This is a genomic window from Rurimicrobium arvi, assembly GCF_039540495.1.
GTDB lineage: Bacteria > Bacteroidota > Bacteroidia > Chitinophagales > Chitinophagaceae > Rurimicrobium > Rurimicrobium arvi.
Genome location: NZ_BAABEZ010000022.1, coordinates 586,427 through 644,097, shown reverse-complemented (window position 1 = coordinate 644,097; position 57,671 = coordinate 586,427). Strand labels below are relative to the sequence as shown.

Below are 57,671 nucleotides of genomic sequence, written 5' to 3'. Positions count from 1 at the left end.
CGGAACAATATCAGACTTTACGGAATTCCTTCCGGATTCAATTACGTGCCAACTGGAACACGCGTGTTTCCTTTGAGAGCGTCGCATTCTGGCAACCCTCTGTTATAGACGGAGGAGATTACATTGTGAATGCACAGGCCGGCATTTCGGTCAAAGCAGGTAAGTGGCTGTCTTTTACTTCCCGGCTCAGCTATATGGACGTAAGCCGTACCCAGCGGCAGAACCTTTTGTTTACATATGGTGTTACCGTAGGACGATACTTTTAAAATTGTTGGTGGCGGGAACTCTGCCTGATGCGCGCAAATGTGTATCTTGCAGGCTCAAATAAAAGGATGAATTACAACAGAATTTTAGTGACGGCGGCTTTGCCTTATGCCAACGGTCCGGTGCACATTGGTCACCTTGCCGGGTGCTATCTGCCTGCCGATATATATGTGCGTTACCAGCGATCTCAGAAACGCGATGTGCGTTTTATCTGCGGAAGCGACGAACACGGAGTGCCTATTACTATCCGTGCAATGAAAGAAGGCTGCACACCGCAGCAAGTGGTGGACAAATACAATAAGATTATCCGCGACAGCTTTGAGGGAATGGGTATCTCATTCGATATCTACTCCCGCACCTCCAACGCCGTCCATCATGCCACGGCTCAGGATTTCTTTAAAACTTTGTACGATAAAGGGATTTTTCAGGCCAGGGAGACAGAACAATATTTTGATGAGGAAAAGAAAGTATTCCTGGCAGACCGGTACATTATCGGTACCTGTCCTGTATGTCAGAATCCTAATGCCTATGGCGATCAGTGTGAGAAATGCGGATCGACACTTTCTCCGGAACAACTGATCAATCCCCGCAGTGCGCTGAGCAACGGTGCGCTCGTAAAGAAGCCGACAACACACTGGTATTTTCCGCTGAATGAGTTTGAGCCGTTCCTGAAAGAATGGATCGTAGAGGGGAAAAAGAACGAATGGAAAGCGAATGTTTATGGTCAGTGCAAAAGCTGGATAGATGCCGGGCTGCAGCCGCGTGCGATGACACGGGACAGCAACTGGGGCGTACCTGTACCCGTTCCGGGAGCAGACGGTAAAGTGCTGTATGTGTGGTTTGACGCACCTATCGGCTATATCAGCGCGACCAAGGAACTGACACCTGAATGGGAAACGTATTGGAAGTCGGAGGATACCAAGCTGGTGCATTTCATCGGTAAGGACAATATTGTTTTCCATTGCATCATTTTCCCTTCAATGCTGAAAGCGCATGGAGGATTTGTACTGCCGGAAAATGTACCGGCCAATGAATTCCTGAATATTGAAGGAGAGAAAGTGTCCACTTCGCGTAACTGGGCCGTGTGGGTAGACGAATACCTGAAAGATTTTCCCGAACAACAGGATATTCTGCGGTATGTGCTCTGTGCCAACGCCCCGGAAACAAAAGACAACGATTTTACATGGAAAGACTTCCAGACGCGTAATAACAGCGAACTCGTAGATAAGTTCGGTAATTATGTGAACCGCGTGCTGGTGCTCACACATAAGCTGTGTGGCGGAAAAGTTCCTAAATGGCATGCCGCGATAGCGGACGATGCGGATAAACAACTGGTGGCTGAAATTGCCGCTTCCAAAGCGCGTATTGAACAATCCATCGAATCGTACAAATTCCGGGATGCATTGTCTGAGGTGATCGATCTTGCACGCAAAGGGAATGTATACCTGCAGGATAAAGCTCCCTGGAAAGAGGCTTCTGCTATTGAAAAGGGTGCTTTGTCGGACGATGAGAAGATAGCCGCCCAGCAAAGAATTGATAACTGTCTGCACCTGGCTTTGCAGCTTACCGCCAATCTGGCCATTGTAAGCAATCCTTTTCTTCCTTTCACTGCAAAAAAGATATGTTATCTGCTGAAGGTGGTGGAGCGTATGCTGGACTGGGAGAATGCCGGTAAAATAAACCTGCTGAATGTAGGATATCCGATGCGTGCACCTGAACTGTTGTTCCGTAAGATAGAGGATGCAGAGATTGATGCACAGATCGCGAAGCTGAAAGCAGGTCTTGTGGCCAGTGCACAGGTACAGGCGCAAACCGCAGCTCCTGAGGAGGAAGCTCCCCTGGAGGAACTGAAAGCGGAGATCAGCATTGACGATTTCAGCAAGATAGACCTGCGCACGGGAACGATTGTGCAAGCCGCTGCTGTACCGAAAGCGGACAAATTGCTGCAATTGGAAATTGACCTTGGTTTCGAGAAGCGGACGGTACTTTCCGGAATCGCGATGCATTTTAAACCGGAAGATATCATCGGTCAGCAGGTGGTTGTGGTAGCGAATCTTGCACCCCGCAAAATGCGCGGCATTGAGAGCAAAGGGATGATCCTGATGGCGGAGAACGCAGAAGGTAAACTGGAATTTGTATCGCCCTTAAATGCGGTAAACAACGGCGCGACCGTTAAATAGCAAACTACACAAATCATTGCTGATGAAAAAGAAAAGCAAAAAGTGGCTTTGGATCAGCCTCGCGGTTTTAGCGCTGATCATTCTCATTGTGGTCGGCAAGTCCGGGGGCGACGACGGCACTAAAGTTGCCATCGAAAAAACCGGGCTGAACACGCTTACTGAGACAGTGACCGCCAGCGGAAAAATCTATCCCGAAACGGAGGTCAAAATAAGCCCCGAAGTAAGCGGTGAGATCATCGAACTGAATGTTGAGGAAGGAGACTCCGTTCAGGCCGGTCAGTTGCTGGTAAAAATCAACCCGGCAATATATACCTCGATGGTGCAACAGGCTGAGGCATCTATGGAGCAGACGAAATCCGGTGTGGTAAACTCTCGTGAGATGTCGGGCCAGTCGAAGGCAAACTTCGAGCAGGCACAGGCAAATTATAACAGGAATAAGAAGCTGTATGCAGACAAGGTGATCAGCGCAATGGAATATGAGCAGGCGGAAGCATCTTATAAGTCAGCTAGAGCCAGCTACGATGCTGCAATGGCAACGATTGCATCCGGAAGCTATGGCGTGCAGGCCTCTGCCGCTAATCTCAAACAGGCGCGCGAAAACCTTCTGAAAACAACGATTGTAGCGCCGCGCGCGGGCATCATTTCCTCGCTCACCGTAAAGAAAGGGGAGCGCGTGCTGGGTACCTCGCAGATGCAGGGTACGCAATTACTCACTATAGCCGATATGAGCCGGATCGAGGTGCGTGTGGACGTCAGTGAAACAGATATCGCAAAAGTGAAAATCGGAGACACCACGATCATCAACGCGGACGCTTACCGCAGCCGCAAGTTCACCGGTGTGGTATCTAAAGTAAGTGTTTCAAGCGCCACTTCCGCGACCGGAACCACCTCCGATCAGGTAACAAATTATACGGTTCATATCCTGATCCTGCCGTCGTCTTATGCGGATGTGGTGGTGAATGGCAAATACCGTTATCCGTTCAAACCGGGCATGTCTGCCTCTGTGGAAATACAAACCCGCAAAGAACACAACGTACTGTCCGTTCCGGTGAATGCCGTAACAACCCGTGATTGGGCGGACTCCCTGAAGAATACTTATAAAGACTCCATACGTCAGGTTGTGTTTGTTTACAACCGTACCGATAATAAAGTATCGTTGCGCGATGTGCAGACCGGCATCCAGGATAACCGGTTTATCCAGATCCTTACCGGACTGAAACAAAATGAAGAAGTGGTGGTAGCACCGTACGGAGCGATCGCACGCATCCTGAAAGACAAATCCAAAGTTCAGGTAGTCGAAAAAGACAAATTGTTTGAAACTAAAGAAGATCAGTAAGCTTTGAGTCAATCAATAGTTACAGATACGAAAAGGAATATCGGCATTATCGGCAATGGCAGCTGGGGCACCGCACTCGCTAAAATTCTCACCGATAACGGAAACGCCGTGCACTGGTGGCTGCGCAATGAGGAATCAGTACGCTATTTAAACGAACACCAGCAAAATCAGCATTACCTGAAATCGGTCAAGTTCCGAAAAGGTTCTGTATTGCCCACGTCTTCTCTGGAAGCGTTTTTCGCATCCTGCGATTATATCATTTTTTGCGTACCTGCCGCCTATGCGCAGAGTGTGCTGGACCGTATCACGGCAGACATGCTGAAAGGGAAGCAACTCATTTCGGCCATTAAAGGAATTTTACCATCCAGTAATCTGCTGCTTAACGATTACCTGCACCGTGAACTGGGATTTCCCCTGCAGGATTACATCTCTATTACAGGGCCGTGTCATGCCGAAGAGGTAGCAGCGGAGCGCCTTTCGTATCTGACGTTTTCGTGTATCGACGAAAGCAGAGCTGCGCTGGTAGCATCTTTCTTTACAAATACATATCTGCGTACCACCTTTAACCATGATATATGGGGCGCGCAGCTGGCGGCAGTTTTGAAAAATATCTATGCACTGGGTGCCGGTATCGCACATGGACTTGATTACGGTGATAATTTCCTGAGTGTATATATCACCAACTGCTACCGCGAGATGCATCGTTTCCTGCTCGTCCATTTCGATCTTGTTCATCCTTCGGAAGACCGGCCGGATATGCACACCAGCGCTTATCTCGGTGATCTGCTGGTAACGGCCTATTCGCTGCACAGCCGTAACCGCGCATTCGGAATGATGATCGGTAAAGGGTATTCCGTTGCTGCCGCATCGCTGGAAATGAGCATGGTTGCCGAAGGCTATTATGCTTCCAAATGCATGCAGTCCGTTGCTGATACTTTGGGACTTGACATACCCATAGCCACCTACATTTACCGCATATTGTGGAAAGGGGAAGAACCGGCGGCTGTATTCCGTAATATCGAGGAACTGCTTTCGTAAAATCCGAATAAATAAAAATAATAAAAAGACTCCGGTGTAAGCCGGAGTCTTTTGCGCATTAAAGCGCGGGCTTGAAACAAAAACAAAATCGTCAGGCCCTGCTGCCACCTATCACGCGTAGTAACACGGAAATAATGGCGAGCACAAGTAAAATATGAATGATATTTCCCGCACTGTAGGCGAAGAAGCCAATGGCCCAGCAGATCACCAGGATTACAGCTATCAGATAAAGCAGACTGTTCATAAAATTTAGGTTTAGATGTGAATAAATGAATGTTTGTTTTTGTTTAAACCGTTTAATCCCGATTAATTCAGGGCTAAAGCGAGATAAATATTGAATACACTATTGCGTGCATTAGGGACCGTATAGGTTACACCATTGAATTGCTGAGATCTTCCGATGTCGGTCATCCCGTAGTAGTAACGTGCTCCGACGCTCAGTTTGGCAATATCGATTGCCGCACCTAAAGCCAGTCCGCCTTCCATGCGGTTGTAATTATTTACGTCGATATTTTTCTGGAAGTCGAAAAGCGAAACATTGGATGTGCCTTTCGCGCTTCCGTCCAGCAGGTAGGAAACATAAGGCCCGGCATGTACGTTGATATTTCTGAAGACATTAATGCCCAGCAGGATCGGTACTTCCAGATAATTGAGACGGAAACGTCCTGTACCGGAGATCACACTGTTGTTGTAAGTGAGTTCGGCACCTTTTGTGGTATAATAGAGTTCAGGCATCAGTGACAGATGTTTGGTCAGCGGAGCCTTCATGAAAATACCTACGTTGAATCCGCTCATCATATTTTTGTCTGTAACATCGTCGGTGTAAAAGTTAGACGCGTTCAATCCAGCTTTAATACCCACACGTGGCAGGATACGATTGGATGTGGTCTGAGCCTTAACGGCGGCCGGTGTCAGTAACAGTATCGCGGCGATTGTTTTGAGTGTAGCTTTCATTGTTCATCTTTTAATGGTTAACAATCATTTTTACGATACAAAAATCGTCCGGCATCTCAACGAAACTATTACACGATTAAACGCCCGTTATTACACGATTTTAAGGAGTGTTTAAACGGAATATAGTATAGTTAAGTATCGCTGCAAAGCTTACCCAGCTTATGTATGGGACCATCAGCCACGCGGCTTTCCTGCAGAGCGGAGCACTTGCAAAAATAGTTGCTACGATTGCGATCCACAGAAAGCATATCTCAACAAATGCCCATCCGGCCTGATGGAATCTGAAAAAGATCACTGACCACCAGAAGTTCAGAAACAGTTGCAGGGCAAACAAACCGGCAGCTTTCTGGCGTTGTGGTGTTTTAGGTTGTATCCATATACGCCACAGGGAAATGGCCATCAGCAGATACAGGACGATCCAGACCGGACCAAAAACGTAAGAAGGCGGATTCCACGATGGTTTCGCCAGCTGACGGAACCAGTCATTCGGTTCCGGGCCTCCGATCAAAGCGCTGACCGCGCCCGTTGCTTCGCAAAGCACAATGCTTATCAGCAACTTGATGAAATTGGAGGATTGACTATTGTTGTTACCGGATTCCATATACAACTGATTTAATTTAGAATTGAAGGGACAGCAAATCCTGATGATCTTTTTTCAAAAACATGTACTGCTTGTAGATCATTTTGTGCTGTTCGATGGTGAGGTGATCCACTGAATCGGACAGCACCTGATTGTATCGTTCCAATACCACATTTTCGCTGGTGAGACAAATAGCCAGCAACGGCCTTTTTCCGATGTCATTTGTTTGCTGCTGGAGATTGATCCTGCTGAGCGGAAGCGATTCCGACGAATCTTCTACTTTGCCTGCCGTGAGTGGCAAACCCATCTGCGCCAGCAATGCTCCGAGGGTTTTTATCGCGTCCTGGCTGTGCTCGGCATATCGCTGAAACATTTTTTTCATCAACTGGTCGGAAGTTTTACCGGCTAATTTCAGGTAGCCTTTCAGCCTGTCTTTATTGACGTCAATCAGTGTGCCGATTGCAGCCGCAGATTTCTTAATATTCATAGCAGATAGTTTTTAGGTTAGTATAGCACAGGGTCGAATGCCGGATCAGGAAGCCGGCGTTTCGTGTGTTTTTAAAACAGATAATGCCTTATTGGCCCATTCGCGGATATCTGCATCGTTAGAGGAGGCAGCAGTGGATTGCAGCATATCCAGCAACTGAGTGTGGTCTGAAGTTGTAATACTGGAATATTCCGTATCGAATTGCGTTCCTTTAAGCTGTTGCATTTTTGTAACGAAAGCAGTGCCATCATTGCCCGGTAATTCCGGCAGGACAATTGCTTTCGCCTGCGCGAGGGCGCTGAGCTCGTTATACATTGCCTGACTTTTTTGTTTCAGGTCAGCGGCAGATTTGCGAACCGCGCTGCTGGAACTATTCGTCTGGGCGATATCCCCTAAGCGTACTTCCTGTATCAGCAGGTCGGCAATACGGGTGAGTTGTTCATAATTTTCAGCAGCGGCCTGTTCCTGCACTTTGTTGTCGCTAACGGCCTCGGCAGATGCCTTGTCGTCTACGGTACGCGGATTATTCGTGCATGATGCAAATACAATTACGCTTGCGCTGATGATCGATAACAGTGAATTTCTGGTTTTCATACATTGTGTTTTTTGTGAGTCAATAAACACAAAGGTCCAGTTGCAGGCCAGCAGCGGATTTACAAGGTATCAGGTATTGTTTACACGATTTCCATTACGCGGACGCCTCGGGAAGAATAATGTGAAATTTAGAGCCCTGATTGGTAAAGCCTTCCGCATAAATGAAACCGGAATGGATCTCTGCGATTTTTTTGCAGATCGATAGTCCGATGCCTGTGCCCGGGTATTCATTTTTTTGATGCAGGCGTTTGAACAGAACGAATATGTTTTCGGCAAACTGTTGTTCAAAGCCCAGTCCGTTATCGATTACGCTGATGCAGGTGTATTTAAGGCGCGGGTTGCGACGGAACTGAGGGCATTCCTCATCGGTAAGTGCGCGTTTCCTGATTTCTATCTTCGGCGAAACGCCTTCGCGTGCATATTTCAGCGAGTTGCCGATCAGGTTCAGGAATAATTGTTTTATCTGGTAGGGTATGACGCTAAGTTCCGGTAATTGGTCACAGTCAATAACTGCTTTCTTTTCCTCTATGAGCGCAGACAGATCCTGGCGGGCCTGAGCCAGCAGCTCGTTGAGGTCTGCCGGTTCAAATACCTTCTCCGCTTTGTTGGTGCGGGAAAACATCAGCAGGTCACTGATCAGCACCTGCATTCTGTTTGCAGAAGACCGGATGCGTTCAAAATATTCGGAGGCAGATTCGCTCAGATTGTGTTTTTCTTTTTCCTGTATACGTGATATATAAGTCTGGATAATGCGCAGTGGCTCCTGAAGGTCGTGGCTGGCAACGTAGTTAAACGACGCCAGTTCTTTATTCGTCTGCTCCAGTTCCAGGTTGCGTTCCTGAAGCGACAGGTTCTTTTTATATTCTTCTGTGATGTCGGATGTAATGCCCAGGTAAATGGCGCTTCCGTTAAGTGTGTGGACGGTTTTACCTACCGAACTGAAATAGCGCAGATCCCCGTCGCTGCGATAGATGCGGTAGAGCAGGGGAGCAGAATTCCTGGAGCCCGGAGTCTGATTGTATGCGATAACGGCAGCGCGATCGTCCGGATGTACTTTTTCAATGATATCCCTGAACGGAATTTGTTTCCTGTCTACTCCTGTTTCGAGCAAGGCAGCATAATTATCCGAGTATTCAATTTCATGGTTTTTACTGTTCCAGCGCCAGGTGCTGAAGGCGCCGATGTGCTCCGCATGGTTGATCTGTTCTGCGCTGAGCTGCAACGCCTCATTGGAGTTTCGCAAAACAGTCACCTGGCTGTTGAGCCTGAGGTAGGCAAATATGAATACCATTACCGAAAAGATCAGCAGTAGAAACGTAAACAGCGGCGTAAACGACATCTCATTTTTAAACTGTTCCTTACGGTCGGAGAGGAATTGCTGCTCCAGGCTCATCATGTTGTCCACACGCATGCGTATCTTGTTCATCACCTCCTGTTCTTTCATCAGGTTGCGGTGCAGCAGCTCATCATTCATGGAGATTTTGCCGCTGGCATTCAGCAGCAGGTTCATGTAGGCAAACCGTTCGGTGATCAGGTTATAGAGCGTATCCAGATTTGCTTCCTGCAGCGGTTTTCCTTTTGCAAGAATAGAAAGGCTGTACATCGATTTATTCACCTTGTCGCGCGCATTCAGATAAGGCGCCAGCATGCTTGAGTCATGCGACAGCAGGTAGCCGCGCTGTCCGGTTTCCGCATCTTTGATGAACGAAATTACCTGTTCCAGCTCATTCCTGACATTGTACGAATGCTGCAACGCATCCGAAGACGCCGTCAGCGAAGTGGCGTGCTTATACGAGACGATCGATATGAAAATCAGGATGAAGACAGAAGATGCAAAGATTCCTTTAAGTAAAAACGACATGTTCAGTATTCCCGTCCCTTTCATGTGAATAAATTTATCAGAGGCTCAGTAAAAAATTGCTCCGGTCCAGACCGGATGTATGGTACTGCCAGTTGACCGTAATGATCTCTGTCAGTATCTTCTTGAGCGTGCCGAAATCGTTGGGCTTTTTGATATACACATTTGCTCCGTTAACGAAAGTCTGCTCAATATCCTGTTCGGACGCAGACGTGGAATAAATTGCGATCGCTATATCGTTGAACTTATCATTTTCTTTGATCTCCTTCAGACATTCCATTCCCGTTTTGCGCGGCATATTCAGGTCAAGAAAGAGGATATGCGGCAATTTCGCATCCGGACGGTTCAATTCCTTCATCAGTTCCATACCGTCTTTCACGATCTGAACATTGGTCTTGATTTTTATTTCTTCAAATGCTTCTTTGAAAAACAGGCGATCATCTACATCATCATCTGCGAGCAATACGTGAATGGCTTCTTTTTGCATACGGTATTTTTAATGGGGCCTCTATTTGCCGGCTGCTTCGCGCCGTTTGTTGATTATGCGCTGGAACGCACTGGGTGTCAGACCTGTTGCGTTTTTAAATTGTGTGCTGAAATGCGCGACACTGCTATAGTTCAGCTTCCAGGCAATTTCGGTAAAAGTATATTCGTTGGTAATGATCAGCTGCTTTGCGCGTTCGATTTTCTGCAGAATAATAAAGTTCTCAATTGATGTAAAAGTGGCGTCGGAAAACAGATTGGAAATATAACCGTAACTGTAACCGAGCTTTTCGGACAAATAGTAAGAGATTTTTGAGCTCGGCAATGCGTCTTCGTTGAACACCATTTCAATAATCGCGTCCTTGATCTTCTGGATAATAATGCTCTTCTGCGATTCAACAATTTCAATGCCGTAATGTCCCAGCGCTTCGCCAATGGATTTCATGCGTTCACCCGTCAGCGGTTCTTCAATATCCACTTCTCCGAAAGCGGTGATGCTGTGCGCAACACCCAGTTTTTCCAGCTGTTCCTGGAGTAGCATTTTGCAGGCTTTATTGATGTCGTATTTGACGAATAATTTCATTAGCGTTTTGTTTCAGGCAGTCTGATCGAAGATAACTTAAAACAGTGAGCCATTCCAAGCAGAACAGCCACACCAAATTGTGTTTCGGCAAAAATGAACGATAACGATCGAATAGTCTTACACGAAAACCACAATTTGTTACATTTTAAACACACAGGCCCGGTTATTGTTAAGGTTCTGTAAAAGTGAAACATTTACTATGATGGAAACGTTTTTTGTAATTTTTGTTTCCATAGTTTTGCGCCGTGATGTTAGAGGACTATTTACAGGCAACAGATGTGCGCAGTAAAATTTTACTGAGCACCGTGGAATTGTTCAAGCGGTTTGGTTTTAAGTCGGTAACCATGGACGATATCGCGCGTCATGCGGGTATTTCAAAAAAGACTTTGTATCAATATTTCGATAATAAGAATAAGGTGATTACTGCCGCGTTGGACTGGTATAAGGATACACTCTGTTCTCATTGCGACAGACTGATGGCAGACGCTTCCGACGCTGTGGAAGGGTTTGTACGGGTGAAGGCAAATTTCGATAATGTATTTAAGGAGGTGAATCCATTAAGTATTTACGAATTGCAGCGCTTTTATCCGGAAGGCTACCGTCAGTTCCGGTCCAATATGGAACGTGATGTGGAGTCGATACGCAGAAATCTTGAACAGGGAGTCGCAGAAGGAAATTACCGGGATGATTTTGATCCGGAAATCCTTTCCCGGTTTCATATTGAATCGTCCCTGATGATCGTGATGCCGAATATGCTGATGAAAGATAAATTCGATATGTACAGGGTTAACCACGAAATCACCGAACATTTTATGCGCGGCATTCTGACAGCCAAAGGTGAAAAGTTATACCGCAAGTACAAGGAACAGTATTACAAACATTAATCTCCACCCATACTAACACTACTTACAATATACAATATATGAGACGAATTTTTCCCGGTCTTTTTCTTATTTCGCTTTTTTGTGCTGCGGATTCGGTTGCTCAGGAAACTGTAGCGCTTACGCTGGATCAGGCTGTAGATTATGCCATTAAAAATTCTGCAGCGGCACGTAATGCCCGTATCGATGTGGAGATCCAGCAGGCAAAGAACCGTGAAGTGACCGGAAGGACGCTTCCGCAGATCAACGCACAGGGTAAATATCAGAACTACCTCGACCCGATGAAAACCGTATTGCCGGGTGATTTCGTGGGTGCTCCAGGTACATCCGTGATCATTCCGTTTTCGGTAAAGCACAATGCCAATCTGGGTGTTACCGGTTCGCAGCTGTTGTTCAACGGTTCCCTGTTTGTGGCTCTGCAGGCACGTGATGCATTGATGGAAATGGCGCGTAACAATGCCGTGATGAAAGAAGAAGACGTGCGCGTGCAGGTGATCAAAGCCTATCGTGCACTGGTAATCGCCCAACGGCAGTTTGAAGTGCTGAAAAGCAGTATTGCTGTTGTGCGTAAGGGGAACGCCGATCTGCAGGCGACATATCAGGCCGGTCTTGTGGAAAAACTGGAAGTAGACCGTAATTCCGTTCAGCTGAATAATCTTGAGAGCGACAGCATCAACACCGCAAATGGTATTGAAGTAGCGAGTCAGCTGCTGAAATATAATATGGGCATGGAGGTAAATACACCGATCGTATTGGTGGATTCGAACCTCGACGGACCTGTTGCGGATGCAGACAAGCTGTTGCTCCGGGATCTTCCTTATGAAAACCGTACGCAGTTCAATGTGCTTAAATCTGCTTTACGCCTGCAGGAATATGATCTCAAACGTTATCGGTTTGAAGGCCTTCCCACATTGACGCTTACGGGTAACGCAGGTTATAACTACTCTGCTGCACAGTTTGACGCGTTGGTGAGGGCCAGATACCTTACTTCCTCTTTTTACCTGTTCCAGCTGGATATCCCGATCTTCGACGGTTGGCAACGCAGGAGCCGCGTGAAGCAGGCGAAACTCAACGTGGAGAAAGCGGCCAATGATCTGGAAAATGCACGTATCGGTATCGATTTTCAGACGAAATCTGCCAAGATCGCGCTTACCGCAGCTTTGCAGACGCTGGAGAGCCGCAGGAGAAATGAGCAGCTAGCACGTTCGGTATACGACCTTACCAATAAAAAATATGCTGCCGGTGTAGGATCCAACCAGGATGTGATTCTCGCTCAGGGCGACTGGCTGAATGCCCAGAATAATTACTTCATCGCTTTGAAGAGCCTGCTGGATGCAGAAACCGATCTTCAGAAATCATTAGGACTTCTCAGTAAATAATCAACCCGCAATAAAACGAAAATATACTTCAGATGAAATCACTTTCCTCAATTGTAGCAGCAACCTTACTTCTGGCTTCCTGCGGCGGCGGATCCGGCGACGAAAAGGCAGCGGATCAGTTAGCCAAACTGAAAAAGCAGCGCCTGGAACTGGATGCAAAAATCAAAAAGCTGGAAACGGAAACTGCTTCCAAAAATCCGCAAAAGGCAAGTCCGGTAAGTGTTACGGAATTACAGTCGACACATTTCCGTTCTTATATAGAAGTACAATCGCAGATCGTTGGCGATGAAAACGTACTCGCTACGCCCCAGGCCGCCGGTGTGATCACGCACATCAATGTAAAAAGCGGTCAGAAGGTAAGCAAAGGTCAGGTGCTTGCAACCATGGATGCTGCGGCCATTGAGCAGCAGATTAAAGGCGTGGATGTAAAACTTACCCTGAGTAAATCGCTGTACGAAAAGCAAAAAGGTCTGTGGGATCAGCAGATCGGATCCGAGGTTCAGTTGCTTCAGGCAAAAGCAACCTATGACGGTGCGATAAAGGAGAAAGAAGCTTTGCTCGCGCAGCGCAATATGTACCGCATCGTAGCTCCGATCTCCGGAACTGTAGACGACTTCACACTCAAAGTGGGGGATATGGCCAGCCCCGGACAGGTGGGTATACGCGTGGTAAGCTTTGATAAACTGCGCGCTGAGGCCAATCTGGGTGAAAACTATATTGGCAAAGTAAAAGCCGGAGACAAAGTGATCCTGGTATTCCCGGATATCCAGGATTCCATTACCACGAAACTGGGTTACGTGGCGCGTCAGGTTGATCCTATTTCCCGCGCATTCACCGTGCAGGTACACCTCAGCGGTCAGTCAAAAGTATATCCGAACATGTCCTGCCGTATGAAGATATCCAATTACGAAAACGATAACGCGCTTGTGGTTCCGGTGCAGGTCATCCAGCATACGGCCGAGGGAGATATGGTGTATGTGGCAGATGGCAACAAGGCAAAAGCTGTTATCGTGACCGTCGGTCGTAACAGTAACGGCATGGTGGAGATCCTTAAGGGATTGAAAGCCGGAGACCGTGTGATCACCGAAGGATTTGAAGATGTGGACAACGGAGAATCCATTGTTGTAGAATAAGATATAACGCTCATTAGCAATTCCCCTTACAAGCATTTTCGATGAAAGACACTTTTAAAGAGTTTAAGTTGTCCAGTTGGGCGGTAGACAACCGGACGGCCGTATATATACTCACAATCATTATTACGCTGATCGGTCTCATGACCTATATCAGCCTTCCGAAGGAACAGTTCCCGGAGATCAAGCTGCCGCAGATCATCGTACAGACGGTCTATCCGGGTACTTCTCCCGACAACATGGAGAACCTTGTTACCAAGCCTATCGAGAAAGAAGTAAAAAATCTGACAGGTGTAAAAAAGGTCACTTCCAATTCATTCCAGGATTACTCTGTTGTAATCGTCGAGTTCAATACGGATGTGCTGGTAGACAAGGCAAAGCAGGATGTGAAAGATGCCGTGGACAAAGCGCGTACCGACCTGCCCAGCAATCTTCCGAACGAGCCTGAAGTGAAAGACATTGATCTTACCGAGGTTCCGATCCTTTATGTGAACATCTCCGGCAACTTCGATCTGAACCGTCTGAAAAAATACGCAGACCGTGTAAAGGATGAGATCGAAGAGTTTAAGGAGATCAAGCGCGTGGACATGGTTGGTGCACTCGAGCGTGAGATACAGATCAACGTTGACCTGTTCCGCATGCAGGCGGCAGGGATGACATTCAACGATATCGAACAGACGGTTTCTTATGAGAACTTTTCAGCCACGGCGGGTGAGGTATCTATGAACAACCAGAAGCGTATCCTGAGTATCCGTAACGAGTTTACCAGCGCCGAACAGATCGGAAATTTGATCGTTCGCAACCAGCAGGGTAAGGCTATTTATCTGAAAGACATCGCAGACGTCCGCGATAATTTTGAGGAGCAGAAAAGCTATGCACGACTCGACGGTAAGAACGTTATCACGCTGAATATCATCAAGGCCAAAGGGCAGAACCTGATTGATGCTTCTGAAAAAATTGAAGCACTGCTGGAGCGTATGCACAAAGAGGAACTACCGAAAGAGCTGAACCTTGTAGTAACCGGCGATCAGTCCGAGACCACGAAGACAACGCTTACTGATCTGATCAATACGATCATCATAGGCTTTATCCTGGTAACCGTGATCCTGATGTTCTTTATGGGCGTAACAAATGCCTTGTTCGTGGCGATGTCCGTACCGCTTTCCTGTGCGCTTGCTTTCCTGGTAATGCCGGGAATCGGCTTTACGCTGAACATGATCGTGCTGTTTTCTTTCCTGCTTGCGCTGGGTATTGTGGTGGACGATGCGATTGTGGTGATTGAGAACACGCACCGGATCTTCGAGAATGGTAAAGTGCCGATTAAAAAGGCTGCGAAAGTAGCTACAGGCGAGGTGTTTCTGCCGGTGTTATCCGGTACGGTAACCACATTGATTCCGTTCATTCCGCTCGCATTCTGGAAAGGTGTAATCGGGAGCTTTATGTTCTACCTGCCGATAACGCTGATCATCACCCTGATTGCCTCGCTGCTGGTTGCGTATATCATCAACCCTGTATTTGCGGTAGACTTTATGAAACCGCACGATCCGCACGATACAGGCAAACGCAGATGGGGAAAACGCGATAAGGTGGTGATGATTATCTTCCTTTCCGTGATCGCGCTGTGCTACATCACCGCCTCTTTTGGTATGGGCAATTTCGTGCTGTTCATTTATGGATTTGTACTGCTCGAAAAATTCGTGTTCGAAAAATGGATTCACTCCTTCCAGAATAAGGTATGGCCTGCATTCCAGGATTGGTATGCCAAATGGCTGAAACGCGCGCTGGTTCGCCCTTTTGCAACATTGGGCATTATGATCGGTATTTTCGTTCTGGCTATCGTACTGATGATGGTGCGTAAACCGGAAGTGGTGTTCTTCCCGAGCGGTGAACCCAACTTCGCTTACGTATACCTCAATATGCCGGTGGGAACAGACCAGGCTTATACCAACAAGGTACTGGAACGACTGGAAGAACGCGTGGATAAAGCATTGGACATTGACCTTAAAACAGGTAAGAAAAATCCCGTTGTAAAGTCGGTGATCTCGAATGTTACGGTAGGCGCCATCGACCCCAACAGCGGTGAGGTGGGCGACTTCCCTAATAAAGGAAAAATCACGGTTGCTTTCGTGGAGTTTGCCAAACGTAACGGCAAGTCTACTGCAGAATACCTCGAACGTATCCGCCAGGCGGTGAAAGGCGTACCCGGTGCGGAAGTAACGGTAGATAAGGAAAGTTCCGGCCCGCCGTTGCCGAAGCCGGTTGTTATTGATATCTCCGGAGACAATCTTGATTCACTCATCAATACCTCTGAAAGATTAAAACGCTTCCTTGAGAAGAAACAGATTGCAGGAGTGGAAGAGCTGCGCAGCGACTTCCAGGCTTCCAAGCCGGAGATCGTGTTCGACCTCGATCGTGAGCGTATGAATGCTGCTGGTATCACTACCGGCCAGGTTGCTGCCGGACTGCGTACTGCGGTGTTCGGTAAAGAGATCAGCCGCTTCCGCGATGCAAATGACGATTACCCCATCACCCTGCGTCTGAACCAGAACCAGCGTGAAAACATCGATGCCGTGCGTAATATGCCGATCGTGTACCGCGATATGGGAATGGGCGGCGTGATCCGTCAGGTGCCGGTGAGCTCCTTTGCCGACATCCGTTACGGTACCACTTACGGAGGTATCAAGCGTAAGGATCAGAAAAGAATTATTTCATTATCATCCAATGTAATCGGCGGATTCAATGAGAATGAGGTCGTGTCTGCAATCCAGGCCGAGCTCGGTAACTTCAAGGCGCCCGCCGGAGTAACGATTAAAATGGGCGGACAACAGGAAGATCAGGCGGAAACCGGAGCATTCCTGGGCCGTGCAATGGGTATTGCCGTGTGCCTGATATTCCTGATCCTGATCATCCAGTTCAACTCCATCAGCCGTACGCTGATCATCATGTCGGAGATCATTTTCTCTGTATTCGGTGTATTCCTGGGTGTGGCGATCTTCAAAGTGAAATTCTCTATTGTCATGAGCGGTATCGGTATCGTCGCACTTGCGGGTATTGTGGTGCGGAACGGTATCCTGCTGATCGAATTTATGGACCTGATGCTCAAGGAAGGAATGGAACCTTTCGATGCCGTGGTGGAAGCAGGACGCACCCGTATGACGCCGGTAATTCTTACGGCTACCGCAGCTATTCTTGGCTTGATTCCGCTGGCGATAGGATTGAACATCGACTTCGTGTCCTTGTTCCGTCACCTGAATCCGCACATCTTCCTGGGCGGAGACAGCGTTGCGTTCTGGGGACCGCTCGCGTGGACGATGATCTACGGATTGAGCTTTGCTACTTTCCTTACACTGATCGTTGTTCCGGTAATGAGTCTGCTGGCCTTCCGTCTTAAAGACTGGCTGCGCCGCAAAAGAGTATCGGTAGCCGAATCGCTTAAAGATTAGGTCCAGTAAACCGATAAAGTGGAACGTCGCCGGAGTGCTTACTCCGGCGATTTTTTTTGTCAGAACCACATTGCAATAATTCCGCAGAAAGCTTTGAACAGCATCAGCCCGTCGATCAGTACCAGGTAGTAAAGGATCTGGTGACGCTTGTGCAGAGAATAAGCCGTAAGCATCGCCGCCCAGAAGGGCAGGGTGTTGACACCGATGCGCACGGGCGTAAAACCCCGGAAGATACCGATCACAACAAGGCTGGCAAGCCCTACGATGCACAAAGGGATCAACAGCATAAAGATCGTTTTTCTCAGCCCGTTCCTCACCACGAATGTTTTAAGTTCCCGGTTGTAGTCTTCGGCATAGTCCTTGATGTCGAACATGATGCATAAAATGGAAATGAAGACAAAGTTTTTAGTGAACAGCAGCAGCGTGATGGAGGTTGCGACCGGTTGCATACCTTGTTGCATATAATAATAGAACAGCGGATAAACCGTCACTGCGCCGGCCCATATAAACCCTATCAGGAACGGTTTAAGCCAGCCGCGGTTACGCAGATTCAGAGAGAAGCGACTGCCCAGTTGTGGTCCGTAATACAGAAAGGCTGCGGCCGGGAAGCAAAGCAACAGGAACCAGTTCTGCCATCCTATGTCGAAGCGGAGTTGCGGTATGCTCCACAACAGCAGGGCACTGCCGCTGGTCAGCAGTAAAGCCTGGCTCACATGCACCAGCCTTGCATGGTGACGGTACCATTGTGTACGCTGATTGAGGTTATCAGGATTCTGATCCTGAACGTAGGCGCGCGTGTAGAACCAGGTGCAGAGTGAAAATACGATCCAGTAATAAGCGGGTTCATTTATGGGAATACCTTGCTGCACGGCGGCCTCCATAGAAAGAGCTACGGCACAGATGCCATAGAAATAGTTTCCGAAGAAAATGCTGCGTATAACAGGTTTATTGGTCACTGTTACAAAGGTACCGGCCCGGTATGATTCCTGGTAATAAAAAATCCGCCCTTACAGAGCGGATTTTTTATAATCATGATTATTTAACGGCTTGCGGTTAGGCAGCACCGAATTGTTTGCGGATGATGTTCAGGGCAGCTCCTTCTTTGAACCATTCGATCTGCTGCTCATTGTATGTATGATTAGCCTGGATGGTGTCGGAAGAACCGTCTGCGTGATGGAACACCAGTGTCAATGGAACTCCCGGCGCAAAGCTGGTCAGTCCGAGGATGTCGATGGTGTCATCTTCCTGGATCTTGTTGTAATCCTCTTTGTCTGCAAAGGTCAAAGCGAGCATTCCCTGCTTTTTCAGGTTGGTCTCGTGGATACGCGCGAAAGATTTTACCAGTACTGCACGTACGCCCAGGAAACGTGGTTCCATTGCTGCGTGTTCACGGCTGCTGCCTTCGCCATAGTTCTCGTCACCTACCACCACTGTGCCGATACCCTGCGCCTTATAAGCACGTTGTGTAGCCGGTACAGGGCCGTATTCGCCGGTGAGCTGACTTTTGATGGAATCAGTTTTGTCGTTGAAATAGTTCACCGCACCGATCAGCATATTGTTGGAAATGTTATCCAGATGACCGCGGAATTTCAACCAGGGACCCGCCATGGAGATATGGTCAGTAGTACATTTTCCTTTTGCTTTGATCAGCAGTTTCAATCCTTTCAGATCAGTACCTTCCCATTTGGGGAACGGAGCCAGCAACTGCAGGCGGCTTGAATTCGGATCTACAGCCACATTCACTTTGCTGCCGTCTTCAGCCGGGGCCTGGTAGCCTGCATCGTCAACTGCAAAGCCGCGTGGAGGCAGTTCAAATCCGGAAGGTTCATCCAGTTTCACCTGCTCGCCTTTTTCATTGGTCAGTGTATCTGTCAATGGATTGAACGTAAGGTCGCCCGCGATAGCAAGCGCTGTAACGAGCTCCGGCGAAGCAACAAACGCATAGGTGTTCGGGTTACCGTCTGCACGTTTTGCGAAGTTGCGGTTGAAAGAGTGAACGATCGTGTTTTTTTCCTGTTTGTCGGCGCCCATACGATCCCACATACCGATACAGGGACCGCAGGCGTTAGAGAATACTTTGGCACCGATCTTGTCGAATGTATCCAGGAAGCCGTCGCGCTCAATAGTAAAGCGTACCTGCTCGGAGCCCGGAGTAATCGTGAATTCTGCCTTTGTTTTCAGGCTTTTTTCTGCCACCTGTTTTGCAATGCTTACAGAACGGCTGATGTCTTCGTAAGAAGAGTTGGTACAGCTTCCGATCAGACCTACTTCCACTTTTGTAGGCCAGCCGTTTTTCTCGGCTTCTTCCTTCATTTTTGAGATCGGCGTAGCCAGATCCGGAGTGAAAGGTCCGTTCAGATGAGGTTCCAGTTCGCTCAGGTTGATTTCAATCACCTGGTCGAAATATTGTTCAGGATTTGCGTATACTTCAGCATCGCCGGTGAGGTGCTCACGTACCGCGTCTGCAGCATCAGCGATATCTGCACGGTTTGTTCCCCTGAGGTAACGGCTCATACTGTCGTCGTAACCGAAGGTGGAAGTTGTTGCTCCGATCTCAGCACCCATGTTACAGATAGTGCCTTTACCGGTACAGCTCATCGCTACAGCACCCTCGCCGAAGTACTCGACGATTGCGCCTGTTCCGCCTTTTACAGTAAGGATACCGGCTACTTTCAGGATCACGTCTTTAGGAGCAGTCCATCCGCTCAGCTTACCTGTCAGTTTAATACCGATCAGTTTCGGGAATTTCAGTTCCCAGGGCAGGCCCGCCATTACGTCACAGGCATCAGCGCCTCCGACTCCGATGGCTACCATACCCAGTCCGCCTGCGTTTACGGTATGACTGTCGGTTCCGATCATCATACCGCCGGGGAATGCGTAGTTTTCCAGTACTACCTGGTGAATGATACCGGCTCCGGGTTTCCAGAAACCGATACCGTATTTATCAGAAACAGAAGCGAGGAAATCATATACTTCCTTGCTCTCTGTAACGGCTCTTTTCAGATCCACTTCGCTGTTATCTCTTGCCTGGATCAGGTGATCACAGTGTACCGTGCTTGGTACCGCTACTTTAGCTCTCCCTGCCTGCATAAACTGCAGCAACGCCATCTGTGCGGTTGCATCCTGCATCGCAACGCGATCCGGTGCAAAGTCCACATAGCTTTTACCTCTTTCGTAAGCGTTTGCAGGAAATTTATCCCAAAGGTGGGCGTACAGGATTTTTTCTGTGAGTGTCAAAGGACGACCCAGCAGTTTTTTTGTTTCCGCGATCTTGGCGGGGAGCTGTTCGTAGTGCTTTTTAATGAGATCGAAATCGAAGGCCATAATGTATTTTATTTGTGAAATGCTTCGTTGGAAGATGCGCAAATTTATTACAATCGTAAGACAATTCCGCCTTTTAAAAGGCTTTTTTGGCTTCGTTTTTTGTGAAATCTATACCTTTTGAGCATTTTTCCGGCGCATAAAAAAAGCGACACGGAATCTGCCGTGTCGCTGTGCTGTTGAAGCGGTTAAGTGTTTTACTGTACCAGTAATTTCACCGTTTGCTGCATGCCTTTTCTGCTTACCTGCACAAAGTAAAACCCTTTTGCCACCTGGCTCAGGTTAAATACTATATGCATATTTTTATCAGAGGCGCTTCCTTCCGAAGCGGTCACGGTACGACCCTGCAGATCCATCAGTGCAATGCGGTATGGCGTACCCGGGTCTGTCGTAAATGCGACTGTCACCGCTTCCTGTGCCGGATTCGGTACGAGTTGTACATCCATTCCCGTTACTGATTTTTCTGATATTGATGAAGGCTTCCAGCTCAGATCCAATCCCGTCAGTACTACCGAACGGAATTTGCGCAGGATGAGATCTCCGAAGTCCTTCATAGCTGTTCCGTCGTTATACAGCATATCGTCGCCGTTATCCGTGATCAGTTGCAGACCACCCACACCATTTTCCACAACACCTTCAAAGTTCAGGCTGTCGCCGGGATGCACGGTTACCAGTACTGCCGTGTCAGTTTGCTTGCCCGACCATTTATAGATCGCGCCCGTCAGCGGAGAGCCGCCGACATTACCGGCAACAATGATGTACACACCCTCTTTGGTACGCATGATGTCTCTGATACCGCGTCCGCCGAGATTCAATTCTATAGGCGCACCGAAATTCACCGGTCCGGAAGGGCTGCCATCATTGAACCAGGTTTCAAAATTTCTGATCGGTGCGATCAGGGCATTTTTACGACTGGTTACCGGAACCAGCGGCGCACGCATGGCGATATACAGGGTAGTGCTGTCCGGTCCGAATACCATACCCTCGGCAGCAAAGCCGTTAGGGAGTTTGGAATCCACGCCTGCAGCGGCGCTTGCCGTGAAATTATAGCCGTTTGCGTCTCCCCATACGATCATGGAATCGCGGAGTGCGGTATATCCCTTTACGGTAAAGGTTGTGGCAGCGCCGGTGCCGGAGATATCAGTGGCGAACAGGCGGTTGCGGTTCGGCTTCGCATCAAAAGGCGATTTGCCGTTACTCATAGATCCCATCCAATAGCATCTGCCGCTTTTGCGGAGACTGCGGGTACCCGCTTCCAGATCCACTTCCGGCTTGGAAGGATTCGGCAATGAAAGCCAGGATGTATATTCAAAACTTTTTACGCGCATTCCGGAATTTTTACGCGAATACACATTCAGCACATTCAGTTCATCATCGCCCACAATAAAATAATCATCATCCAGCGCAATCGCCGCCGATGCATCGGAAATGCCGGTATGCCAGCGGGACTGTGCGGTGCGGATGCTGTCTTCGGATGCTGCATAATGCAGGGTAAACAGGGATGAATCGATACCATCGGAAACGGTAAGACGGATATCCGAGTAGCCGGCTTTTTTAGGCAGGATATGTACGTAACGAATCGAGTCGCTGCCGGTGATCGTGATATTCGCAAGCGGCACCACATTTGTGTCCGAACTCGAAACGGAAAGACCCAGCATAGAAGAAGGCGTCTCCAGGTCGGTAATGTTGCAGGCAACCCCGAGTGTGTTTGCAGGATCGGTTGGGTTGTTCTTTACACCGCTGAGCACAAAGGAAGATTTGATCATGCCTGAAGCCGCGCTGTCTATATAATCAGTAGTGGAGTCTGTATTTATATTGATCACCGGGATGTTATTACCATCGTTATCGGCTATCGTGATCGTTTTCACACTGTCCCAGCCGATGCTGATACCGGAAGAAGCACTTCTCAATGCTATGCGTGCAGTTTCTGTGCCTTCACCAAGGATATCGTCCTTCACGGTAAATGTGGCGCTTGCTGTTGCACTTCCTGCAGGGATAGTCAGCGTGGATGCGCTCAGGGAGTAGTCGCCGGAAGTGATGCCTGTTCCGGAAATATTCAGGGAAATGGTCTGGGACGCCGTAACGCTGGCCGAGGCATTTGCTTTGATCGTGATGACACTCATGCCAGCCTCGGAAGCAGTATCGCTGCTTACGGTAAGCTGCACCACGGGTGTGCCTGAAGCCAACGGGGCAAAGGTGATGCCTTTATAAAATACACCGGAGACCGCACTTACAAGCGTTGTAATGGTTGAGCCGGAAGCCGATCCGTTATCCACCACTTTAATAATGCGGTTTCCTGTTGATTCAAATGTGGTTGCATACAGAATAGGATTACTGCCGGAATAATCCGCCACGATTCCGTACGCTCCGGTATTCGTTGCTCCGGTTCCTATTGTATACGCAAGCGACCAGGTGCCGGAACTGCGCACCCATTTCTGGATACCGCCCGCAGCGGTGTTGAGGCTGATGGCAATATAGCAGGTGTCGCCCGTAGAACTGAATGAGAAATCCTGCGGGACAATGCTGCCTGTATTGATCACCTGGCTTACGGTTACCGTACCGCTGGTCGGTTTGCCCGTTCCTAAGGCAAAAATACCGAGCTGGCTTGAGGTATTGGTCGGACCGGACTTTTGAGTGGAATAATAGATCTGGCCATTGAAGATACGCAGTCCGTATGCTTTCGGTGGGGTGGTGCCGGTGGCAAGTGCTGCCGCCGTGCCGGTTCCGAAATAATTGATACCATCTGCTGAAGCAACAGATGCTCCGGAAGCCCAGTAGTCGCTGCCATCCGCAACGGCGCCGCGGATATCATTTCCGGAGAAGAACGAATTGCTGGTTGCTACCGGAAGGTAGAAACCGCTGGGTGCAACCGTTCCGATCACACGGGTAACGGTTGAAGCATTTGTAGACGTAATATCGGTGAAGCTGGAAGCGGTTCCGTAACCGGCCAGTACCAGGTATTTTTTATCGGTGGAGGAGGTAAGGAATCCTTCGGAGCCTCCGTACACGCCGGACGTCTGTATCGCGCGCAGCCCTGAGTTGGGCAGATCCACGGATACACCTGCAGTTCCGGAGGTGGTGAATTCCTTCAGCGTAATGGCTGAAGAGGCTTTGGATACTGATCCTGATGTTTGCAGCACCACCAGGTTGCCGGCAGTGAAATCCTGCGCACAAACGGTCCCCGCTGTCAGCAGCAATAAGGAAGAAACGGATACAATTTTTCTGGTCATTATGGAATGATTAATGACGGCAAAAGTATCCGCGTGGCATTATCAAATGATTAATTCGGCGTGAGCGAATTGCTACCAAAAAATGAACGGAATATTGTGCGATGCGGCCATGCTCAACTTACCGGTTGTCGTATTTTTTGAGGAAATACCGGATGATACTGAATTGCTGTTTCCCGGTGCAGGGTATATTGTGCTCCTGCAACAGGGTGTCTAAAGGACTGATATCGGACAGGTGAAAGTTGCCGAGCACGTATGCCTTTCCGTCATTTGCCGTGATGAGTACGCCGTTGTAAGATTCTGATCTCGTGGCGATCGAAATGCGTGAAAAAGAGGATAGTCCCGGTACGGAGAGGCTGATCTTTTTGCCCGTAAGGAAATATAAAGTAATGTTTTGCCGTTGTTCGTCAATCACCACCCTGAACGGCAGGAGAAAAAGCTGCAGCGCCATCATGATCAGCAGTAGTATCAGGAGCGTGACTACGGAACCGAGTATGAATTTTCCGAAATGTTCCGCACCGCTGAAATCCACGGATGGCCGGTACCAGGCAAGAAGCGCAAAGACGGGTGTCGCAATGGAAAGAAGGATTACCTTGCCATAGAGCTGATATTTATTCGGGCCGATCTCCATTACAACAGGCGATTACGTTTTCGTTTGCTAAAATAGCAAAGACGCGGTTGGGAAAGAATAGCCTATTGTTAAGTGACGTGTTATCGGCTTTTCTTTTTGGGTTTGGGTTCCGGCAGTGCGGCCACGGTAATACGTACCAGTTCACTCAGCCATGCCGCGTCCTCAATTTTATCGCCGATCAGGAAACTGTTTTTTGCGCCGGGGTAGGGTGGCGCTTCCTGCGGTTCGCCGATGAACGCTCTGCCCGCGTCTGTGGGTTTGAGAAAAAGCTGGTTGTCGGCAATCAATCCGAATATTTTTTCTTCAGCGTAAACGCCGTATTCGCCGAACATTTTCTTTGCGGTAACGTTGCCAGCTCCCTGTAACTGACCTATTACAAATTCCACGAAATGCTGATCTGATGCCATAGAGCGGGAACAATTAAATTATGATGCGGATGCGACCAGCTGCATGCACTCTTCTTCGAGCTTGGTCTTGTCGATCGGTTTTACTCCTACTTCCTCGCAAACGAGTCCGCCCGCAATATTGGCGATCGCCGCCATGGTGCGCAGGTCCTGGGTAAGCGCATATACAAGTGCCGCAGTAGCTACCACCGTGTCGCCGGCTCCTGATACATCTGCAATGTTCCGGATGTGCGCCGGTTCCAGGTAACCCTGATCCTCCGCTGCAACGAATACGCCGAGCTCGGATAACGTAATGAATGTGGCTTTGTGGCCAAGCTGGTCCTGCAAAGCTGCGTGTGCTTCCATGAGCTGCGGCAGATTCACATTTTTTAGCGGAATAGCCAGACCTTCCCGCACTTCTTTGAGGTTGGGCTTGAAGATGGTCACATCTTTATACGCCAGGAAATTGTGTTTTTTGGGATCTACAAGCGTGATCATGCCAAGCTCTTTGCAATGGCGCGTGATCCTGTCGATCACATTTTCTTTCAGTACTCCCTTGTTGTAATCTTCGAAGATCAGCACCTGTGGCTTCTCACGCTGCAGCATGCGCAGTACCTTGTCGATAAACGGATGTTCATCTGCGGTAAGCAGCTCATCTGCCTGCTCCTCATCCAGGCGCATCATCTGCTGATTGCGGCTGAGGACACGGGTTTTATTCGTAGTAATGCGGTTCAGGCTTTGCATCAGCAATTGGGTGTCGATGCCTGCTTCGGCACATAAGTCGATGAGCATCTTACCCGATTCGTCAGCGCCCAGCACTGATGCCAATGTGACTTTCGCGCCCAGCGCTTTACAATTGAGCGCCACATTTGCCGCACCACCGATGCGTGTTTCCTTTTTCTGTATGGCCACCACCGGTACCGGCGCTTCAGGAGAAATCCTGTCGACCTGTCCCCACCAGTAATTGTCCAGCATCACATCACCGACCACTACCACGTGCAGCCGGTCCATATCCGAAAAGAGTTGCTTCAGTTCTGTTGTTGTCATCGCATGTCAACGGCTTTCTTTTTTTTGCCGCGGTTGATGATATAGTAAATAGGTAATCCCAGTAAAACAATGATCAGTCCGGGTCCTGCATATTGGTTTTTGAAACACAGCAGCAGTACGCAGAAGGCTGTTCCTGCCAGTATATACAGCGCCGGAAGAACGGGGTATCCCAATGCCTTATAAGGTCGTGGCAGATCCGGGCGTTTCCTGCGCAATATGAAAATGCCTGCTATGGTCAGTATGTAAAACAAGACAACCACCAGCGAGATCATATCAAGCAGGTCGCCATAACGCCCGCTCAGGCAAAGAATAGCAGCAACCACGCACTGCGCCCACAATGCCCATGAAGGAACACCGTTGTGGTTCAGCTGTGCAGCCTGCCGGAAGAACAGACCGTCCTGAGCCATCGTGTAGTACACACGTGCTCCTGCCAGTATCAGTCCGTTGTTGCAGCCGAAGGTCGAGATCATGATCATAACGGCAATGATCACCGTTCCGGCCGGACCGAAGATCTGCTGCGAAGCGGCTACCGCCACACGGTCTTTGGACGCGTGCGCGATCTCATCCATCGGAAGCGTAGCGAGGTACGCAAAATTCGCGCTTACGTAAATGATCGTAACGACCAGTGTTCCCAACAAGAGGCTCAGCCCGATGTTGCGCTGGGGATTACGGATTTCCCCGGCAATGAACGTTACGTTATTCCATGCATCGCTGCTGAATACAGACCCTACCATTGCCGCGGCTATACAACCCAGCAGTACGGTGCCGGTGACCGGTACAAATCCCTGTCCTTCCACTTCATGGCCCGGTTGCCAGGCGTTGGTCCAGTTGGCATGCCAGATCTCCGGGCGGAACATCACAAAGCCGGCAATAATCAGGCCGAACAGAGAGATGAGTTTAGCGGTGGTAAATGTGTTCTGAACGAGCTTGCCGCTTTTAACGCCTCTTGTATTCGAGTAGGTGAGCAGGCAGATGATCGCAATCGACATCAGCTGCGCCGCGGAAATGTTCAGTGTCCAGCTTCCGAAAGGAACGGAACAGAGAATATTGTCTTCGCTCAGTACCGGGAACAGGTAGGCGGCAAACTTGCTGAAAGCCACGCCCACAGCAGCAATCGTTCCTGTCTGTATCACGGCGAAAAAACTCCAGCCGTACAGGAACGCGATAAGCTTGTTATACGCTTCCTTCAGGTAAACGTATTGTCCGCCTGCTTTAGGGAACATGCCGCTCAGTTCACCGTAACTGATAGCCGCGGTCATCGTCATTAAACCGGTGAGCACCCAGATTGCAATAAGCCACCCGGCGCTGCCGACGTTCCGGACAATATCCGCCGAAACAATAAAAATACCCGAGCCGATCATCGAACCGATCACGAGCAGGGTGCCGTCCATCAAGCCCAGCGAACGCTGGAAAGAGCCGTGTTCCTGTTCCAAATGCGTACAGATTTAAAAATTATTTTTTGCTGCTGGTATCCGCCGCAGTTTCCACCGGTTTGAACTGGTTCAGTCCTTTCGTTACTTCTTCCGTAATGTCCATTGCTTTATTTGCGTAAAGGACAGGACCTGCTTTGCTGTAGGAAAGAATGAAATCGTATTTATTGTCTTTGTTATACTCGGCCAGATAAGCATCAATGGTCTTTTGCAGACGCTCACCGAAAGCGATCTGTTTTTTCTGCAGTTCTTCGGTCATTTGTGTACGACGGGTTTCGAGCGATTGCTGCATCTGAGCCAGGCGCTGCTGCGCCGAACGGCCTTCCGCTTCACTGTATCCACCTGCCTGCGCTTTCTGCTGGAATGCAGCTGCTTCACTCTGGAACTGCTGCGCTGCGCGCTGGAATTCTGCTTCCGCATCCTGCTGTTGCTTTTCAAGAGCAGCCGATTCGCTTTTCATGAAATCATAATGAGCCTGGAGCGTATCGATATTCACATAAGCGATACGCGCACCGCCGCCCGCGCCTGCTGCACCGGCTGCAGGAGCAGCAGGTTGGTGATTGTTACATGAAGTGCCATAAAGCACAACGCCTGCAAGCGCAAGGGTACGCAGCATTCCGCCGAAACGATTTGTCATATGAATTGATTGTGTTTTGAAGTGTTATGCGGGCGAAGATAAACGGAATCTTAGTAAAAGCCGCTCCTGCGAACGTTTTTCCGCGAAATTTCTGTCACAGAAATACGCCCCGACGCCCCTCGCTCAAAAAATAATTGCCGGATATTTTGTGAAACCAAATGGTTGCACGTATATTTGCAACCGATTAGTTGCACAATTAAACCTGTTATGAGAAGAGATATTTTTCAGGCCATCGCAGACCCCACGCGCCGGGCAATCATTGCGCTCATTGCCGTACAGTCGATGACGCCTAATGCTATTGCAGAACATTTCCAGGCGACGCGGCAGGCGGTATCCAAGCACCTGAAAGTGCTTGTGGAATGTGAAGTGATCGCCCCGCGCCAGCAGGGGCGCGAGATTTATTATCAGTTGGAATTAGAAAAAATGAAAGAAATAGACAAATGGTTGAGCCAGTTCAGGAAGATCTGGGAAGACCGCTTTAACCAGTTAGACAATTTATTATCCACCCTCCAAAATTCGTAAGTATGAATCCCAATCTGTATTTCGACTTTTCCGTCGACAAGCAAAACAACACTATTCATGTAAAAAGACAATTTGCCGCGCAGCTGCCGCTGGTGTGGGACGCCTGGACGCGCCCCGAACTACTGGACCAGTGGTGGGCGCCCAAGCCTTATCGTACCGAAACAAAGTCTATGGATTTCCGGGAAGGCGGTACCTGGCTGTATGCGATGATATCGCCGGAGAATGAAGCGCACTGGTGCCGTGCCGATTATTACAGTATCGAGCAGGGGCGTTCCTTTGCCGGACTGGATGCGTTTTGTGACGAAGCGGGTGAAGTCCGCACCGATTTCCCGCGCACCAACTGGAACACCGAATTTTCGGCACAGGACGGCAGCACTATGGTGAACATCACGCTTACCTACGAAAGCCTGTCCGACCTGGAACAGATCATCTCACTCGGCTTTAAAGAAGGATTCACGATGGCGCTGGGTAACCTGGATCAATACCTCGAAGCACAGTTTCGCCTGCGCAGCGAAATGAAGCCGGACAATGCAGCCCGCGTATGTACGTATCTGAATTTCCCCGGTAACACTGAAGAGGCTTTCCTGTTTTACCAGTCTGTATTTCACCATCCGTTTTCCGGTCGCGGGATACAGCGCTTCGGCGACCTGCCGGCATCTGCGGATCATCCTCCCGTTGCCGAGTCGTTGAAGAAAATGATCCTGCACGTGGAGCTGCCGATCACGGCCAATCACATACTGATGGGTACCGACGCTCCGAAAGAAATGGGCTTTGACCTCGTTGCGGGAAATAATATGCACATCAGTATTGAGCCGGAGACAAGAGACGAAGCAATGCGTATCTTTAATGAATTGTCGGCGGACGGTAAGATTACGATGCCTTTGCAGGATATGTTCTGGGGCGCATACTTTGGTTCGTTCACCGACCGTTATGGAATCAACTGGATGATCAACTTTCAAAATAAGTAGTTATGAAAACATATAAAATCCTCTTCTGGATCACTGCTGTATTGTTATTCCTGACACAGGGCCTGATGCCCCTGTTTACGATGAATTCGGAGGGCAGCCGCGAGGCGATGCGGCATCTGGGCTACCCGGTTTATTTCGGTAATATGCTTGCGGTGTTCAAGTTCCTCGGAAGCCTGGCCATCATCATTCCGCAGGTTCCGTCCCGGGTGAAAGAATGGGCTTTTGCAGGTTTTGCGATCGATTTTCTCTGCGCATCCCTCAGTTTCTGGGCCATAGACGGAGCTACCGGATTCGTGTTGTTCCCGGTCATCGCACTGCTGATCCTGATGGTATGTTACTTTTCGTATTACCGCCTCAACAGCGGTAAGCTATAGCCGGACTACCTTTGCTTCAATAACAAAAGGACCGTTTTTCGACGGTCCTTTTGCATTAAAAAACCGGCAGTGGTGCGTGCCGCTTACCCGGACGTGCAGGACTTGCACCTGATCTCCGCCTGCCTGAAACCGATGATGAATAAAACTTACTAACCCGTCCGGAATTGCTACGACAGGACAAATGTACAAGCCGGTGCCGGTTTACAACATATTGGAACACAAAACACTACAAAGGTTGGGTTACGACTGCGGCAATTCCTCTTCGCGGGATTTGCGCCTCAGTTTAAGCGTATTGGTAACGATGTTGGAAAACGAAAGGAAAATGAAAAAGCCCATACCGATCTTTTCTGCCGATTTGGCCCAGGAGTAACTGTAGGCGAGGATCGAACTGAAAAAAATGAGTCCGATAATATTAATAATGATGTTGATCCTCAATCCTTTCCTGCTCTGAAAAAACGAAAGAAAGCCGGAAGCCTGATTATTGTTACCCATATATCCTGGTTTGGGTGGCAAATATAAAACATTGCCCTGAAGGGTTTACACGGATTATTTCCCGGAGGATACCGAAATTAATTGCGCAAACAATAGGTTTTTGCCGGATCATTTAATACTTTTGCACTCCCAAATTTCAAGGTTTCAGCAATGGATTCATCTGTAAAGATTTTCTCGGGTACAAGATCGCAATATCTGGCAGAACAGATTGCCAAGACATATGGCAAGCCCCTGGGACTCATAGACATTCCCAAGTTCAGCGATGGCGAGTTTCAACCCGTGTTTAAAGAAAGTATCCGCGGGGATTATGTTTTCCTGGTACAGTCTACTTTCGCTCCTGCCGACAACCTGATGGAGCTCCTGCTGATGATCGATGCTGCAAAGCGCGCTTCTGCCGGATACATCACTGCCGTAATTCCTTATTTCGGTTTTGCACGTCAGGATCGTAAAGACAAACCCCGTGTTTCCATTGCCTCTAAGCTCGTGGCCAACCTGCTCACTACAGCCGGTGCCGACCGCGTGATGACGATGGACCTGCACGCACCCCAGATCCAGGGATTCTTTGATATCCCGGTAGATCACCTGGATGCCTCCGCGATCTTCATTCCGTATATCGAGCAACTGAATATCGAGAACCTGACATTTGCGTCTCCGGACGTGGGAAGTACCAACCGTACACGCGAGGTGGCCCAGTATTTCGGGGCGGAAATGGTGATCTGCGACAAAGAGCGTAAACGCGCGAACGAAGTGGCTTCCATGACCGTTATCGGGGATGTTACCGGCCGCAACGTGGTATTGATCGACGATATCTGTGATACCGCAGGTACGCTGACCAAATCCGCAGCCATGCTGAAAGAGCGCGGCGCACTGAGCGTAACCGCTTTCTGTACCCACCCGGTACTGAGCGGAAAGGCTTATGAGAATATTGAAAATTCCGTACTGGAAAAACTGGTGGTATGTGATACGATTCCGCTGAAGCAGCCTTGTTCCAAGATCGAGGTGCTGCCTACAGCCAACCTGTTTGCCATTGCGATCCGCAATACTTTTGAAAATAAATCGATCAGTTCCTTATTTTTGCACAGCAAAAGAAAGGGCTAGTCGGAAACGATAGTTCAACAACTGTTCAACAACAAAACCTGTCCGTGCAACAGGAGCCATGCTCCGGGCACGACCCGAAAAAAGGGTACAAATTAACCGGTTTTCAAACTCCGATCTGTTAGACAGGCTTCCGGGGCGGGTTTGAGGATATTAAACACACACAAAGCTTTATGAAAAGCATTAAAATCGAAGGTCAGGTAAGGACCGATTTCGGAAAATCTGCAACGCGTGCACTGCGTTCTGAGGGAATGATCCCATGCGTTATCTACGGTGGAACAGAGACTGTTTCTTTCAGCGCTCCTGCTGCTTCATTCCGTCACCTGGTGTACACACCTGATTTCCAATTGGCAGAAATTTCTGTAAACGGAAAAACGTACCGCTGTATCATGAAAGATCTGCAGTTCGATGTAATCACTGATGCGCTGGCGCATATCGACTTCCTGGAGCTGGTGGAAGACAAAACAGTTGTTGCTAACCTGCCGCTGAAATACACAGGACAACCTGAAGGTGTAAAAGCGGGTGGACGTCTGGAACTGAAAATGAAATCCGTTCGTGTACGTACCCTGCCTAAATACCTGAAAGAGTATCTGGAAGTAAACATCAACGATCTGAAACTGAACGAGAACATGCGTGTTCAGGACATCGTTGCTGAGAACATGGAAATCATGAACTCTCCACGTATTCCGATCGCTTCCGTAGTAATGACACGTGCTCTGAAACAACAAGAGAACGCCGACGCTAAAGAAGGTAAAAAGAAATAAGCTCCGGCTTTTTCAAATAATACAACAAGAACCGTCTTCGAAAGAAGGCGGTTTTTTTGTGGCTTATACTGAGTGAATGGTGATTTTACTATCCTCTTCATTAGCAAAAGGAACAGAAAAATTTTATTAAATTGTTTTGTAAATTAAAAATAATATGCATTTTTGTGACGCTAACGGTTATTGGTAATAGAGAGGCTGAGGTGAATAGACATTTTATATTTTCAGAAATTCCCTCATTCGGCGATACCCGAAAGGTTACCTGATATATTGATAGACATTATAAATTTTAAGGCAATGAAAACTAACATCTATGAAGCTGAAATAAAAGATGAAAAAGACTTTGTCGAACTTGCATTATCTTTTGGAAAGCCTATGAAATCAAGACAACATGGTATCATTATTGACACTTTAATAGCAGTTGAATCTAACATTGTGGAAAAAGATTCACTCTCTAAAAGATATGGGCTTGAGGAATTTCCTATTCATACAGACTGTGCTTATTTGAAACTTCCTCCCAAATACATTTTACTGCGGTACGTGGGAAGTATTGAAAATCCAACTCCAACTGGTATAGTTCATTTTGACAAATCAAAACTTTCAGATGAAGAAATTGACTTTATTCAAAAAACAATATGGTTTGTAAAAAGTAAGGATATCGGCTTTTATTCTCCGATTTTAAAAGATAATATTTTAAGGTACGACAAGGAAGTAATGAAACTTGTAAATCCTAAGGAGGACAAAATGATTGATATTTTAGCCAAAATGGACAGAAGAGAAATTCAATGGTATAAAAACAAAGTCGTTGTTATTAATAATCACACACACTTACATTTTAGACCAAAAATAAAAATTGAAGAAAACAATAAAAGAATTTTACAACGAATAAACATAGTATGATAAATTCAGATTGGTCTTACGATTCATTGTTCGCAAAAGGGCAAGTATATATGGAGAGAGCTTTTCTTGCAGACCGTAATAGTTCTCTATTCCCGTTTTGGGCAAGTTTAGGCCTTGAGTTAATTGGGAGAGCCACATTATCTAAAATCCACCCGGCACTAATTTCCGATCCGAGAGAGGGGCACAATATTTTACACGCTTTCGGTTATGGTTCAAGTAAAGAACCTCCCAAAACAATTGGTGCAAAAACAATTTTTTTAAGATTACAAATCATCGTTCCCGGCTTCACTCAAATTGACGAAAAATTTTGTCAGTCCTTCATTAATATGCGCAATGAAGAACTCCATACAGGAACTCCTATATTTGAAGGCTATCCAACAAATTCTTGGTTAACTAGATTCTACAAGGCAATTAAGATACTTCTTCAATTTCAAGGCAAGACACTTGACGACTTTATCGGTAAAAAAGAGGCAGAAATTGCGGAGGAAATGATATCAGAATTTAAAGAAGAGCTAACTGCAAAAGTCAATGAAAAAATCAAAAAGTACAGAGATGTATTTAACGATTTAGACAAGAAAGACCAGGAATTAAAAATAGCAAGTTCTCCAAAACTTGTAAGTGAATTCGTTCTTAGTGAAAAATTATACGGAAATAGTAAAAAGGTAAAATGTCCTAGTTGCAACAATGATGCTTTACTGATAGGAAAGTTTATATCACAATCCGAGCCTAAAGTAAATTTCGATGTTATTACTGTAAGCAACAACATACTTCCGGTAGAATTAAGGTGTTTTTGTTGTGGAATAAAAATATCGGGAAATGGAGAACTTTCAATAGCTAATTTGGGCGGACAGTTTGCAATAGAAAGTGATGTTGATCCTGTTGACTATTACGGAATTGAATATGACCCAATTGACGAATTAAAAAGCAGAGGTTACAGTTTTGATGATCTTGTAAGTGACTTTCCAGACTTCGACTATGGTAACGATTAAGAATATGTTACATAACACGGTTTGGCATCATGCGGGTGACGCCTTAAATTCAAGCGTGGAAAACTGTTTGTGACAAGCCTCATTCGCGACACGCGAATTGATGTGTGTTGTAGTTTTTAGCGAACAGGTTAGTTTATACTTGAATTTAATGCCTGTTGGATGCGAATGTGAAGCTGATAAGGTTATCAGTGCTAACAATAAACGGTTGACAGCACTTGGGCACAAAACAGCAGTAAGCCCTGCAAGCGTAAGACCTAATATGCCGACTCTACAAGATACTTTAAAAATATGAAGAAAATCCAATTGTATATAGTTTCACTTTGGTTGCTCTTTTTCCTAGTGGCTATAAAAGAATTTGTATTGATATCTTGGCATTTCTCTGTGACATCAGAAAATATTAAATATTTTCTAGCTACTAATACAATCTCTTTAACAGCCTTTTTCTTATCACTTTTAGGACTGTTTTTCTACATGAGGTTTGCTTATGCATTAAAAGGTTCGACAAAATTGCCAAAAGAAATAAAGAAAATAGAGGACCAAAACTATGAACACCTCGCTTTTCTAACTACCTACATAATCCCATTTTTAAGGGTAAAATTAGAAGGAAAAGACTTACTGGTTACAATTCTCCTGCTAATAATTATAGGTGCAATTTTTGTCAAGACGAATTTGTTTTATAAAAATCCAACTTTGGCGTTGCTTGGTTATAAGCTTTATAAGGTTGATACAGAAAAAAGCAACGGACTAATTTTTATTTCGAGACAAAATTTAAAATTAGGCGACAAAGTCCACCATATTCTATTAAGCGATAACGTATATTTTGTAAAATTATGAATAGAGAACAACTGCTTACAAGGTTAACCTATTTTTTAGACCCTCAAAATGGTATTGGGGCGGCTTTATACTTCGTGCTTAACCAAGACGGTGAAACTATAATTCGTTTTGCCGACATTGAAGATGAAGCAAAACAAGAACTTAAAGAAAGATTTCTTGAGTATGTAACAGATAAGTTCATTAATAACGAAGAGCTTCATTATCAAAACATAAGTGATGCTGACGACAGAAAAAACGTTGTTTACAAATACGATATTGAAGAGAGACCTGAAGGCCTTAATATTCTTGATGATATCTTGTTGAATGAAGCTCAACCTTACTTTCGATTTAACCAAGACAGTTTTGCTGATTTACAAGGGTATATTATTACAATTGGTACTGAAGGAAATAAAATGGCTCTTTATAAAAAACACCACCCCGTCAATCTTTTAAAGCGGGACAGATTTTTATTAATTCCGAGTAACCAAAGGTTAGTAAAGCTTCAAGACGATGCAATAGCAATTGACCGAAGTTTTGATTTTATGCTAATTGACGATAACCTAATAGTATTAAAACTCAATATTCTTGAGCGTTTTTTTGGCTTTGAGGACGTTATTAGAAATCAAGCACAAAATACAATTGGGTTAATAGAAGCGAATGAGTTACTTGAAGACATAGAACAAATTAACGATATTGCTCAAAGCATGACAACAGCGAGAAAGCTTATGAAAATTCGCAATTCCCCAGTTTTAAATGTTCCGGTAATGAACGTAATTAATTTCATTCGCAATCACCCTGAACTAACAGGAAAGATTAATTTTAACTCAGCCGGGACTAAAATTAATCTTGATACAGGAGTTTCCAAAAGGCTGTTTTTAAAACTATTAAATGATGACTACCTATTTTCACAGCTAACTGAATTACAGTATGACAGTCATGCGAAGGACAAACTATTAGAAATAGGTAACCAAAACGAAAATTAGTTTATCACCGCGATACTCAGTTTGCCGTAGTTTGTTCTTCACGCCATTCGGCATAATCAGCTCGCCGTAGTTTATGCGAGCGCCGCACGTTGCTCTGATTGTTCTTTTTTGACTCCAAATTAATACATTCGTTGTGTTCCGGTCAGGAGACCGGGTGCCGCTCTGACGAAGTCATGAGACATTGCCTAACTTCCCTGAGCCGGGCGTTTATAAGGGCTAGTGCAGAACACTACGCCGATCGCGAATGAAGTTCTATAAAGTAAACCTGCAAAAAAGCGACCCTATATAATCAATGCGAAAAGTATCCATTTTCATTGCGATGAGCCTGGACGGTTACATTGCAAAACCTGACGACGATCTTAGTTTCTTAAAACTGGTCGAAAAAGAAGGCGAGGACTATGGCTACGCCGCATTTACAGAAACAATCGACACGTTAATTATTGGCAGAAAAACCTATGATTATGTGCTTAGGGAAATCGGTTCTTCTCATTATGACAACGGACAACGGGATATCTACGTCATTACCCGTACCGAAAGACCGAAGGCGGGCAGAACGATTTTTTATACAGGAGACATAGCCGCACTAGTCAAACGACTCAGGCAGGAAAAGGGAAAAAATATTTATTGTGACGGTGGGGCAGAAGTAATCAATGAGCTACTGAAACTTGATTTAATAGATGAGTTCATAATCTCGGTTATACCCGTTTTATTAGGCGGCGGAACAAAGCTTTTTAAAGATGGAAGACCTGAACACATCCTTGAATGTATCGAAGTCAAAACATTTCAAACGGGATTGGCACAGCTGCATTATAGGCGGAAAAAATAAAACCACCCCGCAGTAGTATGTACCTTTATAACCCGGCTCCGTACTAGTTTTGTGAACAATCGTTACAATAAGCTGTAACTTGTTTCGTTAAATCAAACGAATTCAACAGAGTCAATGGCAGGCTTACAACCTCACGAGAGAATTATCAGGAAAATCCAAAAGATCAAAGCCGCGCTGGCAGCTGATAAAAAACGCTGGGGTGGCTTTTACCGGGATGGCGGTGGACTCCGGTATGCACCTCCGGAGCTGTTTATACAAATGGGGGATTTTTCCGGCGGACTCAGATATTTGAATTGGTTTGCCAAAAATTTTCCCGACGACAGCGGCTATCCTGATTTTCTGTTTGAATGGACTTTTATTCTGTTCAAAACCGGTCTGCTCAAAGCGGCAGAAAAGAAAGCGTTCGAAACATTTACACGTAATACCTATTTGTTCGATCGTTTTTTCGACCGGCCGATTGTGCAGATCGATAAATGGGAACGCTCCAATCTGGAAATAGCAGCGTTTGCTACCGATCACTTTCATTACAATTCCGGACAGGAAAATATGTCCGATTTTTCCGGCTGGCTCGATCAGCTGCTCCGGAGTGAGCGATTCTCTGCACTGACAAACAGGTATATTACACTGTCTCAGCAATTGAAAGTCGAAAAAGAAAGGGAAGTCCGGCGAAAGCTGATAGATCAGATGTATCAACTGCTTGATGAAGTCTGATAAACGCCATCCGGTTTGAGCAGTCCGCCCTTTGATCATATAGCTTTCGCCCCCTCATATACGTAAAGTTTTATCCTGTACACCGAAGTGTTTAGGTTCCGGCACCAAATGTTTGGCTTGCGGACGTAAATTTTTAGGTAGGGATGCGTAAAAGTTTAGGTCCGTGACGTAAAAGTTTAGGTTCAGGACCGAAAAGTTTAGCTGTAAACACCAAACGTTCAGGTCGGCACACCCAAACTTTTAGGTTCAGGTGACAAACGTTTGGCATGCTGACGCAAACTTTTAGCCTGCGCCCGTAACAGGCTACGGCAAAGAACCCAAAGCTTCGCCGCCCCAACCCAAACGCTTAGGTACAATCGCTAAATGTTTGCGTTCATCACCTGAATTTTTGGGTTATCACACCCGAACGTTTGCCGGAAAGACGTAAAAGTTTGACCTGAATAAGTCTTGCGGCGAACCGGTTACGTCCGGAAAGTAAACCAGATAAGTATTAGATGGAAGCAGAATTGCTGTTATAACGTAAGCGGGACGTGTATGTTACTGCGCATCCAGGTTCCTTTTCATTCCTTTCCATTTCGGACGGATGATCGGTGAGTTTTTGAAAATGCGTTTGAACTCCTGTTCGCTGAGTGCCTGCCATTCGCGCAGCGATAAATGCAATACTTCCGGTATCGGCTCAAAATAAGGCTCCGTGTTGGGTTTCGAGAACCGGTTCCAGGGACATACATCCTGGCACACGTCGCATCCGAATGTCCAGCCGGCCATCTTATCCTGCAGTGCAGCGGGAATCACCTCGTCTTTCAGCTCGATCGTGAGGTAAGAGATGCATTTGTTGCTGTCCACAGCTCCGGGTGCAATGATCGCCTGGGTAGGGCAGTGATCCATGCAGCGGGTGCAGGTGCCGCAATGGTCGGTGCGGAACGGATGATCATAAGCGAGCTCCAGGTCGCAGACCAGCGTTGCGAGAAAGAAAAAGGAACCGCTTTGCCTGTTCAGCAAATTGGCGTTCTTGCCGATCCAGCCGATCCCGCTTTCCCGTGCCCAGGCACGTTCCAGCACCGGCGCGCTGTCTACAAAGCCGCGGCCTTCCACCGCTCCGATCTCCTGTTGTATATAAGCAAGCAAAGCATTCAGCTTCTCCCGGATCACATAATGATAATCCGTACCCCAGGCATACTTCGCGATACGCGGCGCTTCCGGGGATTGCTGCTCGGACGGATAATAGTTGAGCAATAGCGTGATGACGGATTTCGCGCCGGGAACCAGCCTGCGCGGATCGATGCGCATATCGAAGTAACGCTCCATGTACGCCATCTTTCCCTGGTGGCCTTTGTTGAGCCACTGTTCCAGCCGGCGTGCATCCTCCGTCAGCTCCTTCGCTTCGGCAATGCCGCATTGCAGGAAGCCCAGTCGTGCAGCCTCAGCTTTGATCAGTTGTGTATGGCGTTCGGCAGGTGTCATCAGCTAAGGGCTTTCACTTCCACACCTCTGATTTTTTCCAGCTGTGCGCTGCATGCATCGAAATGCTGTAACGGAATGGCGCAGGTGATCGTGCAAAACAGCTGCATATCCTGTGCCAGTATTTTTGCTTCATATTGCCGCAGCAGATACAATACTTCTCCCACTGACTGATAATCGGTGGAAACGCTTGCTTTGCGGCAGATCCATTCGGATAAGCGGGGAGCCAGCGCGAGCGCTTCTGCGGTGGCTGTTTTATATGCCTGAATTAAACCGGGGACGCCCAGCAGGGTGCCGCCGAAATAACGTACTACCACTACCAGTACATCGGTTAATCCTGCGCTGTCTATCTGACCCAGTATGGGTTTGCCTGCGGAACCGGAGGGCTCGCCATCGTCGCTGCTGCGGAATGATAATCCGTCGGTGCCCAGCCGGTAGGCAAAACAAAAATGGACTGCTTTGGGGTGTTCTTTGCGTAACGCTTCGAGGTGCTGCTTCACCTGCAGCACTTCGGTAACAGGGTAAGCATACGCGAGGAATTTGCTGCCCCTGTCTTTAAATAAAGATTCACTGCCTGCGGCAATGGTTGTAAATTTCCCTGCTTCTGACTTCATGCATTAATTTCTAAGCACACGTATCTCCACGCGTCGGTTGACCTGTGCGTCCTGTTCTGTTTTCTCAAAGGGAATGATCGGGCGGCGGCGCGCGAAGCCAATATACTCGAGCCTGTCTGCGGAGATGCCGTTTGCGATCAGGAATTCGTAGATATGGCGCGCCCGGTTTATGGATAAGCTGAGTTCATAAGTGTCTGTATCCATCGCATCGGAATCGCCGCGCACACAGCATACATGTCCCTCAATACGGATCGCGAGGTTGGGAAAGTTCTTCAGCGTGGCCAGCAGCTGCAGTACAATGGGTACACTTTCTTTGGTGATGATATGCCGCGTTGGCAGGAAGTAAATGTTCTGTACCCGCATCACGTCGTTGGGTTGCAGGTCGCCGAGCTTATTGAAGATACCGTTTTCTTTCACCTGTTCGGGAGTCAGCGGTTTTTGCGGTTTGCGTTTATAGGCGGTATTGCCGCCGGGCACCACATCTACTTCTTCTTCAAAGGGTTTTACCGGCACAAGTCGTGCTTCCTCGGTAAACTCCATTACTTTCATTCCCTTCTTTGGAGCAGACGCTGTAGTGTCTTTAGTTTGCGGCGGCGGCGCGTCGTTGCCCCTGCGGATGAAAACATCCACTCTCCGGTCTTCCGGAAAGCCTTCGGGAGAACGGTTTACATTCCTGCTCACCTGTCCGATGCCTTCACACACAAGGAACCGCGACCGGTCTACTTTATGGTCGATCAGGTATTGCTTTACATTTTCGGCACGGGTGATCGCGAGGTCCATATTGGAAGGCTCATAACCGAGATAATCGGCATATCCGTACACCAGCATAATGCGGTTGGATGCAAAGCGTGCAATGGAGTCGAGTTTCTTTGTCGCTGCGGTATCGAGGCGGGTGATATTGATCGGGAAGTATATTTTCACCGTGTCATACCCCTTTTGGGCCCTGAGCTGCAATGCAGTTACCAGGAGCAGGCAAGTGGATAGTATGGATAGGATACGTTGCAACAGGGATACAGTCAATCTTACAAAGTTAAAAAAGAAGCGGGGATAACAAAAGACCCGGATTGAAAAGGTACAGCTGTTATCCCCGCAAAATGCCGTTATACTGACGGATTATCTGCTGGGTCCGCGCGGCGCTTGTCCACGGTATTTCGGATGGGGCAGCGAATTTTTCGCACAACTGCTCATCAGCACGGATACCGCACCCACTGCGACAACTGCGATCAATATGAGTTTGTTTATTTTCATAAGAGATGTTTGTTTGCTTCAGACCATAAAGATAATTTTTTTATCTAAAAACAAGAACGATACCGGTTCTTTTACCTGGAGTTTGTCTTTTTTGATGGTATATTGGCCTGATTTTTCAATAGATCACCACCAATCAACACTATTATTAAAAAGTATTACGCTTCCTGTAAGCTGAAAGGGACGACTATGTCCCTTCTGGCAATTATGCTGTTATGCTCCGCCGTGCTCCGGTATATCACCGCAAGCGACGGTTTCCTGCATTGCTGGGATGAACGTTATCATGCGCTGGTGGCGAAACACCTGATCGAGCACCCGTTGCGGCCTGCCTTATACGACAATCCGCTGTTGCCTTACAGTATACGCAACTGGCCGGCAAACCATATCTGGCTGCATAAACAGCCGCTTTCTTTATGGCTGATCGCCGGCAGCATACGCTTGTTCGGACTGACAGAAATTGCCGTACGCATTCCCTCCCTGTTGTTGTCGGGCTTCGGTATCCTGTTGTGTTTCGGACTTGGCCGTCGTTTGTTCAATGAGCGTGTCGGACTTATCACCGCTTTTTTGTATGCCGTCAATGGATTATTGCTGGATTTGTCTTCGGGACGTATCGCTACAGACCATCCGGACGTATGTCTTTCTTTTTTTGTGCTTGCCGCTGTGTATTGCGGTGTGCGGGCGTTGTCTGCAGAAGGCGGAAAAGCTATGCTGGCCTTCGCAGCTATGGGGATACTGACTGGGGCTGCATTGCTCTCCAAATGGTTACCCGGACTTATTGTTTACCCGGTTGTAGCGATGATCGCAATGGACAAGCGCTACGGGTTACCTAAGAAGCAACTCGCGGCCGGTCTGCTTGTTGCATTTGTGCTTACATTGCTTGTTTTTCTGCCCTGGCAATGGTATATCCGGCATACGTTCCCGCTGGAATCGGCCTGGGAGTCGCGGTACAACTATCTGCATTTCTTTGAAGCTTTGGAAGGGCAGGGTGAGCCCTGGTATTATTTTATCAACCGGATACGGATAGACTACGGAGAACTGATCTACCTGCCTTTGCTCTATTTTATGGTCCGCGGTGTTCGCAGTAAAGATGTTACCGTAGGCGGATTGTTGTGCTGGATAGGTATTCCGCTGATCATTTTTTCAGTAGCTGCCACTAAAATGGTAGGCTACCTGTTTGTGGCCGCGCCCGCATTTTTCCTGCTTACAGCCGCATTCACGGACCTCTTGTTACAAAAGTCGTTGCTGCGATCTCTGAACTGGCTCCGTGTGCTGTTGCTGGTCGCTTTTTTTGTGATCCCGGTACGCTATTGCCTGGAACGGGCAAAGCTGTTCCAACATAACGATACGCAGCCACAATGGGCGAAGGATATTAAATCGTGGCAACCCGGTGCAGATCCGAAAGTTGTACTGCTGGGTTATAAGGCATCGATAGAGGCAATGTTTTACCACAATTGCATTGCGTACGATTACCTGCCCTCCAACGAAGAGATAGTCGCTTTGCAACAGAAGGGGTATAAGATCTTTGTAGCGGGGGAATGGCCGGACCGGATCTCAATGCTGCGCAATATCGGTGCTTACAAAGGGGTGTTACCTCCGTACTGACGGATCAGGCGTTATCGAGTTTATCGCGCAACTGGCTGGTCATTCCGCCCGTGTAGCTGCGCCATTTTTCGATCACTGATTGCATGTCGTCCGGTATCTCTGAATTAAAATGTATATACTCGCCGGTGCGCGGATGAACAAATCCCAGTTCCTTCGCATGCAGCGCGTGGCGCGGTATCAGGCGGAAACAATTCTCCACAAACTGCTTGTATTTGGTGAATACCGTTCCTTTTACGATGTAGTCGCCGCCATAGGTCGCGTCGTTGAAAAGAGGGTGGCCTATGTGTTTCATATGGACCCGGATCTGGTGCGTACGGCCTGTCTCCAGGCGCAGTTCCAGCATCGTCACATAATTGAATCGTTCCAGTACTTTATAATGTGTGATAGCTTCTTTTCCGTGATCGCCGTCGGGATAGGCCGCCATGATTTTCCGGAAGCGCTGGTGCCTTCCGATATGTGCTTCCACCGTACCTTCTTCCTCCTCAAAGTTGCCCCAGGCCAGTGCCACGTAACGGCGGTAAACGGTATGCTTTTTAAACTGAGCCGCTATTTTGCTCATCGCCTCTTCCGTTTTCGCAACCACAAGCAGTCCGCTCGTGTCCTTGTCAATACGGTGTACAAGGCCTACGCGCGGCAGCTCTTCACTTTCTTCTTTTTTCAGATAGAAAGCGATGCCGTTCACGAGTGTGCCTCGGGGGTTGCCGCAGCCGGGATGCACCACCATGCCTACTTTTTTATTGATGATCAGCAGATCTTCATCTTCGTAGACGATATCCAGCGGTATATCTTCGGGAACGATCTCGAAATGTTCCGCGGGGCGGGTTTCGAATAAAATGATCTCTTCTCCCGGGCGTATCTTATGATTCGATTTTACCGGTTTGCCATTTACCAGTACAAACTCGTCGTCGATTGCCTGTTGTATTTTATTGCGGGTGGCACCTTCAATTCGGTTCTGCAGGAACTTGTCTATACGAACGGGCTCCTGGCCTTTATTTACAATAAACTGCTCGCGGATCACCTTCTCCGCCGCATCTTCCGACAATTCCCCGTCGCCATCCTCCAGGTCTTCTATTTCTTCGTCTTCGTAGCGCATGTTATTTGTCCCAGTTTTTGATAAGTGAGGTGTTCAGTTGTACGTAAGTGATCTTGCGTTCCCGGATACCGTTGTTGATCCAGAAGATATTCGGCACATACGATCCGGCCATTTTTTTAAAGGCTTTGCCATCCTCGATCACGAAGTGCGGTACCTTGTTTGCTTTCGTGTCCTTAAAGAAGTCCGCAGTATCCGGCTTGTCTCCGTACAGGATCATCATTACGGGAAGGGTGCTGTCCTCGTCGAACATTGATTTGAAAATACGTGCAGCGTTTCTGCAATGCGGACAGCCAAGGCTCATAAATGCGATCATATGCTTGCCTTTTCTCAGCTCAACGGACGGTTTGTCTGCGGCATTTTTGTACAAGGCATCGATATTTACGGCTGTGGGCTTCTGTTCGTATGGAACAAAAACATAGGGTAGTGCAAAGGAAGCTGCGAGCACGATTACGGCCACCAGTCCGCCGAAACGGTACGTTTTCAGAGTGTATATTCGTTGCAGCAGATAGGTCCAGGCCATCAGCAGGATATTCTTCCCGATGCTGACTGCCGGAGACATCGGCAACGTATCGCCGAAGCATCCGCAATCGACATTGTTTCCTTTTGTTGCGAGGATGATCAGCAGATACACCGTCATCACCGAAAGGAACAATTGCGTCAGCTTATAGGCAAATGATCTCAGGTACAGATGCGCGATCAGCATCAGTGCCAGGGCAAACTCGAAACCGATAAAGAAACGTGCAAGGAAGAAGGAAAAGCCTGCCGGCAGGCCCATATCCATAAACGTCCATTCGAAAGGCTCGATGGAGATAAATTTAGTCAGGGCAGAGAAGATAAACACTCCTCCGAGCAGCAGCAACAGGATAAAGCCTGTGACGTTTCTGAAAGTAAGGCGGCTCATGGGGTATTACATAAAAAGAAAGAGCCCGCAGGCTCTTTCCGGTATTTTATCAGGCCAGCATAGTGACCGGGTTCTCAATATATGTTTTCAGTGTTTGCAGGAAGCGGGCACCCACAGCTCCGTCCACCACACGGTGATCACAGCTGAGCGTGAGTTTCAGTATCTGGCGTACCACCACGTTGTTGTTTTCCACAACCGGGGTAGGGACGATATTACCCACAGCAAGGATACAACTGTCCGGCGGATTGATGATCGCCGTAAACTCATCGATGCCCATCATGCCGAGGTTGGAGATCGTGAACGTATTGCCGCTGAACTCCTGCGGCTGCAGTTTCTTGTTGCGTGCTTTGTCGTACAGTACAGATGCGCTGGATGCGATCTGCGTGAGCGACAACTGATCTGCGAATTTGATCACCGGTACGATCAGTCCTTCTTCCACAGCAATGGCGCTGCCGATGCTAATGTGGTGGTTTGCACGGATGAAGTCGCCCATCCAGGAGCTGTTCACTTCCGGATGTTTGCGCAGCGCCATCGCACAGGCTTTGATGATAAAGTCGTTGAAAGAAACTTTTTGTCCGCCCAGATCGTTGATCTGCTTGCGGGCTTCCATCGCTTTGTCCATTATCACTGAAATTTTCAGGTAGAAATGGGGAGCGGTGTACATGCTTTCAGACAGGCGTTTTGCGATCACCTTGCGCATTTGCGAAAGTGGTGTGTCGGTAAACGATTCCTGGCCGGCAACGCTTACCGTTGCGGCAGCAGTACCTGTAGCAGCAGCAGGTGCCGTTGCGGCAGCCTGTTGCGGTCTATAATTATCAAGGTCACGTTTTACGATACGTCCGCCGTCTCCGGAACCATGCAAAGCACGCAGGTCTATTCCCTTATCCTGAGCGATTTTGCGCGCCAGCGGAGAGATTTTGATGCGGTCATCGCCATCCTGTGCGGATGGGGCGGCAGCTTGCGGAGTAGTTGCAGGTGCTGTAGCAGGACTTGCGGCAGCGGCAGGAGCCGGATTTGTCGGAGCTGTATTGGCAGCAGCAGGAGCCGGGGCATTCAAAATGCCGGAAATATCTGTTCCGGGTTTGCCCACGATTGCAATAATGTCGTTCACTTTTGCGGCAGAACCGGCAGGAACGCCGATATGCAACAGGGTACCATCGGCATAGCCCATCACCTCCATTGTTGCTTTGTCTGTTTCTACCTCAGCCAGTACATCGTCACTTTTTACCACGTCACCTTCTTTTTTGTTCCAGGTAACGATCTTTCCTTCGGTCATCGTATCACTGAGCAATGGCATACGCACTACTGTTACGCCTGCCGGGATCTCGGCAGGGGCAGCGGCTTTCGGCGCTTCCGCCTGAGGAGCAGCTGGTGCAGTAGCGGGCGCAGGAGCCGGAGCAGCAGCAGGCTCATTACCTGCAGGAGCCGCAGCCGGAGCTGATTGCAGCAGGGATTGATAGTCTTCACCGGGCTTACCGATGATCGCGATAATATCGTTCACCTTAGCCGCTTTTCCTTTTTCGACACCTATATAAAGAAGTGTTCCGCTTACAAAAGGCATCACCTCCATGGTGGCCTTATCTGTTTCTACGTCAGCCAGCACATCGTCGGACTTTACTGAGTCACCGACCTTTTTGTGCCATTCCGCTATAACGCCTTCTTTCATCGTATCGCTCAGCAGAGGCATGCGAATCACTTCAGCCATAAAAATAGTTTATTGTTCAGAGGTTTGAATGAGTAATTTGAAGTTCCAAAAATAGTAAATCCGCGCTTATTTCTAAGTGTTTTTCGGGAAACACCCATCAGGGTGCCTGCAAATAGATTGGCGGTGTTTTCAGATGATTGCTCTGATTGCCCGCAGCATCCATAATATAGTATTCATACACCACGGTATCCCTTAACGGATGGTCGGGACGGAGTTCCAGTCCGGCTGCAGGAATATACAGGTTGCAGGAGCCGGATATAGCAGAACCCGCAGTCACATACTGGGTGATATCCTGCGGGAAAAAAAAGCTGAGGTTGTATTGCTCATCGCGACTGTCGATCAGGTACACATCTTTATTCCCGGAAGTGACCGGAACACCAAGGTTGCCGTCACCGTCTTTAAACGTGAACGAAAGCAATATCTGGTCGGTGCTGGGCGCTTTTATGCTGTCGGCACTCAATCCCGTAAAAGTAATTTCCGGAATATTGCTCCATTGTTCCTTTTTGGGAGCACAGGCAGACAGCAGCAATGTTCCTGCCGTAAGCAGTATACCCACAGGCATCAGAAATGTACGCAACAGCTTCGTCATCGGCGCAATCTTTTTTTTTGTTGTTTTGCAATAGTTTTCCGCATCAAAAATAACCCAAAATACAATGTCGAACGATAAGCAACTGATAAATAGGATAGAGACAGTAAAAGCGGGAGAGTTTGATGCGCTGGCCATGGACATGTACCGTTTCCAGGCTTCGGAATTACCTGTTTACCGCGACTTTCACCAGGCGCTGCGCCGTTCGCCGGAAGACGTGCAGCATATTGCTGATATTCCTTTTTTACCTATATCTTTTTTTAAGTCGCACCGGGTTGCGGGCACTGCAGAAAGTGCTTTTGTTTTTGAAAGCAGCGGTACCACCGGGATGACGCCCAGCCGTCATTTTGTTGCGGATATTTCCCTGTATGGCCGCTATGCGCTGGAAGGTTTCCGGAAATTCTACGGAGATCCTTCTGAGTGGACGATACTCGCTTTACTGCCTTCGTACCTGGAGCGCGGAAACTCTTCCCTCGTATATATGGTGCAAATGCTGATGGAAGAAAGCGGTAAGCGGGAAAATGGCTTTTACCTGCATCAGTTTGCCGAACTCGCAGACACCTTGCGCAGGCTCTCTGCAGAAGGTCGTAAGGTGCTGTTGTTTGGTGTCACCTTCGCGTTGCTGGATTTTGCCGAACAGTTTCCTATGTCGCTGAAAGGGTGCACCCTTATAGAAACCGGTGGTATGAAGGGGCGCAAAGAAGAGTGGACCCGCCAGCAGGTGTATGCTTTTCTGCATGAGTGCTGGCCGGATGTGAACATTCATTCTGAATACGGCATGACGGAATTGCTTTCCCAGGCGTATGCCGTGGAACCGGGGATCTATCATCCGACCCGACTGATGAAGGCATTGGTCCGCGATATCAACGATCCTCTGCAGAGCAGCAATAGCGGTGCGGGTGTGCTCAATATCATAGACCTGGCCAATCTGTACTCCTGCTCATTCATTGCCACCGAAGACATCGGCAGGGTATATGACGACGGTACTTTTAAAGTGCTGGGCCGGTTAGACTTCGCCGCTTTGCGCGGCTGCAGTCTGTTGGCGCTGTAACTGTTCCGGATAAAAGAACGGGGCTGAAATTTCAGCCCCGTTCCTGTCGTTATTCGATCATCAGTTTTTTTGTGAACTGCTGCCCTTCTTTGCTGAAGTGCAAGAGGTAAAAGCCGGAAGGTAACTGCTGTTGCACAGATCCCTGGCTCATCGTAAAATCTTTCACTGTCTGCCCGAGCGTATTCACGATTGTGATCCTTGCTCCCTGCAGTGCGGTACCTCCTTCAATTGTGAAAATGCCGTGACTCGGGTTAGGATAAACAGAAACGCTGGCAGCAAGTGCCGATTCCCGGATGTTGTTGTATTTGGGTACCCCTGTTACGGTCATACAGCTGGTGGTATCCCGGCAGATGCCATTGTCGATAATCACCGCATAGTCTCCGTCTCCGATAGCAATGTAGCTGCGGCCTGTCGCTCCCGGGAGGATTGATTTGTCGGAGCAGCGGATCCACTGATACGTACATTTCGTAGCAGCCGCAGTAAATGTTACTCCGCTCAGAGATACGTTGGTGTCGAGTGCCGGACTGATGAATACCTCGATGTGTACAACCGAATCACAATTTGTAGCGCTTGGTATCACCTGATTGTAAATGCCCGTGTGTGTGTATTTCACACCTGCAAACACAAAACTGTCGCAGGTGCTTGTTTTTATGGTGTCGAAGCTCGCAATACAGGTGTTCAGTTTGTTGTTGAACATATTGCTGAGGCTGACAGATCCGTTTTCAATACTTGTGTTCAGGCCAGGATCGAAATCTACGGTGTCGCGGTAAACGCCTGTTCCGTACACGGATGCCGATTCGTGAACGAAAAAGCCGTTCAGCGAATCGTTTTGTTTGCCGCCATATGTTTTTGCCCATATAATATTCCCGGAAGTATCGAATCGGTTCGTGAAAATGTCGAATCCGCCATTACTTGTGAAGGACTGAACGGAATCGCCCGGATCCAGATCCTGCGTGCCCGTGAACATGCCCGCCAGATAAGCGTGGTAGCCGGGATCCGTACCGGTGCCGGTGCCGAGGGTCGTCTGTCCGGTTGCGCCGACGGTCTTCACCCATTTAAACCTGAAAGCGGAATCCAGGCATAATAAGAATGCATCCCTCACGCCTTTTGCTTCCACAAAATGTTCGGCGGTATCACTTGGGTTGAAATCCACATCGCTTTCAAAGTCACCGGCGATATAGATATTTTCATTGCGGTCAAAAGCAATGCTCCGCACGATATCGTTGCCGCCGCCTCCGATAGTTGCCGAGCGTACGTAGATGCCATTTTCATCCAACTGGGAAAGGAAGATGTCCTGTCCGCCGGAAAAAGGTACTTTGGTAACAGCAGCCCCCGGATTGATATCCATTTCTTTGGCGTAGGTTCCGGCGAGGAAGCTGTGTCCTCTCATATTCATGATCGAGGCACGGAGCGTATCGTCATTTGTGCTTCCGAAGGAGCGCGCCCAGGAGAACAGGCCCATTTCATTCCATTTCATATAGAATACATCGGAACCTCCCACAGGATTTATATTGTACGTACTTACGGATGGATTCACATCCAGCAGACGTCGGAATGTTCCTCCCTGATATACATTACCGGGTGGGTCTGCTGCAATACTGTTGTAGGTTTCCGGATCAAGAGAGCCGATACGGTAACCCCACATTACCATACCGTCGTTCGTGTACTTAGCGGTAAAGAGATCGTCTGGTCCGGTTGTATTGAGCGTATAGTTCGCTATTGTCGGGTCAATATCCATCAATCCGTTGAAAACGCCGTTTATGAACACGTGTCCTGCGTCATTTACATGAATGTCGGTTCCCCAATCATCACTTAAGCTGCCGAAACTGATCGCCCACAGCATCATTCCTCCCGGGTCGTACTTGGCGATGAATGCATCTTTGTTACCGATTGCAACCCTGTTGAATACGCCCGGTCCCGGCATGAAGTCGGCGGTGCCTTTAAAATAACCCGTCACATAGATAAAGCCCGGCATATCGACGGCGATATCCGTCGGATGGATATCGGCATTGGAGTACAGGCTGCGTACCCATTCCAGTTTATGGGATTGAGCCTTAGCTCCCAGGCTGCATAAAAGCAGTAAAGAGCATAGAAGTTTTTTCATTTGTTGTTTGTTTAAAGGTGAACACGGAATGATAAATATATGCCTGTTTTTCTTAAGATGCAAGCCTGTACCGACGTTTAGGGGGATAAAAAAAGCACCTGCATTGCTGCAGGTGCTGATTGCTAATTAATTGTCGAAGTTTTTTTGTTTATTATCGCAAAGCGTTTACTTTTGCAACCGCTGGCGAGTCTTATACGACCAGCTCCTGCTGACCCCCCCAGGACAGGAATGTAGCAAGGGTAGGCGGTTGTAGCGGTGCGATGTAAGTAACTCGTCAGTTTTTTTATTGTTTCAAGCGGTCTCTCATTTTATCTATACCGCCCACTTCCTTCGGTTTTTTACAGTTAAACAGGTAGCCCACTTTCACACCGGCTCCTAATGTTACGCCTGTACTTCCTCTTCCAAACCGCGTGTATCCGAAATTTGAATAGGGTACCACATCGTCTGAAACATACGTCGCAGGGCCATTCACCTCATTCTGTACTTTCATTTGCTGAGAACGGTAATTGTCAATTCCGAGTCCTGCCATTCCATACACATCAATTGCGATCGTATTATCCAGAATCCACTGTTTACCAAACGCAATCGCGATATGGGAAGTTACCACTCCTTTGCGCACGAGGCTGTAACTGCCTGTTGTGTAGTCGGTGGTTACAAAGTTTTTCTGATAATATCCGATAGAAACGCTTGGTTTGATGTAGCTGCCCTGCAGAATATGCATCATTTTTCTGTTGGCCAGTTCAAAATCAGGCATTTTCAGTACTTTATAACCAACACCAACCGAAAAGCCCCGCTGGTTCATATTGGAATTCTGGTAGCTGGTGTAACTGTTGTAATACGTGCGGTTTTTGCCGAGGCCGATAATCGTTCCCTGGAATTCGATGCTGCGGCCGGGTTTAATCGATTTCTCCAGATACAGGTCGGTATAACCCAAGGCAGGGGAGAACAGGCCTGCTTTCACAGCCCATTTTTTCTGTCCTTTATAATAGCTGAAATCGTTGAGCGGATCTGTAAAGTATTGGGTACGACCGCTTTTGAATACGATTTTTTCCACATCGTTGCGCGGGACGGCGATCACGAGCTGTTCGGCATCGGATGGCGTGTATTTGATTTCTGTAGTACCGATTTCACGAACGGTACAGCTGATGGGTTCCTTCTGATTCTTCAGGTAAATCTTCTCCTGCGCTGACGCGGACAGGGACATACCCGAAACAAACAATAGAAAAGCGAACAAATATTTCATAGGGAACTACTTTGCTTTTATGGTAAACGAAGTTAAAACGGTTTTATTTTGCATTACTGTAAAATAAATTATCATTTTGTTATGAGACGCGGATTACGTGTCAGACGTTTGTAAAAAACAAACGTTTAATCGTGATTTAACAAAAATCGTGCCATTTCTATGCACCTGACATACTAAATTTGTCGGATATGTGGAAGAGTTATCGTGTGTTATGGCTTTCAGCCTTCGTTTTTTGTCTTTTATTTTCTGTAAAATATTCTCAGGCCGACAGCAGTAAGAAACTGCCAGATTATCAGCGATCTGTCGATTCGGCATCCGTTGTGTATGCTTCGCTGCACTTTCCGGCACAGGAAATAATAGATCCCCAGGTTTTTTCGTTTGCTTTTCACGGTTATCAGCGCCTGCGTGAGGCTGGTAAATTGCTGCGTCCGGAACTGCTCACGATTGTCGATTACAGTCTTTCGGCAAATACACGCCGTCTCTGGGTGATCGACTTGGTGCGCCGCTGCGTACTGTACAATATCCATGTCGCGCACGGTCAGGGTACCGGCGACGAGTTTGCCGAGCATTTCTCCAATCGTGAAAATTCCCACCAGACAAGTTTGGGCTTTTATACAACCGGTGATACGTACCAGGGGGAGCACGGATTGTCGCTGCACCTGCACGGACAGGATGAAGGATTTAATGATGCGGCCTTCAGTCGCTCCATCGTACTGCATGGCGCGGCCTATGTGTCTGAATCCTTCATTGCGGCCCACAAACGCCTGGGAAGAAGCTGGGGCTGTCCTGCCGTGGCAACAGACCTTGCACCTAAACTTATCCGCCTCCTGCAGGAAGGCACCTGTATGTTCCTGTATTACCCGGATGCTTCTTACCTGTCGGCATCCCAGTGGCTGAAAAAGAGCGCAAAGCAAAATGCTCTTGCGGGAATGCTGTTGCCTCAGAATAATAAGATTGAGCAGGAAAGCAGACCATAATCAACCTGCTTTTCCTTATCTTGCAGCAGCTAATCAATCGTAAGCGTACATGAATCTGCGTAGTTCCCTCCGTCACTCCAAAGAGTCCGAAACTTCGGCGCTGAATGATATTCTGTTTATCCTGCTGTTTTTCTTCCTGATCATTTCCACGCTGGCTAATCCCAACCTGATCAAAGTATCGGTGCCTAAGGCCTCCAGCGACAGTAAAGCGAAGCAGACCGTGGTAGTTACCGTGGATTCGCTGCAGCGTTTTTATATCAATACGCATACTGTCTCGGAAGATTCGCTCCAATCTGCGATTGCGGCAGCCGTTGCCAAAAGTCATGATGCGGAGCCTACTGTTGTTATCAATGGCGACAGGAAAGCACAGTTCGACAATATCGTTGCGGTGATGCGCGCTGCGAAGGCGTTACGTCTGAAAACCGTGGTTGCCGTGGATAAAGAAAAATAGGGCTTCACAACACGCAGATTCGTAAATTTGCGCACATTTTTTAAAATTCACCGAACGTGCCAGAAGAATCAGAAAAAGTGCCCGCCATTTTACCCAGCATTTTGAAGATGAAGTGCCCGAATTGCCGCAAAGGCAGTATGTTCATCAACAAAAGCATTTTCCCCTTGAGTTCATTGCTGAAAATGCCGGAACGCTGTGCCTGCTGCGGACAGCGGATGGAACTCGAACCGGGTTTTTATTATGGTACGGGTTATGTGAGCTACGCACTTACGGTGGGATTGCTGGGGACCGTTTTTGTTGCCTACTGGGTAATAATGGGACTGAGTTACCAGGATAACAGCATCTTTATAGCACTCGGCTTATCGGTATTTGTTGTTTTACTGCTGCAACCATGGCTGATGCGTATTTCCAGGGTACTATACTTATACATGTTCGTGAAATACGGTAAAGGTCAGGGCGCTGATACAACGCAGGACGAGGTTCCTGCAGAAACTGAATTAAAATAATTTTCCATATCGTTTATGAAAAAAATATTAGTAGCCAACCGCGGAGAGATTGCCACACGGGTAATGCGTACGGCACGCGAAATGGGTATTGCCACAGTGGCCGTTTACTCGGAGGCCGATCGCAACATGCCTTTTGTCCGGTTTGCCGACGAAGCTGTCTGCATCGGACCTGCTCCTTCCGCACAGTCTTACCTGCGCATTGACAAAATACTGGAAGCTGCGCGGCTTACCGGCGCAGATGCTATTCACCCCGGTTACGGCTTCCTGAGTGAGAACGCCGAGTTTTCCCAGGCCGTGGAAGATGCGGGACTTACGTTTATTGGTCCCAGCGCTTATTCCATCAACATGATGGGTAATAAGATATCCGCAAAGCAGGCTGCGAAAAAATTTGATGTGCCGATGGTACCGGGCACGGATGTGCCGATCAGCGATCTGGACGAAGCGATGAAGATCGCTAAGGAAGTGGGTTTCCCGATCCTGATCAAAGCTGCCGCTGGCGGTGGCGGTAAAGGGATGCGCGTGGTGGAAAGTGAAAATGAATTTGAAAGTCAGATGCGGCTCGCCCAAAGCGAGGCGTTGAGCGCATTTGGTAACGGCGATGTATTTATGGAGCGCTATGTAGGTTCCCCGAAGCATATTGAAATACAAGTGCTCGGTGACAAGCATGGCAATTACGTGTACGTATTCGAACGCGAATGCTCTATCCAGCGCCGTCATCAGAAACTCATCGAAGAGGCACCGTCCAGCTGTCTTACCCCCGATATCCGCAAACAGATGGGGGAAGCGGCTGTGGCAGCAGCAAGAGCCTGTAACTACAGCGGCGCCGGTACGGTGGAGTTCCTCGTAGACGAACACCTGAATTTTTATTTCCTCGAAATGAACACCCGGCTTCAGGTGGAGCATTGTGTTACGGAAATGGTCAGCGGACTGGATCTGGTCCGTGAGCAGATTCTTGTAGCTATGGGTCAGAAGCTTGCATTTACACAGGACGATCTTAAGATCAACGGACACAGCATCGAACTGCGTGTTTGCGCGGAAGATCCGCTGAATAATTTTCTTCCCGATACCGGAAAGCTGCTGACTTATCAGCCTCCGAAAGGTCCCGGGGTACGTGTCGACGATGGTTATGAAGAAGGTATGGATATTCCGATCTTCTACGATCCGATGATCGCAAAGCTGGTAGTACATGCCGCTACACGGGAGCAGGCGATTGCACGCCTCTGCCGCGCTATCGACGAGTATAAGATCAACGGCATCCAGACAACGCTGGCGTTCGGCAAATGGGCCGTACAGCAGGACGCGTTCCGCAAGGGCGACTTCGATACGAAATTCATTGAAAAATATTATAAACCCGAATACCTCAGCAGCCTGGATGAGGAAAGCAGCCGTATTGCCGCATTGTTTGCCGATACGGTCTGGCAGAAAGATGCCGCTGCATCACGTAAGCCTTTGGCTGCCGGTGCATCAGCCGTAAGTAAATGGAAAATGAGACAACGCTCATGAGCACAACAAAGACCGTCGCCTTTCATACCCTGGGCTGCAAACTGAATTATTCCGAAACATCCACGCTCAGCCGTATGCTGCAGGGTAGCGGTTTCGTGCAGAAGGAGTTTGACGAGACGGCCGATGTATATGTGATCAACACCTGCTCTGTGACCGAGAATGCCGATAAAGAGTGCCGGCAGCTGGTGCGTCGCATCCAACGCCGAGCTCCTGAAAGCTTCGTTGTGATCACCGGTTGCTATGCGCAGCTCAAACCCAAAGAGATTGCAGAGATAGAAGGTGTGCACCTTGTATTGGGCGCTGCTGAAAAATTCAATATTGCGAAGCACCTCGAGGATCTCACACGTGGTGATTCTGCGCGCATCTGCTCCTGTGATATCGAAGATGTAAGCGGGTTTCATGCCTCATATTCACACGCCCAACGCACCCGCACTTTTCTTAAGGTGCAGGATGGCTGCGATTACAATTGCTCTTTCTGCACGATTCCGCTGGCACGCGGGCACAGCCGCAGCGACAGTATCGAAAATGTGCTGGCTAAAGTGCAGGAAATAGCAGGTCAGGATGTGAAGGAGATCGTGCTCACGGGAATCAACCTCGGTGACTTCGGTAAAGGCTATGATGGCGGTAAGCGCAGGGAAGAAAACTTTTTCGATCTGATACAGGCCCTGGATGAAACAGAGGGGATTGAGCGTTACCGCATTTCGTCGATTGAACCGAATCTGCTCAGCGAAGAGATCATCAGTTTTGTCGCACAGTCCAAACGCTTCATGCCTCATTTTCACGTACCCCTGCAAAGCGGAAGCAATAAAGTACTGGCGGATATGCGTCGCCGCTACCGCCGGGAGCTGTATGCGGAAAGGGTAGCGCAGATCAAAGCTGCAATGCCGCATGCTGCAATCGGAGTCGATGTGATCGTGGGTTTTCCGGGTGAGACGGATGAATTGTTCCAGGAAACCTTCCGGTTCCTGCATGAGCTGGATGTAAGCTATTTTCACGTATTCACTTATTCCGAACGGGACAATACGCTGGCAGTTGAAATGCCGGGCATCGTACCGATGCATATCCGCAACGAACGCAATAAGATCCTGCGCAACCTGTCGCTGCAAAAACTCAACTATTTTACCGCCGGCTTTACAGACACGAATCGTAAAGTGCTGTGGGAATCGGCAGACAAGAATGGTCTGATGGAAGGCTACACCGATAACTATATCAAGGTGCAGAGTCCGTACCGTGCGGACACGGTGAACACCATCACCGATTGGACAATCCGTTAGTCTCCTTACGATAGTAAAAATGCTTCGCTTTTCAGGCGAAGCATTTTTGTTATACGGTTAAGTTATTTAAAACATCTTTCCGTAAGAAACACCGAAATAAGGAATGCATCCATGCTGGCTGAACACCGGGGTGATGCTGAATTTAAAGATACTGCCATTGCGCGCATGCACCCGGTAGGAAAGGCTTGGTATGAAAATAAACGGATTCACTTTTTTGTGGACTGAAGTGGTATCCTTCTGCTGATACAGCCATACATCGGCCTTTGTGTACGTAAGCCCGGCCGCAAGCTCCACAAACTGTTCGTTGTGTTTGAGCGGCAACAAGTATCCGAACGATACGGGTATTGTGGGGCGAACAGGATCGGACGGGTAAATGCCTAACCCGGCGCGCAGTGTGAACATAGGTTTCAATGTGAGGATGCGTTCATAGTTCGCTGATAGCAGCAGACCGCTGCCGGCAAATTCCAGGTAAGCGGAATTCTGATAAACCGGGTCCATCTGGGCTCTCGCCATGATACAAACGAGGGAGCAAACGATGCTGCAGAACAGTTTTTTCATTGGGTTCTTTATGAATGTGTAGGCGCTGTTTTATCGGGGTAATTCGAGTGAGTCGAAATCTTCAACTTTCGATAAACGGATCTTTTCTTTTGATTTGATGCTGCTCCAGGTTTCCTTGAATACTTCGTCTTCTCCCTCGGCGTTTTCATTGGTATTCTCCTTCACCTGCTTTTTTCCTGTGAGGAAATTGATGCTGGTTTCTGTTTCCACAACGGGGCCGCGGTTTTCACTCTCATCGAATCCGATCAGTTCAAAATCCGGCTCCTGATAACGGAACGTGTAGCTCCAGAATCCGTAGCGCCCGTGTGCGTAGCTTACGATCAGGTTGCCCTTGCTTATCTCAACAGACAGTTCCGGAGCGAAATACACGCCGCCGTCTTCGTTCTCCGAAGAGAAGCATTCTTTGTTGGACAATACTTCATGATAGCCATTCGCCGAACCGAATAAAATGACGAGACCTCTGCGGTTCCGGTCAATCATTTCGCCCTGATCGCTTTTTACGAATTGGGATTGCTGCGTGCCTTTGATGATCAGCGCATAATCCGTTACGTTGTCTTTGTTCAGATCACCCGTTACCGAATCAAAGAGCACATACCCTTCCGGTACAAAATCCGACAATTTTTGCGCGGGTATGATGGCGGAGGCCTTCGATGCAGTGTCCTCGCGGGTTACCCCGGCGGTAGGTGTATCACCGGAACATGCGCCCAGCAGGCAAAGTGCGGGCAAGGCGATTTTAAATAAACGGTTCATGTGTAAAAGCAGATCACTAAAATAACTTTTTTACGGGTAATGTAATCAGGGCAACAGCAATTGTATATTGTTGGCCTTTCATTGCGCAAGTACCTTACGCGATGCTTTTGATGCAATTGTGATTTCAGCGCTTTTACTCATGGGTTTATGTGTAAAATAAATTTTCTTTTTTTAGATTTTTTTCAGCTAATTGCGCGTGCATTATATCGAGTTGGGTTTAGAAGAGCTATTTTCTATCGGATACGTTACCGGCGAAAAAGACGGGATTTGAATTTTAAAACAACTTCGTAATAATAAAGAAAAGATAATGAAAGTAAAATGCGTGCTAAATAAGCTTAGCGATATTCCTGCACAAATATACAGTGGTCTGGAGGGATGGATTGCAGACTATGAATTGCCGATAGAGATTGGACAGTTATCAACTGTGTATGCAATGAAAATTTTGAAAAATCATTTGTGGTATTTAGTTGAGGTAGAAGGACTAGCTGACCCCCGATATTATCCGGCCTATTTATTTGAAATCGTCGACAAGCGTATATCTCGCTATTGGATTGTGAACGATGATATCGATGAGGATGATGGCAATATGAAAACTGTTTCATTCGGTTTTAAAGAGCTGTTGGAAGATCCTTTTTTCTACGGTGAATTACTTGAAGACAATCCTAAGCAGGAAGAGATATTTGCACGATACAAACGATTAATGGACGACGAATATTATGAAGTGTAATGCGGTTTATGCGTCCTTAGCCG

The 57,671-nt window shown here is 47.9% G+C and carries 56 protein-coding genes and 1 other RNA gene (1 of these 57 cut by a window edge); 28 read left to right on the top strand and 29 right to left on the bottom strand.

Features of this window, described 5'->3' with window-relative positions:
- The 4 genes in view from ABD846_RS09495 to ABD846_RS09480 are tightly spaced (at most 27 nt apart) and all read left to right on the top strand, a layout consistent with a single transcriptional unit that may run on beyond the window.
- On the top strand, nucleotides 1–266 hold the final stretch of the coding sequence (locus ABD846_RS09495) for a DUF481 domain-containing protein (protein WP_344825797.1). Its footprint begins 481 nt before the window's first position; the window shows 266 of its 747 coding nt (coding positions 482–747); the start codon falls outside the window, past its left edge; it ends in the stop codon at nucleotides 264–266.
- A gap of 27 nt (nucleotides 267–293) precedes the next feature.
- Nucleotides 294–2,444, top strand: a complete 2,151-nt coding sequence (gene metG / locus ABD846_RS09490; protein ID WP_344825794.1) for a methionine--tRNA ligase — start codon at nucleotides 294–296, stop codon at nucleotides 2,442–2,444.
- Nucleotides 2,445–2,466: 22 nt separating this feature from the next.
- On the top strand, nucleotides 2,467–3,780 hold the full coding sequence (locus tag ABD846_RS09485) for an efflux RND transporter periplasmic adaptor subunit (RefSeq protein ID WP_344825792.1): 1,314 nt from the start codon (nucleotides 2,467–2,469) through the stop codon (nucleotides 3,778–3,780).
- Nucleotides 3,781–3,783: 3 nt separating this feature from the next.
- Nucleotides 3,784–4,818, top strand: a complete 1,035-nt coding sequence (locus ABD846_RS09480; protein WP_344825788.1) for an NAD(P)H-dependent glycerol-3-phosphate dehydrogenase — start codon at nucleotides 3,784–3,786, stop codon at nucleotides 4,816–4,818.
- Nucleotides 4,819–4,909: 91 nt separating this feature from the next.
- Here ABD846_RS09480 and ABD846_RS09475 read toward each other — a convergent pair whose 3' ends face one another.
- The 8 genes from ABD846_RS09475 to ABD846_RS09440 form a co-directional block, all read right to left on the bottom strand.
- Entirely contained in the window at nucleotides 4,910–5,062 is a 153-nt protein-coding gene (locus ABD846_RS09475) for a lmo0937 family membrane protein (protein WP_344825785.1), read from the bottom strand.
- A 62-nt stretch (nucleotides 5,063–5,124) separates the two neighbouring features.
- A complete protein-coding gene (locus ABD846_RS09470) occupies nucleotides 5,125–5,772 on the bottom strand; it encodes a porin family protein (protein ID WP_344825782.1) in 648 nt (215 codons plus the stop codon).
- Nucleotides 5,773–5,872: 100 nt separating this feature from the next.
- Nucleotides 5,873–6,373, bottom strand: a complete 501-nt coding sequence (locus ABD846_RS09465) for a TspO/MBR family protein (RefSeq protein ID WP_344825780.1) — start codon at nucleotides 6,371–6,373, stop codon at nucleotides 5,873–5,875.
- A 16-nt stretch (nucleotides 6,374–6,389) separates the two neighbouring features.
- On the bottom strand, nucleotides 6,390–6,839 hold the full coding sequence (locus ABD846_RS09460; protein WP_344825778.1) for a DUF2383 domain-containing protein: 450 nt from the start codon (nucleotides 6,837–6,839) through the stop codon (nucleotides 6,390–6,392).
- Between the two features lie 45 nt (nucleotides 6,840–6,884).
- Entirely contained in the window at nucleotides 6,885–7,433 is a 549-nt protein-coding gene (locus ABD846_RS09455) for a DUF4142 domain-containing protein (protein ID WP_344825776.1), read from the bottom strand.
- Nucleotides 7,434–7,527: 94 nt separating this feature from the next.
- Complete coding sequence (locus ABD846_RS09450) at nucleotides 7,528–9,318, bottom strand: sensor histidine kinase (RefSeq protein WP_344825773.1); 1,791 nt, start codon at nucleotides 9,316–9,318, stop codon at nucleotides 7,528–7,530.
- Between the two features lie 13 nt (nucleotides 9,319–9,331).
- Nucleotides 9,332–9,778: a response regulator gene (locus tag ABD846_RS09445; RefSeq protein WP_344825770.1), complete on the bottom strand. Its 447-nt coding sequence runs from the start codon at nucleotides 9,776–9,778 to the stop codon at nucleotides 9,332–9,334.
- 21 nt (nucleotides 9,779–9,799) lie between these two features.
- Nucleotides 9,800–10,357, bottom strand: coding sequence for a helix-turn-helix domain-containing protein (locus ABD846_RS09440; protein WP_344825767.1), 558 nt, complete (start codon nucleotides 10,355–10,357; stop codon nucleotides 9,800–9,802).
- A 248-nt stretch (nucleotides 10,358–10,605) separates the two neighbouring features.
- On the opposite strand from ABD846_RS09440, the gene ABD846_RS09435 reads away from it, so the two are divergent.
- From ABD846_RS09435 to ABD846_RS09420, 4 genes are read left to right on the top strand one after another with little or no spacing between them, the layout of a single operon-like run.
- Complete coding sequence (locus ABD846_RS09435; RefSeq protein ID WP_344825764.1) at nucleotides 10,606–11,241, top strand: TetR/AcrR family transcriptional regulator; 636 nt, start codon at nucleotides 10,606–10,608, stop codon at nucleotides 11,239–11,241.
- Between the two features lie 38 nt (nucleotides 11,242–11,279).
- Nucleotides 11,280–12,617, top strand: a complete 1,338-nt coding sequence (locus tag ABD846_RS09430) for a TolC family protein (RefSeq protein ID WP_344825761.1) — start codon at nucleotides 11,280–11,282, stop codon at nucleotides 12,615–12,617.
- A 32-nt stretch (nucleotides 12,618–12,649) separates the two neighbouring features.
- Complete coding sequence (locus ABD846_RS09425; protein ID WP_344825758.1) at nucleotides 12,650–13,750, top strand: efflux RND transporter periplasmic adaptor subunit; 1,101 nt, start codon at nucleotides 12,650–12,652, stop codon at nucleotides 13,748–13,750.
- Between the two features lie 41 nt (nucleotides 13,751–13,791).
- Nucleotides 13,792–17,190, top strand: coding sequence for an efflux RND transporter permease subunit (locus ABD846_RS09420; protein ID WP_344825755.1), 3,399 nt, complete (start codon nucleotides 13,792–13,794; stop codon nucleotides 17,188–17,190).
- Nucleotides 17,191–17,249: 59 nt separating this feature from the next.
- Here ABD846_RS09420 and ABD846_RS09415 read toward each other — a convergent pair whose 3' ends face one another.
- The 8 genes from ABD846_RS09415 to ABD846_RS09380 all read right to left on the bottom strand — a co-directional run bounded on the left by ABD846_RS09415 (nucleotide 17,250) and on the right by ABD846_RS09380 (nucleotide 27,866).
- A complete protein-coding gene (locus ABD846_RS09415) occupies nucleotides 17,250–18,146 on the bottom strand; it encodes a UbiA prenyltransferase family protein (RefSeq protein WP_344825752.1) in 897 nt (298 codons plus the stop codon).
- 97 nt (nucleotides 18,147–18,243) lie between these two features.
- On the bottom strand, nucleotides 18,244–20,514 hold the full coding sequence (locus ABD846_RS09410) for an aconitate hydratase (protein WP_344825749.1): 2,271 nt from the start codon (nucleotides 20,512–20,514) through the stop codon (nucleotides 18,244–18,246).
- A gap of 194 nt (nucleotides 20,515–20,708) precedes the next feature.
- Nucleotides 20,709–23,741 (bottom strand): T9SS type A sorting domain-containing protein, encoded by a 3,033-nt coding sequence (locus ABD846_RS09405; RefSeq protein ID WP_344825746.1) that lies wholly within the window; start codon nucleotides 23,739–23,741, stop codon nucleotides 20,709–20,711.
- A 118-nt stretch (nucleotides 23,742–23,859) separates the two neighbouring features.
- Nucleotides 23,860–24,369, bottom strand: coding sequence for a hypothetical protein (locus ABD846_RS09400; RefSeq protein WP_344825743.1), 510 nt, complete (start codon nucleotides 24,367–24,369; stop codon nucleotides 23,860–23,862).
- A gap of 80 nt (nucleotides 24,370–24,449) precedes the next feature.
- Nucleotides 24,450–24,776, bottom strand: a complete 327-nt coding sequence (locus tag ABD846_RS09395) for a TfoX/Sxy family protein (RefSeq protein WP_344825740.1) — start codon at nucleotides 24,774–24,776, stop codon at nucleotides 24,450–24,452.
- A gap of 18 nt (nucleotides 24,777–24,794) precedes the next feature.
- A complete protein-coding gene (locus tag ABD846_RS09390) occupies nucleotides 24,795–25,799 on the bottom strand; it encodes a bifunctional heptose 7-phosphate kinase/heptose 1-phosphate adenyltransferase (protein ID WP_344825737.1) in 1,005 nt (334 codons plus the stop codon).
- Complete coding sequence (locus tag ABD846_RS09385; protein WP_344825734.1) at nucleotides 25,796–27,232, bottom strand: APC family permease; 1,437 nt, start codon at nucleotides 27,230–27,232, stop codon at nucleotides 25,796–25,798. The genes ABD846_RS09390 and ABD846_RS09385 overlap by 4 nt, the downstream gene beginning before the upstream one ends.
- A 19-nt stretch (nucleotides 27,233–27,251) precedes the next feature.
- Nucleotides 27,252–27,866, bottom strand: a complete 615-nt coding sequence (locus tag ABD846_RS09380; protein WP_344825731.1) for an OmpH/Skp family outer membrane protein — start codon at nucleotides 27,864–27,866, stop codon at nucleotides 27,252–27,254.
- Nucleotides 27,867–28,073: 207 nt separating this feature from the next.
- Between ABD846_RS09380 and ABD846_RS09375 the strand changes: the two genes are divergently transcribed.
- From ABD846_RS09375 to ABD846_RS09365, 3 genes are read left to right on the top strand one after another with little or no spacing between them, the layout of a single operon-like run.
- Entirely contained in the window at nucleotides 28,074–28,388 is a 315-nt protein-coding gene (locus tag ABD846_RS09375) for an ArsR/SmtB family transcription factor (RefSeq protein WP_344825728.1), read from the top strand.
- 2 nt (nucleotides 28,389–28,390) lie between these two features.
- A complete protein-coding gene (locus tag ABD846_RS09370) occupies nucleotides 28,391–29,356 on the top strand; it encodes an SRPBCC domain-containing protein (protein WP_344825725.1) in 966 nt (321 codons plus the stop codon).
- Nucleotides 29,357–29,358: 2 nt separating this feature from the next.
- Nucleotides 29,359–29,730, top strand: coding sequence for a DoxX family protein (locus tag ABD846_RS09365; RefSeq protein WP_344825722.1), 372 nt, complete (start codon nucleotides 29,359–29,361; stop codon nucleotides 29,728–29,730).
- A 240-nt stretch (nucleotides 29,731–29,970) separates the two neighbouring features.
- Here ABD846_RS09365 and ABD846_RS09360 read toward each other — a convergent pair whose 3' ends face one another.
- Nucleotides 29,971–30,222 carry a hypothetical protein gene (locus ABD846_RS09360; RefSeq protein ID WP_344825719.1) on the bottom strand — a complete coding sequence of 84 codons (252 nt, stop codon included), beginning with the start codon at nucleotides 30,220–30,222 and terminating at the stop codon, nucleotides 29,971–29,973.
- Between the two features lie 150 nt (nucleotides 30,223–30,372).
- Between ABD846_RS09360 and ABD846_RS09355 the strand changes: the two genes are divergently transcribed.
- From ABD846_RS09355 to ABD846_RS09320, 8 genes are all read left to right on the top strand, one after another.
- Nucleotides 30,373–31,320 (top strand): ribose-phosphate pyrophosphokinase, encoded by a 948-nt coding sequence (locus ABD846_RS09355; RefSeq protein ID WP_344825716.1) that lies wholly within the window; start codon nucleotides 30,373–30,375, stop codon nucleotides 31,318–31,320.
- A 170-nt stretch (nucleotides 31,321–31,490) separates the two neighbouring features.
- Nucleotides 31,491–32,081, top strand: coding sequence for a 50S ribosomal protein L25 (locus ABD846_RS09350; RefSeq protein WP_344825713.1), 591 nt, complete (start codon nucleotides 31,491–31,493; stop codon nucleotides 32,079–32,081).
- Between the two features lie 294 nt (nucleotides 32,082–32,375).
- Complete coding sequence (locus ABD846_RS09345) at nucleotides 32,376–32,978, top strand: hypothetical protein (protein WP_344825710.1); 603 nt, start codon at nucleotides 32,376–32,378, stop codon at nucleotides 32,976–32,978.
- A complete protein-coding gene (locus tag ABD846_RS09340; protein WP_344825707.1) occupies nucleotides 32,975–33,967 on the top strand; it encodes a hypothetical protein in 993 nt (330 codons plus the stop codon). Before ABD846_RS09345 ends, ABD846_RS09340 begins: the two co-directional genes overlap by 4 nt.
- Before the next feature lie 288 nt (nucleotides 33,968–34,255).
- Nucleotides 34,256–34,801 carry an anti-phage protein KwaA gene (kwaA, locus tag ABD846_RS09335; protein WP_344825704.1) on the top strand — a complete coding sequence of 182 codons (546 nt, stop codon included), beginning with the start codon at nucleotides 34,256–34,258 and terminating at the stop codon, nucleotides 34,799–34,801.
- Nucleotides 34,798–35,763: an anti-phage protein KwaB gene (gene kwaB, locus ABD846_RS09330; RefSeq protein WP_344825702.1), complete on the top strand. Its 966-nt coding sequence runs from the start codon at nucleotides 34,798–34,800 to the stop codon at nucleotides 35,761–35,763. The genes kwaA and kwaB overlap by 4 nt, the downstream gene beginning before the upstream one ends.
- Before the next feature lie 292 nt (nucleotides 35,764–36,055).
- On the top strand, nucleotides 36,056–36,589 hold the full coding sequence (locus tag ABD846_RS09325) for a dihydrofolate reductase family protein (protein WP_344825699.1): 534 nt from the start codon (nucleotides 36,056–36,058) through the stop codon (nucleotides 36,587–36,589).
- A 114-nt stretch (nucleotides 36,590–36,703) separates the two neighbouring features.
- Entirely contained in the window at nucleotides 36,704–37,300 is a 597-nt protein-coding gene (locus ABD846_RS09320; RefSeq protein ID WP_344825696.1) for a hypothetical protein, read from the top strand.
- Nucleotides 37,301–37,837: 537 nt separating this feature from the next.
- On the opposite strand, the gene queG is transcribed toward ABD846_RS09320, so the two are convergent.
- From queG to ABD846_RS09300, 4 genes are all read right to left on the bottom strand, one after another.
- Nucleotides 37,838–38,761: a tRNA epoxyqueuosine(34) reductase QueG gene (gene queG, locus ABD846_RS09315; protein WP_344825693.1), complete on the bottom strand. Its 924-nt coding sequence runs from the start codon at nucleotides 38,759–38,761 to the stop codon at nucleotides 37,838–37,840.
- Nucleotides 38,761–39,372: an IMPACT family protein gene (locus ABD846_RS09310; RefSeq protein ID WP_344825690.1), complete on the bottom strand. Its 612-nt coding sequence runs from the start codon at nucleotides 39,370–39,372 to the stop codon at nucleotides 38,761–38,763. The genes queG and ABD846_RS09310 overlap by 1 nt, the downstream gene beginning before the upstream one ends.
- 3 nt (nucleotides 39,373–39,375) lie before the next feature.
- Entirely contained in the window at nucleotides 39,376–40,392 is a 1,017-nt protein-coding gene (locus ABD846_RS09305) for an OmpA family protein (protein WP_344825687.1), read from the bottom strand.
- Between the two features lie 93 nt (nucleotides 40,393–40,485).
- A complete protein-coding gene (locus ABD846_RS09300; protein WP_344825684.1) occupies nucleotides 40,486–40,620 on the bottom strand; it encodes a hypothetical protein in 135 nt (44 codons plus the stop codon).
- 186 nt (nucleotides 40,621–40,806) lie between these two features.
- Here ABD846_RS09300 and ABD846_RS09295 point away from each other — a divergent pair, with 186 nt between their 5' ends.
- Nucleotides 40,807–42,219: an ArnT family glycosyltransferase gene (locus tag ABD846_RS09295; protein WP_344825681.1), complete on the top strand. Its 1,413-nt coding sequence runs from the start codon at nucleotides 40,807–40,809 to the stop codon at nucleotides 42,217–42,219.
- A gap of 4 nt (nucleotides 42,220–42,223) precedes the next feature.
- Here the strand turns inward: ABD846_RS09295 and ABD846_RS09290 are convergent, their stop codons facing one another.
- The 4 genes from ABD846_RS09290 to ABD846_RS09275 all read right to left on the bottom strand — a co-directional run bounded on the left by ABD846_RS09290 (nucleotide 42,224) and on the right by ABD846_RS09275 (nucleotide 46,507).
- Nucleotides 42,224–43,312, bottom strand: a complete 1,089-nt coding sequence (locus ABD846_RS09290; RefSeq protein WP_344825678.1) for an RluA family pseudouridine synthase — start codon at nucleotides 43,310–43,312, stop codon at nucleotides 42,224–42,226.
- Nucleotide 43,313: 1 nt separating this feature from the next.
- Nucleotides 43,314–44,213: a MauE/DoxX family redox-associated membrane protein gene (locus tag ABD846_RS09285; RefSeq protein ID WP_344825675.1), complete on the bottom strand. Its 900-nt coding sequence runs from the start codon at nucleotides 44,211–44,213 to the stop codon at nucleotides 43,314–43,316.
- A gap of 49 nt (nucleotides 44,214–44,262) precedes the next feature.
- Entirely contained in the window at nucleotides 44,263–45,918 is a 1,656-nt protein-coding gene (locus ABD846_RS09280; protein WP_344825672.1) for a pyruvate dehydrogenase complex dihydrolipoamide acetyltransferase, read from the bottom strand.
- A gap of 97 nt (nucleotides 45,919–46,015) precedes the next feature.
- Nucleotides 46,016–46,507, bottom strand: a complete 492-nt coding sequence (locus ABD846_RS09275; RefSeq protein WP_344825670.1) for a hypothetical protein — start codon at nucleotides 46,505–46,507, stop codon at nucleotides 46,016–46,018.
- 64 nt (nucleotides 46,508–46,571) lie between these two features.
- On the opposite strand from ABD846_RS09275, the gene ABD846_RS09270 reads away from it, so the two are divergent.
- Entirely contained in the window at nucleotides 46,572–47,555 is a 984-nt protein-coding gene (locus tag ABD846_RS09270; protein ID WP_344825667.1) for a long-chain-fatty-acid--protein ligase, read from the top strand.
- Between the two features lie 49 nt (nucleotides 47,556–47,604).
- On the opposite strand, the gene ABD846_RS09265 is transcribed toward ABD846_RS09270, so the two are convergent.
- On the bottom strand, nucleotides 47,605–49,659 hold the full coding sequence (locus ABD846_RS09265) for a T9SS type A sorting domain-containing protein (RefSeq protein ID WP_344825664.1): 2,055 nt from the start codon (nucleotides 49,657–49,659) through the stop codon (nucleotides 47,605–47,607).
- A gap of 181 nt (nucleotides 49,660–49,840) precedes the next feature.
- Here ABD846_RS09265 and ffs point away from each other — a divergent pair.
- An RNA gene (gene ffs, locus ABD846_RS09260) (signal recognition particle sRNA small type) lies at nucleotides 49,841–49,939 on the top strand.
- Nucleotides 49,940–49,942: 3 nt separating this feature from the next.
- Here ffs and ABD846_RS09255 read toward each other — a convergent pair.
- Nucleotides 49,943–50,902: a hypothetical protein gene (locus ABD846_RS09255; RefSeq protein ID WP_344825661.1), complete on the bottom strand. Its 960-nt coding sequence runs from the start codon at nucleotides 50,900–50,902 to the stop codon at nucleotides 49,943–49,945.
- Between the two features lie 188 nt (nucleotides 50,903–51,090).
- On the opposite strand from ABD846_RS09255, the gene ABD846_RS09250 reads away from it, so the two are divergent.
- The 5 genes from ABD846_RS09250 (at nucleotide 51,091) to mtaB (ending at nucleotide 55,613) form a co-directional block, all read left to right on the top strand.
- The gene (locus ABD846_RS09250) at nucleotides 51,091–51,879 is read left to right on the top strand and encodes a murein L,D-transpeptidase catalytic domain family protein (protein WP_344825658.1); all 789 of its coding nucleotides are present in this window, start codon (nucleotides 51,091–51,093) and stop codon (nucleotides 51,877–51,879) included.
- A gap of 49 nt (nucleotides 51,880–51,928) precedes the next feature.
- A complete protein-coding gene (locus tag ABD846_RS09245; protein WP_344825656.1) occupies nucleotides 51,929–52,330 on the top strand; it encodes an ExbD/TolR family protein in 402 nt (133 codons plus the stop codon).
- Nucleotides 52,331–52,437: 107 nt separating this feature from the next.
- Nucleotides 52,438–52,836: a DUF983 domain-containing protein gene (locus tag ABD846_RS09240; protein ID WP_344825654.1), complete on the top strand. Its 399-nt coding sequence runs from the start codon at nucleotides 52,438–52,440 to the stop codon at nucleotides 52,834–52,836.
- Nucleotides 52,837–52,851: 15 nt separating this feature from the next.
- The gene (accC, locus tag ABD846_RS09235; protein ID WP_344825652.1) at nucleotides 52,852–54,339 is read left to right on the top strand and encodes an acetyl-CoA carboxylase biotin carboxylase subunit; all 1,488 of its coding nucleotides are present in this window, start codon (nucleotides 52,852–52,854) and stop codon (nucleotides 54,337–54,339) included.
- On the top strand, nucleotides 54,336–55,613 hold the full coding sequence (mtaB, locus tag ABD846_RS09230) for a tRNA (N(6)-L-threonylcarbamoyladenosine(37)-C(2))-methylthiotransferase MtaB (RefSeq protein ID WP_344825649.1): 1,278 nt from the start codon (nucleotides 54,336–54,338) through the stop codon (nucleotides 55,611–55,613). Before accC ends, mtaB begins: the two co-directional genes overlap by 4 nt.
- A gap of 66 nt (nucleotides 55,614–55,679) precedes the next feature.
- Here mtaB and ABD846_RS09225 read toward each other — a convergent pair whose 3' ends face one another.
- Together ABD846_RS09225 and ABD846_RS09220 are read right to left on the bottom strand one after the other, a co-directional pair.
- Complete coding sequence (locus ABD846_RS09225; protein ID WP_344825647.1) at nucleotides 55,680–56,171, bottom strand: hypothetical protein; 492 nt, start codon at nucleotides 56,169–56,171, stop codon at nucleotides 55,680–55,682.
- A gap of 30 nt (nucleotides 56,172–56,201) precedes the next feature.
- Nucleotides 56,202–56,921 (bottom strand): hypothetical protein, encoded by a 720-nt coding sequence (locus ABD846_RS09220; protein WP_344825645.1) that lies wholly within the window; start codon nucleotides 56,919–56,921, stop codon nucleotides 56,202–56,204.
- 307 nt (nucleotides 56,922–57,228) lie between these two features.
- Here ABD846_RS09220 and ABD846_RS09215 point away from each other — a divergent pair, with 307 nt between their 5' ends.
- Complete coding sequence (locus ABD846_RS09215; protein ID WP_344825643.1) at nucleotides 57,229–57,648, top strand: hypothetical protein; 420 nt, start codon at nucleotides 57,229–57,231, stop codon at nucleotides 57,646–57,648.
- The last annotated feature ends 23 nt before the right edge of the window (nucleotides 57,649–57,671 follow it).

Coding starts and splice junctions, on each gene's coding strand:
- metG (WP_344825794.1), top strand. CDS start 294: ATGCGCGCAAATGTGTATCTTGCAGGCTCAAATAAAAGGATGAATTAC.
- ABD846_RS09485 (WP_344825792.1), top strand. CDS start 2,467: ATGAAAAAGAAAAGCAAAAAGTGGCTTTGGATCAGCCTCGCGGTTTTA.
- ABD846_RS09475 (WP_344825785.1), bottom strand. CDS start 5,062: ATGAACAGTCTGCTTTATCTGATAGCTGTAATCCTGGTGATCTGCTGG.
- ABD846_RS09470 (WP_344825782.1), bottom strand. CDS start 5,772: ATGAAAGCTACACTCAAAACAATCGCCGCGATACTGTTACTGACACCG.
- ABD846_RS09465 (WP_344825780.1), bottom strand. CDS start 6,373: ATGGAATCCGGTAACAACAATAGTCAATCCTCCAATTTCATCAAGTTG.
- ABD846_RS09460 (WP_344825778.1), bottom strand. CDS start 6,839: ATGAATATTAAGAAATCTGCGGCTGCAATCGGCACACTGATTGACGTC.
- ABD846_RS09455 (WP_344825776.1), bottom strand. CDS start 7,433: ATGAAAACCAGAAATTCACTGTTATCGATCATCAGCGCAAGCGTAATT.
- ABD846_RS09450 (WP_344825773.1), bottom strand. CDS start 9,318: ATGAAAGGGACGGGAATACTGAACATGTCGTTTTTACTTAAAGGAATC.
- ABD846_RS09445 (WP_344825770.1), bottom strand. CDS start 9,778: ATGCAAAAAGAAGCCATTCACGTATTGCTCGCAGATGATGATGTAGAT.
- ABD846_RS09440 (WP_344825767.1), bottom strand. CDS start 10,357: ATGAAATTATTCGTCAAATACGACATCAATAAAGCCTGCAAAATGCTA.
- ABD846_RS09435 (WP_344825764.1), top strand. CDS start 10,606: ATGTTAGAGGACTATTTACAGGCAACAGATGTGCGCAGTAAAATTTTA.
- ABD846_RS09430 (WP_344825761.1), top strand. CDS start 11,280: ATGAGACGAATTTTTCCCGGTCTTTTTCTTATTTCGCTTTTTTGTGCT.
- ABD846_RS09425 (WP_344825758.1), top strand. CDS start 12,650: ATGAAATCACTTTCCTCAATTGTAGCAGCAACCTTACTTCTGGCTTCC.
- ABD846_RS09420 (WP_344825755.1), top strand. CDS start 13,792: ATGAAAGACACTTTTAAAGAGTTTAAGTTGTCCAGTTGGGCGGTAGAC.
- ABD846_RS09410 (WP_344825749.1), bottom strand. CDS start 20,514: ATGGCCTTCGATTTCGATCTCATTAAAAAGCACTACGAACAGCTCCCC.
- ABD846_RS09405 (WP_344825746.1), bottom strand. CDS start 23,741: ATGACCAGAAAAATTGTATCCGTTTCTTCCTTATTGCTGCTGACAGCG.
- ABD846_RS09400 (WP_344825743.1), bottom strand. CDS start 24,369: ATGGAGATCGGCCCGAATAAATATCAGCTCTATGGCAAGGTAATCCTT.
- ABD846_RS09395 (WP_344825740.1), bottom strand. CDS start 24,776: ATGGCATCAGATCAGCATTTCGTGGAATTTGTAATAGGTCAGTTACAG.
- ABD846_RS09390 (WP_344825737.1), bottom strand. CDS start 25,799: ATGACAACAACAGAACTGAAGCAACTCTTTTCGGATATGGACCGGCTG.
- ABD846_RS09380 (WP_344825731.1), bottom strand. CDS start 27,866: ATGACAAATCGTTTCGGCGGAATGCTGCGTACCCTTGCGCTTGCAGGC.
- ABD846_RS09375 (WP_344825728.1), top strand. CDS start 28,074: ATGAGAAGAGATATTTTTCAGGCCATCGCAGACCCCACGCGCCGGGCA.
- ABD846_RS09370 (WP_344825725.1), top strand. CDS start 28,391: ATGAATCCCAATCTGTATTTCGACTTTTCCGTCGACAAGCAAAACAAC.
- ABD846_RS09365 (WP_344825722.1), top strand. CDS start 29,359: ATGAAAACATATAAAATCCTCTTCTGGATCACTGCTGTATTGTTATTC.
- ABD846_RS09360 (WP_344825719.1), bottom strand. CDS start 30,222: ATGGGTAACAATAATCAGGCTTCCGGCTTTCTTTCGTTTTTTCAGAGC.
- ABD846_RS09355 (WP_344825716.1), top strand. CDS start 30,373: ATGGATTCATCTGTAAAGATTTTCTCGGGTACAAGATCGCAATATCTG.
- ABD846_RS09350 (WP_344825713.1), top strand. CDS start 31,491: ATGAAAAGCATTAAAATCGAAGGTCAGGTAAGGACCGATTTCGGAAAA.
- ABD846_RS09345 (WP_344825710.1), top strand. CDS start 32,376: ATGAAAACTAACATCTATGAAGCTGAAATAAAAGATGAAAAAGACTTT.
- ABD846_RS09340 (WP_344825707.1), top strand. CDS start 32,975: ATGATAAATTCAGATTGGTCTTACGATTCATTGTTCGCAAAAGGGCAA.
- kwaA (WP_344825704.1), top strand. CDS start 34,256: ATGAAGAAAATCCAATTGTATATAGTTTCACTTTGGTTGCTCTTTTTC.
- kwaB (WP_344825702.1), top strand. CDS start 34,798: ATGAATAGAGAACAACTGCTTACAAGGTTAACCTATTTTTTAGACCCT.
- ABD846_RS09325 (WP_344825699.1), top strand. CDS start 36,056: ATGCGAAAAGTATCCATTTTCATTGCGATGAGCCTGGACGGTTACATT.
- ABD846_RS09320 (WP_344825696.1), top strand. CDS start 36,704: ATGGCAGGCTTACAACCTCACGAGAGAATTATCAGGAAAATCCAAAAG.
- queG (WP_344825693.1), bottom strand. CDS start 38,761: ATGACACCTGCCGAACGCCATACACAACTGATCAAAGCTGAGGCTGCA.
- ABD846_RS09310 (WP_344825690.1), bottom strand. CDS start 39,372: ATGAAGTCAGAAGCAGGGAAATTTACAACCATTGCCGCAGGCAGTGAA.
- ABD846_RS09300 (WP_344825684.1), bottom strand. CDS start 40,620: ATGAAAATAAACAAACTCATATTGATCGCAGTTGTCGCAGTGGGTGCG.
- ABD846_RS09295 (WP_344825681.1), top strand. CDS start 40,807: ATGTCCCTTCTGGCAATTATGCTGTTATGCTCCGCCGTGCTCCGGTAT.
- ABD846_RS09290 (WP_344825678.1), bottom strand. CDS start 43,312: ATGCGCTACGAAGACGAAGAAATAGAAGACCTGGAGGATGGCGACGGG.
- ABD846_RS09285 (WP_344825675.1), bottom strand. CDS start 44,213: ATGAGCCGCCTTACTTTCAGAAACGTCACAGGCTTTATCCTGTTGCTG.
- ABD846_RS09280 (WP_344825672.1), bottom strand. CDS start 45,918: ATGGCTGAAGTGATTCGCATGCCTCTGCTGAGCGATACGATGAAAGAA.
- ABD846_RS09275 (WP_344825670.1), bottom strand. CDS start 46,507: ATGACGAAGCTGTTGCGTACATTTCTGATGCCTGTGGGTATACTGCTT.
- ABD846_RS09270 (WP_344825667.1), top strand. CDS start 46,572: ATGTCGAACGATAAGCAACTGATAAATAGGATAGAGACAGTAAAAGCG.
- ABD846_RS09265 (WP_344825664.1), bottom strand. CDS start 49,659: ATGAAAAAACTTCTATGCTCTTTACTGCTTTTATGCAGCCTGGGAGCT.
- ABD846_RS09255 (WP_344825661.1), bottom strand. CDS start 50,902: ATGAAATATTTGTTCGCTTTTCTATTGTTTGTTTCGGGTATGTCCCTG.
- ABD846_RS09250 (WP_344825658.1), top strand. CDS start 51,091: ATGTGGAAGAGTTATCGTGTGTTATGGCTTTCAGCCTTCGTTTTTTGT.
- ABD846_RS09245 (WP_344825656.1), top strand. CDS start 51,929: ATGAATCTGCGTAGTTCCCTCCGTCACTCCAAAGAGTCCGAAACTTCG.
- ABD846_RS09240 (WP_344825654.1), top strand. CDS start 52,438: ATGAAGTGCCCGAATTGCCGCAAAGGCAGTATGTTCATCAACAAAAGC.
- accC (WP_344825652.1), top strand. CDS start 52,852: ATGAAAAAAATATTAGTAGCCAACCGCGGAGAGATTGCCACACGGGTA.
- mtaB (WP_344825649.1), top strand. CDS start 54,336: ATGAGCACAACAAAGACCGTCGCCTTTCATACCCTGGGCTGCAAACTG.
- ABD846_RS09225 (WP_344825647.1), bottom strand. CDS start 56,171: ATGAAAAAACTGTTCTGCAGCATCGTTTGCTCCCTCGTTTGTATCATG.
- ABD846_RS09220 (WP_344825645.1), bottom strand. CDS start 56,921: ATGAACCGTTTATTTAAAATCGCCTTGCCCGCACTTTGCCTGCTGGGC.
- ABD846_RS09215 (WP_344825643.1), top strand. CDS start 57,229: ATGAAAGTAAAATGCGTGCTAAATAAGCTTAGCGATATTCCTGCACAA.